This is a genomic window from Pseudomonas alliivorans (genome assembly GCF_017826695.1).
GTDB classification, from domain to species: domain Bacteria; phylum Pseudomonadota; class Gammaproteobacteria; order Pseudomonadales; family Pseudomonadaceae; genus Aquipseudomonas; species Aquipseudomonas alliivorans.
In genome coordinates this window covers 395,216-451,094 of sequence record NZ_JAFFZW010000003.1, presented here as the reverse complement: position 1 = coordinate 451,094, position 55,879 = coordinate 395,216, and the positions used below count along the sequence as shown (strand labels likewise).

Below are 55,879 nucleotides of genomic sequence, written 5' to 3'. Positions count from 1 at the left end.
ATCATCAAGCCGCAGTTGCGCAACGTGCCGGGTGTGGCCGAAATCAACACCATTGGCGGCTTCGCCAAACAGTATGAAATCGCGCCAGATCCCAAGAAACTTGCAGCCTACAAGCTGACCCTGAATGATCTGGTCGCGGCGCTGGAGCGCAACAACGCCAACGTCGGTGCGGGCTATATCGAACGAGGCGGCGAACAACTGCTGATCCGCGCACCGGGCCAGCTCGAAAACATCAATGACATTGCCAATATCGTCATCGCCAACGTTCAGGGCACGCCCATCCGCGTCAGCAGCGTGGCCGAAGTCGGCATCGGCAAGGAAATGCGCTCCGGCGCGGCCACTGAAAATGGCCGCGAAGTGGTCCTGGGCACCGTATTCATGCTGATTGGCGAAAACAGCCGCACGGTTTCCCAGGCCGTGGCCGCCAAGCTCGCCGACATCAACCGCACGCTGCCCGCAGGCATCGAAGCGGTCACCGTGTACGACCGCACCAACCTCGTCGAAAAAGCCATCGCAACGGTCAAGAAGAACCTCGTCGAAGGCGCGATTCTGGTTATTGCGATCCTGTTCCTGTTTCTGGGCAACATCCGCGCCGCGCTGATCACCGCGATGGTCATTCCGCTGGCGATGCTGTTTACCTTCACCGGCATGTTTGCCAACAAGGTCAGTGCCAACCTCATGAGCCTCGGCGCACTGGACTTCGGCATCATCGTCGATGGCGCGGTGGTGATCGTCGAGAACTCGATTCGCAGGCTGGCCCACGCCCAGCAGAAACACGGCCGGATGCTGACCCGCGCCGAACGTTTCCATGAAGTCTTCGCTGCGGCGAAAGAAGCTCGCCGTCCGCTGATCTTCGGCCAACTGATCATCATGGTCGTGTACCTGCCGATCTTCGCCCTCACCGGCGTCGAAGGAAAAATGTTCCACCCGATGGCGTTTACCGTGGTCATCGCCCTGCTCGGCGCCATGATCCTGTCGGTCACCTTCGTGCCTGCGGCCATCGCCATGTTCGTGACCGGCAAGGTCAAGGAAGAAGAAGGCTTCGTGATGCGCACGGCTCGTCTGCGTTATGCGCCGGTACTCGGCTGGGTGCTGGGGCATCGCTGGATTGCCTTCACCCTGGCGTTCGTGGTGATGGTGTTGTCCGGATTTACCGCCAGTCGTATGGGCAGTGAGTTCATCCCGAGCCTGAGCGAAGGCGACTTTGCGCTGCAGGCCCTGCGCGTGCCCGGCACCAGCCTGACGCAATCGGTGGACATGCAGCAGCGCCTCGAAAAAGCCGTGATCGAAAAAATGCCGGAAGTGGAGCGCATGTTCGCGCGCACCGGCACTGCGGAAATCGCCGCCGACCCGATGCCGCCCAACATCTCCGACAGCTACGTGATGCTCAAGCCGCAAAGCGAATGGCCGGATCCGGACAAATCGCGGGAAACCCTGATTGCCGAGCTGCAAAAGGCCGCTGCCAGCGTGCCGGGCAGCAATTACGAGCTGTCCCAGCCGATCCAGTTGCGTTTCAACGAACTGGTGTCAGGCGTGCGCAGCGATGTAGCCGTGAAAGTGTTTGGCGATGACATGGCCGTGCTCAACCAGACGGCCGCCAAAATCGCCGCTGCCATGCAAAAGGTGCCGGGCGCGTCAGAAGTGAAGGTGGAACAAACCACCGGCCTGCCGGTGCTGACCATCAATATCGACCGCGACAAGGCAGCGCGTTACGGTCTGAATGTCGCTGATGTGCAGGACGCCATTGCTACCGCACTGGGCGGACGTCAGGCCGGCACGCTTTACGAGGGTGATCGTCGCTTCGACATGGTCGTGAGGTTGTCCGAGCAACTGCGAACTGACGTGGCCGGACTCTCCAGCCTGCTCATCCCGGTGCCCGCCAGCGCAGGCAGCAGCAACCAGCAGATCAGCTTCATCTCGCTGTCGCAGGTCGCCAGCCTCGATCTGGTGTTAGGTCCGAACCAGATCAGCCGCGAGAACGGCAAGCGACTGGTGATCGTCAGCGCCAACGTGCGCGGCCGTGACCTGGGCTCGTTCGTCGAAGAAGCCGGTCAGACCCTCGACAGCAGCGTGCAGATTCCGGCGGGCTACTGGACCAACTGGGGCGGTCAGTTCGAACAGTTGCAATCGGCCGCCAAACGCCTGCAGATCGTCGTCCCCGTGGCGCTGCTGCTGGTCCTGGCGCTGTTGTTCCTGATGTTCAACAACCTCAAGGACGGTCTGCTGGTTTTCACCGGCATCCCGTTCGCCCTGACTGGCGGCGTCATGGCGCTGTGGCTGCGAGACATACCGCTGTCGATCTCGGCTGGCGTGGGGTTCATCGCCCTGTCCGGCGTGGCAGTACTCAACGGACTGGTGATGATCTCGTTCATTCGCAACCTGCGCGAAGAAGGCCGCTCCCTGCACGACGCCATCACCGAAGGCGCCCTCACCCGCCTGCGCCCGGTGCTGATGACCGCGCTGGTTGCATCGCTGGGCTTCATTCCCATGGCGCTGGCAACAGGCACCGGCGCCGAGGTGCAACGGCCGCTGGCGACCGTGGTGATCGGCGGGATTCTGTCGTCTACGGCCCTGACCCTGCTGGTGCTGCCTGCGCTGTATCAATGGGCGCATCGGCGGGAGGAGGAAGCGGTCGAAGCCAAGTGATTGCCTGAGCCATGACGCTTAACGAAAAAACGCCCCGAGGGGCGTTTTTTTATTGCTTGGCGAACAGTCAGAGAACACTCAACGGGTATTCCACAATCACCCTCACCTCATCCAGATCAGACTCGAATGCGGTCGCTCGGGTCGTGGCCTGACGCACACGTACGGACAGATCTTTCATGGTGCCGGTCTGAACGATGTACTTGGCTTCGATGTTGCGCTCCCAGCGTTTCTGGTCGGTCAGCGGGTTGCCCTGCGCGTCGCGGCGCATGTAAGTGCTGTTGGCATTGGAGTAATCGGCATCGGTGCCTTTGCCATAGCGGGTCATGAACGTCAGACCGGGCACGCCGTAGGGCGTCATGTCCAGGTTGTAGGTGACCATCCACGAGCGTTCTTTCGGTGAGTTGAAGTCGCTGTACTGGATGGAGTTGGCCAGAAAGATCGAGTCGGACAGTCTCAGGTAATCGAAGTCGTCATCGCCCTGGTTGCGTTGATGGGAAACCGCCAGGCTATGTGCGCCGTATTTCAGGCCGACACTGGCACTCCAGATGTCGTTGTCAAACTCGCCGAGCAACCGTTTGCCTTCGTCGGTCGCGTTGTAATAGTTCAGGCTGCTGGTCATGGTCAGGTCGCTGGTGATCGGCAGCGCATAGGAGGCCGAGCCGTATTTCTGATCCCAGGCATCCTTCAACCGGCTGGTGTACAGCGAGAGGTTCAGTCTGTCGGTGGCCTCATAGTCGCCGCCGAAGTAGGCGAGCCAGGGCGAGTCGACCGGGCCGGCGTAGAACGTGGAAAAGCCTTCCTTCATATCGCTGGACGCGGGCTGGCTCATCCCGTTGAGGCGACCACCCTGCACGGTCAGGCCTTTGATGCTGGTGTTACTGGCTGTCACGCCGCGAAAGCTTTCCGGCAACAGACGCGCATCGCCGTAGGCGACCACCGGCGTCACGGGAAACACATCGCCGACATGAACCACGGTGTCGAAGGCTCTGGCTTTCAGCGCGCCGCCGACTTTGGTGTATTCGTCGCGGGCGTTGCCGTCCGAGTCGACAGGCATCACCGAGAACGGAGTCTGCAGGCCGTTGCGGCCGTCACCCGTGTCCAGCTTGATGCCCACCATGGCGAACGCATCGAGGCCAACACCGATGGTGCCCTGGGTAAAGCCGGATTCGAACCGCCCCATGATGCCTTGCGCCCAGCCTTCGGAGTAGCCGCTGCCTGTCGGGCTCGACTCGCCATTACGGTGGTCACGGTTCATGTAGAAGTTTCGGTTGAGGATATTGAGCGTGCTGCCTTCGACAAACCCTTCTTTCTGCTCTTCTGCGAAGGCGGCAAAGGGGGTCATCCCGGCAAGGGTCGAACACAAGGCGAGGGAAAGTCTTTTACGTTGATTCATGTGCACTCCGTTCATTTGGCAGATCGGGTAAACGTGTCGACCTGGCATGTTGTTATCAATAAAAGGCTGCCAGTGACACACGATCTTGAAGAGGCGGAGATAACGTGAAGATGACGGGCGGATTACAAATCTGAAAGAAAACCCTGCCTGCACTAAAAATGGAATAACACGTCAGAAAGACGCAACTAATACAATATGCCAACTGGCATATTGTGCTTTTCAAAATAGCAAAAAAAAGCGCCCCGAAGGACGCTTAAAGATTCGCCTCAACCAAAGGAGCCGGAAAGCTGCCAAAGGCGAACAAGGGTGCTGCTCATTGCAGACCAAACGCGTTAGCCTTCGGTCTTGTCGGATTTGTCAGACTTGGATTTCTCATCCGAGTTGACGTACTGCTCACCCTGCTTGCCGGCCTGACGCTCCTGGAAACGCTGCTCCTGGGCCATGCGCATCTTGTCTGCAGCGGTGCTTGCGAATTCGTTGCCGTCGTCGGCAAAGGCACTTGTAAAGGACAAGGCGGCGACTGCAAAGACCATCGATTTAATCAGTTTCATCGTCATTTCCTCTTTCTCTCGTTAATGTTTGGATCCTGTTTTGCGCTGGGCGCTTTTCAGGAATGAGCCCATCTTACGAGCCGGCACCTAACAGGAAGGTGAGCGAAAAATGACAAATTTGTCATAAATAAAAAACGTTAAAAAAACCGCGTAATCTCCAAACTTACAAAAACGTAATTATTCAGTAACGTTCGCGTTAACCCTCGACCGTTACATTGAACTCACTTTCAAACAACGGAGAAAACGAACATGCGTACCACTGCTAAATCCCTGCTGCTGGCTCTGGCGATTCTTTCCCCTCTGAGCGCTTTTGCTTACACCTCGGATGAGGTCAAGGCAGAAACCCTGATCAAGGATCACCAGGCCGCCATCCAGAAATACGCAACGCTTCACAAGAAGACGATGCCTGAGATCCAGGAGTACAAGTACGGGATGAAACTGGACGTTGCCAAAGTCGTCCGCAAATCCCCGGACCTGAAGACCTGCAGCGTCATGCCGAAACTGATGACGTATCAGGATTCCAAGGGCGATCTGAAGACTGTTCAGTATCAGGTTCTCAGCGGGTGCCGAAACAGCCAATGATTTCAGACCTGCCAGGAGGCCACCCCGATACGCCGAACCCCATGTTCCACCCACCCTCAGCCCGGACAGTCGTCCGGGCTGATTTTTTTTGTTTTCCGCTTTTCATTCCGCTGCCGATTACAGCCCTTCGTCCCATTGATTGCCGAGCTTTTGCAACGCCTGCGTCTTTGCATGGTCAACGCAGACCCTCGTGCGTGTTTGAAGCAATGTGCCTGAACAGCTATCCGGGCCATCACAGTCTGCTCCGGGCATGACTCGGTCACGCTGAACGCTGCCGACCACGCTGCAATTGAAACTGGATACACGGATTCTGGAATGACGGATGCTTGAACTTGTTGCTGCTTTTATCTGCCTCACTTCGCTGCTGACCTATGTGAACTTCCGCTTCATCGGTCTGCCCCCCACCATCGGCGTGATGGTCACTGCGCTGATGTTCTCGTTGATTCTGCAGGGCCTGAGCCTGATGGGTTTTCCGGGCCTCGAAAATCGCGTTCAGGAACTGATCGGCCAGATCGATTTCGGCGATCTGCTGATGAACTGGATGCTTTCGTTCCTGCTGTTTGCAGGCGCCCTGCACGTCAACCTCGCGGACCTGCGCAGCTATCGCTGGCCCATCGGGCTGCTGGCAACGTTCGGCGTGTTGATCGCAACCACGGTGATCGGCGCCCTGGCGTACTGGATCTTTGCCCTGTTCGGCTGGCACGTCAGCCCGCTCTACTGCCTGCTGTTCGGCGCGCTGATCTCGCCGACCGACCCCATCGCGGTGCTGGGCGTACTGCGCACCGCCAATGCCTCGAAGCCGCTCAAGACCACCATCGTGGGCGAAAGCCTTTTCAACGACGGCACTGCGGTTGTGGTGTTCACGGTTTTACTGGGCATCGCGCAACTGGGTGAAACCCCGACCGTGGGCGAAACGGCCATGCTGTTCGTGCACGAAGCCGTTGGCGGCGTGCTGTTCGGCGGTCTGATCGGCTATGCCGTGTACCTGATGATCAAGAGCATCGAGCAGTATCAGATCGAGGTCATGCTGACTCTGGCACTGGTCATCGGCGGTTCGGCGATGGCGTCGGAGCTGCATGTTTCCGGCCCAATCGCGATGGTCGTAGCCGGTCTGATCATCGGTAACCTGGGACGCAACCTGGCGATGAACGACATGACCCGTCGCTACATGGACGGTTTCTGGGAATTGCTGGATGACATGCTCAACGCGATGCTGTTCGCGCTGATCGGCATGGAGCTGTTGCTACTGCCGTTCTCGTGGCAGCACCTGATTGCCGCCAGCCTGTTGGCCGTGGCCATTCTGCTGTCGAGGTTTGTCACCGTGGCACCGGCGATTCTGCTGCTGCGTCGCTGGCGCTCTGTGCCGCAGGGCACCGTGCGTATCCTGACCTGGGGCGGTTTGCGTGGCGGTGTTTCAGTCGCCCTGGCGCTGGCCCTGCCGACCGGACCCGAACGCGACCTGCTGCTGAGCATTACTTACATCGTGGTGCTGCTGTCGATCCTGTTGCAGGGCCTGACCATCGGCAAACTGGTCAAGGCCGTGACGCGGGAGCCGCAGGTCAAGGACTCGGCGCACTGAGTGAGCCGCAACCGGTTGCGAACTCTCAGGCGCTGCGCGCGGTGTTGAACAGGGTCATCGCCATGGCGCGTCGGTAATCGCTGGGTGTCTGGCCCGTCTCGACGCGAAAGTGCCGGTTGAAGTTGGAGAGGTTGGCATAGCCGACCTCAAAGCAGATGTCCGAAACCGACATGTCGGACTGCAGCAGCAGCCGACAGGCGCGCTGAACCCTCAGTTTGCGCATCAGATCGATGAAACCGTGCCCGGTGTTGCGTTTGAAGAAGCGCGAAAAACCGGGATCGGTCATCTCGAGACGCTGCGCGATCACCGAGAGACGGATGTCGTTGGTCAGCTCGGTCAACAGATAGTCGAACGCCTTGTTGATCCGCTCGGAACTGCGCGCGTCCAGCGTCGGTGCGTAGCAGCTGCTGGCGAGCAGGTGAGCGTCCTGAGACGGAGCCTTGACCAGCGTGTTGATCAGTTGCAGAAAAAGTATCAGCCGCTCCAGACCTTGCGCCCTGCCGATGTCTTCCATCAGCCGCGCCGCCTGCACCGCCGTGGCCCCCGTGAACTCGAGACCACGACGCGCCTGCTCGAACAGACACTGCAGCTCGCCCAGTTCCGGCAGCGTCTTGCGCAATGCCAGCAGCGCAGCACCATCGAACTGCAAGACCACGTCGCGCCCCTGAAGATGCTCGCCCGGTGCCAGATCACCTATCCAGTCATGGGGCAGGTCGGGACCGATCAACGCAACATGGCCTGCGTCGAACCCGCCGATGTAATCGCCCGCCACCAGTTTGCCGCTGCCACGGCGGATCAGGTGAATCTCGAATTCCGGATGATGATTCCATCGCGCCAGGGCGTAGGGATAGTCGTGCTCGTACCAGCGAAAACACTGGTCGGGCTCGGGAAGGATGACTTCAAGTTCGGCAGGACGCTGCTCGAAAAGAGCCGCTCGGCTGTCAGGCATTGCAGGCCCCTTTTATCGTTATGGGTGCTTCGTGCAGGCACCAACATACGCGTGCCCGATCCTGCCTCGCTAGCGGTGATTGTGACCGGCACTGATACTTTTTTGATTTCGGACGGCCGGACGGCGTTCGGTTAAAAAAGTATCGGCGCGTTGTGCGCAACGCGTTTGTCCGGGTCTTGCCTGACTGCTGTAATCCACTCGCCGCCGTGGCGGTCGCTTGAATCTGTGGGAAGCCGCATGGTTTCACGAACACCACGGCCAACAACAAAAACAATGACTCCCGCCATCAGCGGCGCGGAGTGGAGAGCACGACGATGAAGATGCACAAAGCGCTTTTCCTGTCTGCCGGTCTGTCCTTTGCCCTCGTCGGCCACGCGGCTGAAACCATCACCATCGCCACCGTGAACAACGGCGACATGATCCGCATGCAGCGCCTGTCGAAAATCTTCGAGCAGCAGCACCCCGACGTGAAGCTCAACTGGGTGGTGCTGGAAGAAAACGTGCTGCGCCAGCGACTGACCACCGACATCGCGACCCAGGGCGGTCAGTTCGATGTGTTGACCATCGGCACTTACGAAACCCCGCTGTGGGGCGCCAAACAGTGGCTTGAGCCCATCACCGGTTTGCCACCTGAATACGATTTGCAAGACATCTTCCCCGCCGTGCGTCAGGGCCTGTCGGTGAAGGACACGCTGTACGCCCTGCCGTTTTACGGCGAAAGCACCCTGACCTATTACCGCACCGACCTGTTCAAGCAGGCCGGACTGAGCATGCCGGAACACCCGACCTGGACGCAATTGGGCGAATTCGCCGCCAGACTGCATCAGCCGGACAAGGGCCTGTATGGCATGTGCCTTCGTGGCAAAGCCGGCTGGGGCGAAAACATCGCGCTGCTCAGCACCATGGCCAACGCGTTCGGCGCGCGCTGGTTCGACGAACAATGGAAGCCTGAACTGACCAGCCCGGAATGGACCAGAGCAGCCAACTTCTACGTCGACACCCTCAAGAAGTACGGGCCTCCCGGCGTGACCAGCAATGGCTTCAACGAAACGCTGGCCCTGTTCAACAGCGGCAAGTGCGCGCTGTGGGTAGACGCCAGCGTCGCAGGCTCGTTTACCACCGACAAGGAACAAAGCCGCGTCGTCGACAGCGTCGGCTTTGCGCCTGCGCCTACAGAAGTCACCGACAAGGGATCATCGTGGCTCTATGCGTGGTCGCTGGCAATTCCTGTCACTTCCAAACATAAAGAGGCAGCCAAGGCGTTCATCACCTGGGCGACGTCCAAGGAATACATCCAGTTGGTGACCGAAAAAGACGGCATCAGCAACGTACCGCCGGGCACTCGCACCTCGACCTATAACGAGGCGTATCTGCAGGCAGCGCCGTTCGCAAAAGTGACCTTGCAGATGATGCAGCACGCCGACCCCGCCCATCCGTCCGCCAAACCGGTGCCTTACGTGGGCATTCAATACGTGACCATCCCGGAATTCCAGGCCATCGGCACCTCGGTCGGCAAACTGTTCACCGCGGCGTTGACCGGGCAGACCACCGTCGAACAGACCCTCGCTGCGGCCCAGACGGTGACTGAACGGGAAATGAAGCGCGCCGGGTATCCCAAGTAATCCGACACACTCTCTGAAGGACGGATAACGAATCATGAAAAGACTGGAAGGTAAAAGTGCGCTCATCACCGGCTCTGCCCGCGGCATCGGGCGCACCCTGGCGCAGACCTATATCCGCGAAGGCGCAACCGCCGCCATCGCCGATATCAATCTGGAACGTGCACAAGCCACCGCAAACGAACTCGGACCGAACGCTTATGCAGTCAGGATGGACGTGACCGATCAAGCCTCCATTGATCACGCGATCGCTGCGGTGGTGGCGCAGACCGGCAAGCTGGACATTCTGATCAACAACGCCGCGCTGTTCGATCTGGCACCGATTGTCGACATCACCCGGGAAAGTTTCGAGCGTCTGTTCTCGATCAACGTCGGCGGCACGCTGTTCACCCTGCAGGCGGCAGCCCGGCAGATGATTGCCCAGGGGCACGGCGGCAAGATCATCAACATGGCCAGCCAGGCGGGACGTCGAGGGGAAGCACTGGTCGGTGTGTATTGCGCGACCAAAGCCGCAGTGATCAGTCTGACCCAGTCCGCCGGGCTGGACCTGATCAAACACCGGATTAACGTCAATGCCATCGCGCCCGGCGTGGTGGACGGCGAGCACTGGGACGGCGTCGACGCGATGTTCGCCCGCTATGAAAACCGGCCGCTGGGTGAAAAGAAAAGGCTGGTCGGCGAGCAGGTACCCTTCGGGCGTATGGGCACGGCAGACGACCTGTCGGGCATGGCCGTTTTCCTGGCCTCGGCGGACAGCGAGTACGTGGTAGCGCAGACGTACAACGTGGACGGCGGCAACTGGATGAGCTGATCCTGTGAACAAAAGCCGGTCGCCACTTCCATTGACGGGGCGATTGGCTAAGATGCCCGGACCGCACGTCATGATCCGCGGCATCACCGAGGCACAGGAGCTGCAATGTCCACCGAAGAGGAGCTCGCCATATCCGGCGGCACACCGATGATTCCCGATCAGCGTCGGGAGCTGATGCTGCGTCAGTTGCGCAAGCATCAGGTGCTCAGCGTGCATCAGTTGATGGAGATGTTCGAGTGCTCGCACATGACCATCCGCCGTGACATCGCATTGCTGGAACAGGAGGGCCGTGCCTATTCGGTCACCGGCGGCGTGCGTATTGCCAGTCAGGTGCACAGCGAGCCCAGCCATCAATCCAAGGCGGTGGTGGAGCTTCCGCACAAACAGGGCATGGCAAGGCTGGCGGCCGGTCTGCTGCATCCGGACATGACGATTTACCTGGACGCAGGCACCAGCACTCTGGAAATCGTGCCGCACATCGTTGCGTTGTCCGGCATGACCGTGGTCACCAACGATTTTGGCGTGGTGAATGCACTGGCCGATGCCGGGCACGTGGATGTGATTCACACCGGCGGCCTGCTCGATCATCCGAACCGCTCAAGCGTCGGCGGGCTGGCGGCTGCGACCCTGCGGCAACTGGCGACGGATGTGGCGTTCATGTCCACCAGTTCGTGGGACCTGCAACGCGGAACCACGACGCCCTCGGCACTGAAAGTCGAGGTCAAGCAGGCTGCCATGCAGTCCGCTTCGCAAACCGTGCTGGTCGCGACCAGCTCCAAATACGGCACCTTTGGCATGTACAAGGTTGCCGCGCTGGACCAGTTCGACACCATCATCACCGACGCCGCCCTGGCCGAAGCCGCCGCCGACGGCATCCGCAAACAGCGCATCGAACTGCTGCTCGCCCCGGTGAGCGGCAAACGCTAGGGTCACCTCCCGAAGCGGACGCAGAGCGTCCAGAGATGCATTCCCACGCTGGAGCGTGGGAACGAGCGTGTGTCTCAACCCCCCCATCCATCCTGCGCCTGTGACCCTCTGCGTCACCGTCCCACGCTGTCCGATGGAAAAACCCTATCGATGTTAACTTATGTGAAAAATAAAAATACTTCACATTATTTACTCATTGATCCACTATCCATTTCACAGATCAGAACAATATCGTCCACCTGCCGGCATCACAGGCGCGGACACTGACTTTGAGGATTACTGCATGAACACTAAGAATGTTGGCGTCATCGGCCTGGGTGCGATGGGTCTGGGCATTGCCCGTTCATTGCTGCGCAGCGGCTTCAATGTGCATGCCTGCGATGTGCGCACCAGCGTGACCGAGGCGTTCGCTCAGGAAGGTGGTGTTGCCTGTGAATCCCCGGCGGCCATGGCCGCTGCCTGTGACGTGATCGTCACGGTCGTGGTCAACGCCGAGCAGACCGAAACCGTGCTGTTCGGCGAGAACGGCGCCATTGCAGCGCTGCGTCCGGGCAGTCTGGTGATCGGCTGCGCTACCGTCGCGCCGACCTTCGCTGTCGAGTTGGGCGAGCGTCTGGCCGCACAGAATCTGCTGTACCTCGACGCCCCGATCTCCGGCGGCGCAGCCAAGGCCGCTTCCGGCCAGATGACCATGATGACCTCCGGCCCGGCCGAGTCGTATGCCAAGGCAGAAGCGATCCTCAACGGCATGGCGGGCAAGGTCTATCGCCTGGGCGACGTCCATGGCCTGGGCTCGAAAGTCAAAATCATCAACCAATTGCTGGCAGGCGTGCACATCGCCGCGAGCGCCGAAGCCATGGCCCTGGGCCTGCGTGAAGGTGTCGATGCCGATGCGCTGTACGAAGTGATCACCAACAGTGCCGGCAACTCGTGGATGTTCGAAAACCGCGTGCCACACATTCTCAATGCCGATTACACGCCGCTGTCGGCCGTCGACATTTTCGTCAAGGACCTGGGTCTGGTGCTGGATACCGCCCGCAGCAGCAAATTCCCGCTGCCGCTGTCGGCCACCGCACACCAGATGTTCATGCAGGCCTCCAGCGCCGGTTTCGGTCGCGAGGATGACTCGGCCGTAATCAAGATCTTCCCGGGCATCGAACTGCCGAAAGCCAAGACTGATAAAGCCTGAGGAGCCTTTGATGAGCCTTAACGACTCTCGCCCGCTGCTGGGCTGCATTGCCGATGACTTCACCGGCGCGACTGACCTGGCCAACATGCTGGTGCGCGGCGGTATGCGCACGGTGCAAAGCATCGGTATCCCGAGCGCCGAAATGGCAGCCGGTCTGGATGCCGACGCCATTGTCATCGCCCTCAAATCCCGCACCACGCCGTCGGCCGACGCGGTCGCCGAGTCGCTGGCCGCGCTGGAATGGCTGCGCGAACGCGGCTGTGAACAGATTTTCTTCAAGTACTGCTCGACCTTCGACTCCACCGCCGCAGGCAACATCGGCCAGGTCAGCGAAGCGTTGCTGGAACAACTGGGCAGCGACTTCACCCTGGCGTGTCCGGCATTCCCGGAAAACGGCCGCACGATTTTCCGTGGCCATCTGTTCGTGCAAGACCAATTGCTCAGCGAATCGGGCATGCAGAATCATCCACTGACGCCGATGACCGACGCCAATCTGGTGCGCGTCCTGCAAGCGCAGACCACCCACAAAGTCGGCCTGCTGCGTTATGACAGCGTCTCCAAAGGCGTGGAAAGCGTGCGCGGCAGGATTGCCGAGCTGCGTGCCGAGGGCGTGAGCATGGCGATCGCCGATGCGTTGTCCGATGCCGATCTGTATGTGCTGGGAGAAGCCTGCGCCGACCTGCCGCTGTTGACGGGCGGCTCTGGCCTGGCGCTGGGCTTGCCGGGCAATTTCCGTAAGGCAGGCAAACTGCGCGACATGGACGCAGCCAGACACGTTGACGTCGGCGGCGGCGAAGTGGTGCTGGCAGGCAGTGCGTCGGTCGCCACCAACGGTCAGGTTGCGGCCTGGCTGGAAGGCAATCGCCCTGCCCTGCGCATCAATCCGCTGGACCTGGCTGCGGGCAAACCCGTGGTCGAGCAGGCACTGGCGTTCGCCAGAGATGCCGGGCAAACCGTGCTGATCTACGCGACCAGCACACCGGATGAAGTCAAGGCCGTGCAGAACGAGTTGGGTGTCGAACGCTCCGGTGCGATGGTCGAGGAAGCGCTGGGCCAGATCGCCAGAGGCCTGCTCGAGGCGGGCGTGCGACGCTTCGTGGTCGCAGGCGGCGAAACGTCCGGGGCAGTGGTTCAGGCGCTGGGCGTGCAACTGCTGCAGATCGGCGCACAGATCGATCCAGGCGTTCCGGCCACCTTCAGCAACGGCGCCCAACCGCTGGCGCTGGCGCTCAAGTCAGGCAACTTCGGTGCCCGCGACTTCTTCGCCAAGGCCCTCAAGCAACTGGCGGGGGAAGCCTGATGATCGACGAGAACGCATTGCGTCAGGAAATCTGTGATGTCGGCAGGCTGCTTTACGGCCGTGGCTATACGGTCGGCAGCGCGGGCAACATCAGCGCGCGTCTTGATGACGGCTGGCTGATCACGCCGACCGATGCCTGCCTGGGCCGCATGGACCCGGCCGACATCGCCAAGGTCAACCTGGCGGGCGAATGGGTGTCCGGCAGCAAGCCGTCCAAGACCCTCGCTCTGCACCGCGAAGTCTACGACCGCAACCCGCACGTCGGCGGCGTCGTACATACCCATTCCACGCACTTGGTGGCGCTGACCCTGGCGGGCGTGTGGCGTGAGGACGACATTCTGCCGCCACTGACCCCGTATCAGGTGATGAAAGTCGGGCACATCCCGCTGATCGCTTACGAGCGTCCAGGCTCGCCAAAAGTGGCCGAGCAGGTCGCGCAACTGGCCAACAGCGTGCGCGGCGTGATGCTTGAGCGTTTGGGCCCGGTGGTCTGGGAAAGCTCGGTGGCCAAGGCCTGCTACGCCCTGGAAGAACTCGAAGAAACGGCCCGTCTGTGGCTGATGACAAATCCCAAACCTGCCCCGCTGGAGCCCGCGGCTCTGGAAGAACTGCGGCAGGTCTTCGGCGCCAGGTGGTAACCGAAGCGTATTGATCGGGAGGCGCATCGCGTCTCCCGGACAACCCCGGCGTGGCCGGACAACAATAACAACAGGAATCGAGAGCATGACTTACCTACATCCCGTTTTTGTTCGGATTTGCTCGCTGTCACCCTTTGTCACTCCTGAAGGGAGCGCGCAGGCATGACGCCAATCATGTTGATGGTCGTGGCCGGTGCGGGCATCGCACTGCTGTTGTTCCTGGTCCTCAAGTATAAATTCCAGCCTTTTGTCGCCCTGATGCTGGTCAGCATCATCGTGGCGCTGGTCGCGGGCGTTAAGCCTGCCGATCTGGTCGCCACGATTGAAGGCGGCATGGGCAAGACTCTGGGTCATATCGCGATCATCATTGCCCTGGGTGCGATGATCGGGCGCATCATCGAACTCTCCGGTGGCGCCGAGGCGCTGGCCAGAACCCTGATCAACCGCTTCGGCAACAAGCGCACGCCGCTGGCGCTGACGGTGGCGGGTTTCATGGTCGGCATTCCGGTGTTCTTCGAAGTCGGCGTGATCATTCTCATGCCACTGGCTTATGGCGTGGCTCGTGCCGCTCGCAAGCCGCTGATGATCTTCGCCCTGCCGATGTGCGCTGCCTTGCTGGCGGTCCACGCCTTTCTGCCGCCGCATCCGGGCGCTGTTGCCGCAGCCAGCCAGTTGGGCGCGGATCTGGGTCGCGTACTGATGCTGGGCATTCCGATTGTTGCCGTGCTGTGTGTAATCGGTTACTTCGTGGCCGGTCGCATGACCCGCAAGACCTACCCGATGACCGACGACATCCGCGCCGAAGTCTATGGCCCGCACGTCACCAACGAAGACCTGGAAGCCTGGGCGCGCAACGACTATTCGACGGTGCGTGAAACCACCGAAACCCGCACGGTGGGTGTCGAGGAAAGCGCCGGCAGTCTGGCGAGCAAACTGCCGCCGGCTCCAGCGCCGGGCTTCGGTCTGATCATCGCGCTGATTCTGCTGCCGATCGTGCTGATTCTGATGGGCACGCTGGCAACCACCCTGTTGCCCGCCGATTCCACATTGCGCGCCATCCTGACCGTCCTCGGCGCTCCACTCGTGGCGCTGTTGATCGACACATTGCTGTGTGCCTGGCTGCTGGGCTCGCGCCGTGGCTGGAGCCGCACGCAGGTCTCCGACGTGATCGGTTCGGCGTTACCGGGCGTGGCGATGGTGATCCTGATCGCGGGTGCCGGTGGCGTGTTCGGCAAGGTGCTGGTCGATACCGGCATCGGTGCGGTCGTCTCCGAGGCGCTACGCAATACCGGTCTTCCGGTACTGGCGCTGGGCTTCCTGCTGACCCTGCTGCTGCGCGCTGTGCAAGGTTCGACCACCGTTGCACTGGTCACTACCGCCGGCATTCTGAGCCCGCTGATCGCGACCCTGGACCTGAGTGCCAACCATCTGGCCCTGTTGTGCCTGGCCATGGGCGGTGGCGGTCTGGCGATGTCGCACATCAACGATGCCGGTTACTGGATGTTCACCAAACTGGCTGGCCTGAACGTCGCCGACGGCTTGCGCACCTGGACCGTACTGGTCACGCTGCTGGGCACACTGGGCTTCGTGATTACCCTGCTGCTTTGGCCATTCGTCTAACCCTTTGAAGACTGGAGTCAACATGCCCCGTTTTGCCGCCAATCTCAGCATGCTGTACCCGCAGCATGATTTCCTTGAGCGCTTTGCCGCAGCGGCCGCCGATGGTTTCGGCGCGGTCGAGTACCTGTTTCCCTACGCCTGGACCCCGCAGGAGCTCAAGCAGCGCCTGAGCGACAACGGCCTGGTGCAGGCGCTGTTCAATGCACCGCCAGGCGACTGGGACGCGTGCGAGCGAGGCATTGCTACACTGCCGGGTCGTGAAGCGGAATTTCGCAGCGGTATTGAACGTGCGCTGGAGTACGCGCAGGTGCTGGGCAATGACCGGATTCACGTCATGGCCGGTCTGCTGCCCAGCGAAGACCTGCGCGAGCGTCATCAGGCGGTGTATCTGGAGAACCTTGCGTTCGCGGCCCAACAGGCCAGAGAGGCTGGCGTCACGATCCTGATCGAGCCGATCAACACCCGCGACATGCCGGGTTTCTTCCTCAATCGTCAGGACCAGGCGCAGGACATCTGCAAACTGGTGGGTGCCGATAACCTCAAGGTTCAGTTCGACTGCTACCACTGCCAGATCGTCGAAGGTGACCTGACCAGCAAACTGCGTCGCGACTTTGCCGGTATCGGCCACATTCAGATTGCCGGTGTGCCGGATCGCAACGAGCCGGACCTGGGCGAATTGAACTACGAGCACCTGTTCAACGTTATCGATGAGCTGGGCTACAAAGGCTGGATCGGCTGCGAATACCGCCCCAAAGGCGATACCAGCGAAGGTCTGGCGTGGTTGCGGCAGTTGCAGGGCCAGTAGGCGACCCGATCATGCCCATGCTCTGCGTGGGCATGCACCCTGTGACGCTCTGCGTCAGATTCCAGAGCCGACGCAGAGCGTGTCAACGATCAACCCCCTTACTCGGGAACGTCAAACTGATCCTTGATGTAGCGAATCTCGGTCCGGCCATGCGGTGCAGGCTGTCCGTCTTCGCCCAGGTTCACGAACACCATCTTCTCGACTGTCAGGATGCTCTTGCGGGTGATCTTGTTGCGGACCTGACACATCAGCGTGATCGAGGTGCGACCAAACTCGGTGGCAGTGATGCCAAGCTCGATGATGTCGCCCTGACGCGACGCACTGACAAAGTTGATCTCGGAAATGTACTTGGTCACCACACGCTGATTGCCCAACTGGACAATGGCGTAGATGGCCGCCTCTTCATCGATCCAGCGCAACAGGCTGCCGCCGAACAGGGTGCCGTTGGGGTTCAGGTCTTCAGGCTTGACCCACTTGCGGGTATGGAAATTCATGTTCACTCCTGAGCGTCTTCGATAAGAGAACCGCATGATGGCAGAGCCAGCCGCCCGCGCCCATGCCTTGCCCCATTGTGACTGTGTATCGGTGCAATTGACGCCCCGCGACCTTCATGAATAAACAGAACAACTAAGCTGCTGTGCGATAAGCACATTCCGGCAAACGCCGATCCAGAGGCTCGCCAGCCGACAGAAAACCTTGGGAAGAATCGCGAGCGAGGCTATACTGCCATCCGTTTCAAGCGGCCATCCTCGCTGATGCCGTTCCCGCCACCTGTCCGAGGGGCGCTGCAGCAGGTTCTCCCTGTCAGGCTCGGATGGGGCGTTGTTTGACCGACTGATGCCCAGTCGGCAAGCCTTAAACGCACAACGGCGCCCATTCGCATTTTTATGGAATGGAGACTCTCAATGAGTGCTGTAATCACGCCCGCAGAATTCAACGATTTCAAGGTTGCCGACATTTCCCTGGCTGCCTGGGGCCGTCGCGAAACCATCATCGCCGAATCCGAAATGCCAGCCCTGATGGGTCTGCGCCGCAAGTACGCCGGTGAGCAGCCTTTGAAAGGCGCGAAAATCCTCGGCTGCATTCACATGACCATTCAGACTGCCGTGCTGATCGAAACCCTGGTTGCCCTGGGTGCCGAAGTGCGCTGGTCGTCCTGCAACATTTTCTCCACTCAGGATCAGGCCGCTGCTGCCATCGCCGCAGCCGGTATCCCTGTGTTCGCCTGGAAAGGCGAGACCGAAGAAGAGTACGAGTGGTGCATCGAGCAGACCATCCTGAAGGACGGTCAGCCATGGGACGCCAACATGATCCTCGACGATGGCGGCGACCTGACCGAGATCATCCACAAGAAATACCCGGCGATGCTGGACAAGATCCACGGCGTCACCGAAGAAACCACCACGGGCGTTCACCGCCTGCTGGACATGCTGGCCAAGGGCGAACTGAAGATCCCGGCCATCAACGTCAACGACTCGGTGACCAAGAGCAAGAACGACAACAAGTACGGCTGCCGTCACAGCCTGAACGACGCCATCAAGCGCGGCACCGACCACTTGCTGTCCGGCAAGCAGGCTCTGGTGATCGGCTACGGTGACGTGGGCAAGGGCTCGGCCCAGTCCCTGCGTCAGGAAGGCATGATCGTGAAAGTAACCGAAGTCGACCCGATCTGCGCGATGCAAGCGTGCATGGACGGTTTCGAACTGGTTTCCCCGTTCATCGACGGCGAAAACGACGGCACCGAAGCGAGCATCGACAAGGCACTGCTGGGCAAGATCGACCTGATCGTTACCACCACCGGTAACGTCAACGTCTGCGACGCCAACATGCTCAAGGCATTGAAGAAGCGTGCCGTGGTCTGCAACATCGGTCACTTCGATAACGAAATCGACACGGCTTTCATGCGCAAGAACTGGGCATGGGAAGAAGTGAAGCCGCAGGTTCACAAGATCCACCGCACCGGCCCTGGCGCGTTCGACGCCCAGAACGATGACTACCTGATCCTGCTGGCCGAAGGCCGTCTGGTGAACCTGGGCAACGCCACTGGCCACCCGAGCCGCATCATGGACGGCTCGTTCGCCAATCAGGTTCTGGCCCAGATCTTCCTGTTCGAGCAGAAGTACGCCAACCTGTCGCCAGCCCAGAAAGCCGAGCGCCTGACCGTTGAAGTACTGCCGAAGAAACTCGACGAAGAAGTGGCCCTGGAAATGGTCCGCGGTTTCGGCGGCGTCGTGACCAAACTGACCAAGACCCAGGCCGACTACATCGGCGTGACCGTCGAAGGTCCGTTCAAGCCACACGCTTACCGCTACTGATTGATCTTCTGTGAGCGTGCGTGGCATTTTCTGACGCCCTGCACGCTCGCAGCAGTCAATGACCGGCAGGAGCGGACTTGTCCGCGAAGGTATTTGATTTATCACCCCTCTTTCGGTGACAGGCAGATTTCTTCGCGGACACGTCCGCTCCCACTCTGCGACCTCCCGTTCGCTTCAAGATGAGATCGGCCTCCATGAGCCAAGAACGTCGCTACAGCTTCGAGTTCTTCCCGACCAAGACCGATGCTGGACATGAAAAGCTGCTGAACGTTGCCCGTCAGCTGGCAAGCTACAACCCGGATTTTTTCTCCTGCACCTACGGTGCCGGTGGTTCGACCCGCGACCGCACGCTCAATACCGTGCTGCAGCTGGAAAACGAAGTCAAAGTACCGGCCGCACCGCACCTGTCGTGCGTGGGTGACAGCAAGGCCGACCTGCGTGGCCTGCTGAGCCAGTACAAGGAAGCCGGCATCAAGCGTATTGTTGCACTGCGCGGCGACCTGCCTTCCGGCATGGGCATGGCCAGTGGTGAACTGCGTCACGCCAATGATCTGGTCAGCTTCATTCGTGAAGAGACCGGCAGCCATTTCCATATCGAAGTCGCCGCCTACCCGGAAATGCACCCGCAGGCCCGCAACTTCGAAGACGACCTCAAGCACTTCGTCAACAAGGCCAACGCCGGTGCCGACAGTGCGATCACTCAGTACTTTTTCAACGCCGACAGCTATTTCTATTTCGTCGAGCGCGTGCAGAAGCTGGGCGTGAACATCCCCGTCGTGCCGGGCATCATGCCGATCACCAACTACAGCAAGCTGGCACGCTTCTCCGACGCCTGCGGTGCGGAAATCCCGCGCTGGATCCGCAAGCAGCTGGAAGCGTACGGCGATGACGTGCAAAGCATTCAGTCGTTCGGTGAAGAAGTCATCACCGAAATGTGCGAGCGCCTGCTGCAAGGCGGCGCGCCCGGCCTGCACTTTTACACCCTGAATCAGGCGGACCCGAGCCTGGCAGTCTGGAACAACCTCAAACTGCCGCGCTGACAACCGCTGCAATACCGCGATTTCCCTGACAATTTCCGGGAGATCGCGGCGCAATACACCGTTGGGCAGCAGGAACGCGGCGGATTGCGCTCGCTCTGTTATACTCCAGCCTTCCCGCCAGGCTTACGCCCGGACGCTCGGTCTTGCAAACGCCACCTCGCTCACGCCAACAGCACGTTTTTCATCCAGTGCAGGCGTCAGGAGAAGGCTGAAGACCCCGCAGGACCGGACGGGATCGCGTTGTCTTTACACGCCATTCACGCCAGGCAAGACATCCCTTGAGCTTAAGCTCCAACAGAACAGGATTACTCATGTCCTTTGCTTCCCTCGGTCTCTCCGAGGCTTTAGTCCGCGCCATCGAGGCAGCGGGCTACACCCAGCCTACTCCGGTGCAACAGCGGGCCATTCCCGCCGTGTTGCAAGGTCGTGACCTGATGGTTGCGGCACAGACAGGTACTGGTAAAACCGGCGGTTTCGCCCTCCCTATTCTGGAGCGGCTGTTTCCCAATGGTGTTCCGGACAAATCCCAGCGTCACGGCCCGCGCCAACCCCGCGTCCTGGTCCTGACCCCTACCCGCGAACTGGCCGCACAGGTGCATGAGAGCTTCAAGATCTATGCCCGCGACCTGAAGTTCGTCAGCGCCTGCATCTTCGGCGGCGTCGGCATGAACCCGCAGGTTCAGGCCATGTCCCGCGGTGTGGACGTCCTGGTGGCCTGCCCTGGCCGCCTGCTCGACCTGGCTGGTCAAGGCAGCGTCGACCTGTCCCACGTTGAAATCCTGGTGCTCGATGAAGCAGACCGGATGCTCGACATGGGCTTCGTCCACGACGTGAAAAAGGTTCTGGCCCGCTTGCCTGCCAAGCGTCAGAACCTGCTGTTCTCGGCGACCTTTTCCAACGACATCACAGCGTTGGCGGGCAAGCTGCTGCACAACCCCGAGCGCATCGAAGTCACGCCGCCGAACACCACGGTCGAGCGTATCGAGCAACGGGTTTTCCGTCTGGCAGCCAACCACAAGCGTTCGCTGCTGGCGCACCTGATCACCGTTGGTGCCTGGGAACAGGTGCTGGTGTTCACCCGCACCAAGCACGGCGCCAACCGTCTGGCCGAGTACCTGGACAAGCATGGCCTTTCGGCCGTTGCCATCCACGGCAACAAGAGCCAGAACGCACGCACCAAGGCCCTGGCTGACTTCAAGGCGGGCGAGGTCCGCATCATGGTCGCCACCGATATCGCCGCTCGCGGTCTGGATATCGACCAGTTGCCGCACGTGGTCAACTTCGAACTGCCGAACGTTGACGAAGACTACGTTCACCGCATCGGTCGTACTGGCCGTGCCGGTCGTTCGGGCGAGGCGATCTCGCTGGTCGCCCCGGACGAAGAGAAGCTGCTCAAAAGCATCGAGCGCATGACCAGGCAGAAGATCCCGGACGGCGATCTGATGGGCTTCGACATCACTGCAGTCGAGGCTGAAAAGCCTGAAGTGCGTGAGCGTCCGGATGTTCGCAATCCACGTGGCGCACGTCCGGCCCGTGGTGATGGCGACAAGAACAACGGCGGTCGTCGCGACAAGGGAAAGGATAAAGGCAAGGAAAAACCAGCCGCAGCGGCCGCCAATGGCGAACGCCCTGCCCGCCCGCCACGCGAAAAAAAACCTCGTGAAGGCACGCCTCGCGGCGAACAGCGTTCTTCGCAGGCTGCAGCACCGCGCCCGCAATCGGACCGTGCGCCTGACGAGTTTCTGGATGACGAAGTGGATAACTTCGGCAACCGCGCCGATTACGTCAGCCCGTACCAGGGCAAAGGCCAGAATCGTGGTCGTCGTCCGGCGGCAGCGCCTGGCGCAGCACCGGCGGCCGGTGGCGCAGCGCGTCCAGCCAACCCGGGTCGTACCGGTGGTGGCGCACGTACAGGTTCCGGCACCGGGGCACCGAAGCGTAACGGCGCAGGCGCAGGCTCTGCACCCCGCTCTCGCGATGGTCAGGCTCCGCGCAACCGTCGTCCGTCAGCACCTCGTGAAGACCGCGCACCTCGCGAGCCGCAGGAACCGGCAGTTCGCAGCCAGCGCGATGGTCAGCCACAGCCGAAGATCGTGCACAAGGAGTCCAAGATTGACCGCTTCCCGTCGGCCGAGCAACTGGATCAATTGCCAGCTCGTCCTCGTGGTGAAAAACCGGCCCTGCTGACCCGCAACCGCGACAGCTGATAGCCGAGCCGCAAACAAAACGCCCCGGCTTGCCGGGGCGTTTTTGTGTGTGTGGGTTGCCCGTCTTGATGCAACCAACGGGCTGTGGGAGGCGGCTTGCCGGCGAGGCTTTTCTGAAGCGACCCCTCGTTGACTGAACTGAGGCCATCGCCGGCAAGCCGCCTCCCACGGGTATGCATTCAGTCATACGCTTTCGCTTCGCCCCCCGTTTTGCGCGACGTCCAGACCTCTGCGCGGGCATACAGCCCATGAAGCTGTGCGTCACTTGCTCAGGCTGCACAGACGCCACACACAAAAACGCCGACCCAAGGGTCGGCGTTTTTTCGTTCAGGCGAACACTTACTTCTTCTGTACGCCTTCGAAGGTGATGTCCAGATCCAGCGTCTGCGACGTCGGGCCTGGGCCTTTGATGCCGAAGTCGTTCAGGTTCAGCGTCGAAGTACCGTTGAAGCCGGCACGGTAGCCGCCCCACGGATCCTTGCCTTCGCCGTTGAAGGTCGCCTTGATCACGATTGGCTTGGTCACGCCGTGCAGGGTCAGGTCGCCGGTCACGTCAGCCGTCTTCTCGCCGGTGGACTTGACGCTGGTGGACACGAACTTGGCTTCCGGGAATTTGCCGGCGTCCAGGAAGTCCTTGCTCAGGATGTGCTTGTCACGTTCAGCGTGGTTGGTGAACAGGCTGGCGGTCTTCAACTCGACAGCGATCTTGCTGGCTTCCGGCTTGGCAGCGTCGAAGCTGAAGGTGCCGTCCCAGTCCTTGAACGTGCCGTGGATGAAGCTGTAACCCAGGTGGCTGATCTTGAAGTCAACGAAAGCGTGCTGACCTTCCTTGTCGATAACATAGTCGGCAGCCATTGCCTGGCCAGCGGACAACAGTGCGGTACCCAGAGCCAGAGCGGCGAGAGACTTCTTCAACATGCTTTTATTCCCGTTTTGGTTGAACAATCAATGACGACCCAACATGCGTTTGAGGGTCACATCGCGATCGATGAAGTGGTGTTTCAGTGCAGCCAGGCCATGGAGCCCCGCGAAGATCACGAGGGTCCAGGCCAGATACAGGTGAATCCAGCCAGCGGTTTCCGCCTGTTCCGGAAGGCCGGAAACCAGAGCAGGTATTTCGAACAGACCGAATACCGGAATCCCGACGCCATCGGCGGTGGAGATCAGGTAGCCGGCAAACATCACGGCAAAGAGTGCGACGTACAGAAACAGATGACCAAAGGTCGCGCCGATGCGCGTCAGGCGGCTGTAGCTGGACAACGGCGGAGGCGGCGGGCTGAGCAAACGCCAGACCACGCGGACCAGCATGACTGCAAACAGCGTGATACCAATGCTCTTGTGCAGATCAGGCCCGGCCTTGCGCCAGGTATCGTAGTAATCCAGGCCAACCATCCAGAGCCCCAGCGCGAACAAACCAACCACTACAGCGGCTACACCCCAGTGCAGCACCATGCTGACCAGACCGTAGCGAGAGGATGAGTTACGTAGCTGCATTGCCAATACCTTGTCAGAAGTGTTACCAGACTAGCTTTTTATCTATCGAATGAAAGCGCAAAATTTCGCTTTGATGCATCGAAGAATATGATCGATCGTTTGCTGAAGTTTTTCGCCGACCGACTTTCCACATCCTTCGTTACCTGAAACAGGCACATCACCCCGTCCAGATTGCTCAATGCTGGCCTTGCTGCATCAGCATCCCGATAATTTCAGCGCTGTAACACTTTGCCGGGACCATCGGCCGTTCGATGCCGATGAACGGCATCATGGAACCCGCGAAACGGTTTCACCGCCTGCTCTGAAGATAAAACGAATTCGTCGATCATAAAAAAAGGGGCGCGGTTTGCACCGTGCCCCCTTCTGCTCAGCGATTGCCGTCAGTTCTTGACGTCGGCAGGCGCTGTATCGGTTGTGGCCTTGGCCGCAGGCTTTTTGGCCTCGTCGGTCTTGGCCGGAGCCTTTTTCACCGGCTCTTTTTTCACAGGTTCTTTCTTGGCCGGTTCTTTTTTCGCAGGCTCCTTGTGCTGCGTCTTTTTCGCAGGCTCCGCCTTCGCGGCAGGCTTCTTGACCGGCTCAGCCTTGGCGGGCGGTGTCACTACAGGTGCGACAACCGGCGCGACAGGAACCGGTGCAGGTGCAGGAGCGGGCTCTGGTGCCTTCTCGACAGGCGCAGGGGCTGCTACCGGCGTGTCCGACCCACCGAACAGGCGGGAGAAGAAGCCAGGTTTCTCCGCTTGCGGCTTGGCAGGCTCGACCGGTTTATCGGAAGTGCAACCAAACAGGCTGGTGAAGAAGTTACAGTCCGACGTCTGCGACGCCGGTGCTGGCGCTTTCGGCGGCGCAACCTTGACCGGCTCGAACGACTTGCCCGCCGCCAGATCCTGCACCTGACCGGCCGCACGCTGACCACTGCGCAGCGCGCCTTCCAGCGTGCCAGGGTAAAGGGTATCGGTGTGCTCACCCGCGAACGCTACACGCTGGATCGGCCTTTCCCACAGACGCCAGTATTTGCTGATCTGGCCTGGGCCAAAGGCCAGGTAAGAACCGCCCGTCGATGGGTCGACGCTGTAACGACGGATTTCGTAGCCGGTGTAGGCACCGCGGGCCTCGGGGTAGAACGCATGCAGACGAATCAGCACTTGATCGACCAGTTGCTTGTCGCCAAAGGCCTGCATGATCCGGGCGTTGTCGCCGGACAGGTTGATCACCACGTTGGCGCCGCCCTTGAGCGCGGGCTCGATCCACAGCATGCCCAGGCCCGTATTGCTGAATACTTCACCCGACATACGCGCCTTGCTGTCCCAGACCGGGGTCTTGAACTTGAGCATGATCTGGTCGCGCCAGCCGTAGTTGGTGCTCTTGATCGCGCCCATGTGCTGGGCATCCAGCGACGGCGTCATCTGGATCTTGCCCAGCGAACGCAATGGCACGGCCATGACGAGGTAGTCGGCGGTGTAGCTCGCCGCGCCAGCCTTCACCGTGACGTGGTCCTTGTCCTGAACGACGGACGAGACGGGCGAATTGGTCTTGATGGTTTTCAGTTGTTTGACAAACGCCTGAGCCAGCACCGTGCTGCCACCCGGCAGGCGCGAGGCGCGCAGGTCACGCTCATCCACCGAGCGGTAGACACTGGACTGCTGAGCGAAATACAGCAGTGACAGGCGCGAAGGCTCGTCGTAACGGGTACGAATCTGCTGATTGATCAACTGACGCGCCGTCGCAGGCAGGTTCAGGCGATCCAGCCAGTTGGCGACGTTGATCTGGTCCAGTGCGAAAAGGGTGCTGTTGGACGCCGGGTTTTCCGGGTCAGTAATGGAGCGCGCCAGGTTGTCCAGCGTGTCGTTGTAACGCTTGATGGCTTCTGCGGTGGCTGGCTGCTTGACCGCCAGATCCGCCTGGGTGAAGTGAACACCGTCGATCAGGTAGCTGGGCGTACGCACGAACTCGGGAGCAGGCACGGTGGCCAGCTTGAAGGTGTCCAGATAACGGTTCAGCACCGGCTGCGCCTTGGTGTTGCCGATCCATTCGCTGGTGGCCAGACCCGAACGTCCGCCCAGACTCGGCTTGGCTTCCAGCAGCGTGACCTGCCAGCCCTTGGCCTGCAGTTCGTAGGCCGCCGTCAGGCCTGCCATGCCGCCGCCGACGACAATCGCGGTTCGTTGTTTGTCATCGGCGAGCGTCGAAACGCTGACCAGCCCTGTCACTATCAGCGCACACGCGCGCAGCCACCCAGAAAGCATTCCGTGAACTCCGAAAAAACAAGGGGAAGGTTGGGCAAGTCAGCCCGGAACATCGAATAGCAAGGCAGGATACGCGAGCCATCAGATAGCCGCCAGCAATGTCCGTCGCCCCTTAAAACTGCATCAAAGGTTGTGACACAGCCGGGCATTGCATAGGCTTGCGCGATTGTTCGTCCTCGCCTCAAGCGAGTCGCTACCCGGAGATTGCAAATGGGCCTGAATGACCAGTGGATGCAGCGTGACCTCAAGGTCCTGTGGCACCCCTGCACCCAGATGAAAGACCACGAAAGCCTGCCGCTGATCCCCATCAAGCGGGGTGAAGGCGTGTGGCTCGAAGACTTCGAAGGCAAGCGCTACCTGGACGCCGTCAGCTCCTGGTGGGTCAACGTGTTCGGGCACGCCAACCCGCGCATCAATCAGCGCATCAAGGATCAGGTCGATCAGCTGGAGCACGTGATCCTGGCCGGCTTCAGCCACCAGCCGGTGATCGAGCTGTCGGAGCGTCTGGTCAAGATCACGCCGGAAGGCCTGACACGCTGCTTCTATGCCGACAATGGTTCGTCCTGCATCGAAGTCGCATTGAAAATGAGCTTTCATTACTGGCTCAATCGCGGTCAGCCCGATAAAAAACGTTTCGTGACCCTGACCAACAGTTACCACGGCGAAACCATGGCAGCGATGTCGGTCGGCGACGTGCCGCTGTTCACCGAAACTTACAAGGCGCTGCTACTGGACACCATCAAAGTGCCGAGCCCCGACTGCTACCACCGCCCGGACGGCATGAGCTGGGAAGAGCATTCGCGCACTATGTTTACGGCCATGGAGCAGACCCTGGCGGAGAATCATGCCAGCGTGGCTGCCGTGATCGTCGAGCCGCTGATTCAGGGCGCAGGCGGCATGCGCATGTATCACCCGATCTACCTCAAGCTGCTCCGCGAAGCCTGCGACCGTTATGGCGTGCACCTGATCCACGACGAAATCGCAGTGGGCTTCGGCCGCACCGGCACAATGTTCGCCTGCGAACAGGCAGGGATTCGTCCGGATTTCCTCTGTCTGTCCAAGGCGCTGACCGGAGGCTATCTGCCGCTGGCGGCCTGCCTGACGACCGATGATGTCTACGATGCGTTCTACGACGACTACCCGACCCTGCGGGCCTTTCTGCATTCGCACAGTTACACCGGCAATCCGTTGGCCTGTGCTGCAGCGCTCGCCACACTGGATATCTTCGAGCAGGACAACGTCATCGAGAACAACAAGGCGCTGGCTCAACGCATGGCAACCGCCACGGCGCACCTTGTGGATCATCCCCATGTGGCCGAAGTGCGTCAGACCGGTATGGCGATCGCCATCGAGATGGTTCAGGACAAGGCCAGCAAGACTGCCTATCCATGGCAGGAGCGCCGTGGCATGAAAGTGTTTCAGCATGCCCTGGAACGCGGCGCGCTGTTGAGGCCGCTGGGCAGCGTGGTGTATTTCCTGCCGCCTTACGTGATCACGCCGGAGCAGATCGACTTTCTGGCCGAGGTCGCCACAGAAGGCATCGACATCGCCACGCGCAGCAGCATCAACGTGGCGGTGCGCAAGAATTTCCATCCGGATTTCAGGGATCCGGGCTGATCCGGCGAGAACCGGCCGACACCGTCCCAAGACAAACACACCCGTATGCCCACAGAGAAACACCATGAGACTGTCCCGCTTTTTCACCGACACGCCCCTGAGCCTTGGCGAGCACGAATTGCCCGAAGCCCAGGCGCATTACATCAGTCGCGTGCTGCGCATGACCGAAGGCGACGCACTGCAGCTGTTCGACGGCTCCGGCAGCGAGTTTCGCGGCACCTTGCTGGAAGTCGGCAAGAAGCGCGTGCGCGTGCAACTGGATGAATGCTTTGCCGGACAGGTCGAATCCGGTCTGCGTATCCATCTGGGTCAGGGTCTGTCGCGGGGCGAACGAATGGACTGGGCGATTCAGAAAGCGACCGAACTGGGCGTCGGCGAAATCACCCCGATCGTCAGCGAACGCTGCGAAGTGCGCCTCAGGGACGAGCGTGCGGAAAAACGCCAGATGCATTGGCAGCAGATCGCGATCAGCGCCTGCGAACAATGCGGCCGTTCAGTGGTGCCGGTGATCCATCCACCGATGCCGCTGGCCGACTGGCTGAAACAGACTGAAGCTGACCTGAAACTGGTCCTGCACCCGGTTGCCGAACCCCTGACCAGCCACGAAAAGCCGGCAAGCCTGGCGTTCCTCATCGGCCCGGAAGGCGGGTTGAACGACGCTGAAGTCGATCAGGCCAAAAACGTCGGCTTCCACGCCGCCCGCCTCGGCCCACGCGTCCTGCGCACTGAAACCGCCCCGGTTGTAGCGCTTAGCGTGGCGCAGCAATTGTGGGGAGATTTCTAGCCAACCCGGCAGTGCCAGGCGTTGGGACTGTACAGGTCCGCAGTACTTAAACGTGAGCTTCGTCCCACTCTGGCACAAGGCGTACTTCAACCCTTTGTCCCAGCGCACGAGCAGCACTGGCCAGCGTAGCCAGCGTCATCCCGGCGTCGTTCTGGTCCAGAGCCCTGTCGACGGCAGAACGACTCGTGTGCATGCGTTCAGCCAAAGCCTTCTTGCTCACTTTTTGACGCTTCATGGTCTCGGCAAGCTGCCACGAGATCACACGCTTGAGAGCAGCAGCAGACACCTCTTCAGCGAGACCTTGCTCAGCAAGAAAGTCGTCGAAATCGGAACCTATATGCTTGTTCATGACTTGTTACTCTCTAATAGCGCTTTGCGTCGCCTGGTCGTCGCCAGATCAGACGCAGGGGTCTTGTCACTCTTCTTGATGAAGCCATGAAGCAAGACCATTGTGTTTCCCGAAAGCGTGAACAGCACTCGGGCTATCGTATTTTTTAAATCGGTTCTGACCTCCCAGAGATCAGACTCCATCTTTCTGACCACTGGCATTCCAATGGGCCAGCCAAACTGCACCGTCTTGATGTCGGTACCAATGGCCTTACGGTCATCTCGGGGTAATTCGGCAAGCCATTCTCGTACGGGTTCATTACCTGCCTCCGTGCAGAAAAAGCTGACGCTTAGAGTAGGGGGCTTTTTGCTCATGCACCGAGTGTACCAAAATAGGTGCACTTATCAATGAGCAATTGTCCGATGGCAAGCGAGGGCTTATTCCGTCATCATTTTTACGCGTGCCCCCCGATTCAAAGCACATAAAAACAGATCGCCACAAAGTGCATCAGGCTGCCGCCGATCACGAACAGATGCCAGATACCGTGCCAGTGGCGGATGTGGTCGTAGGCGAAGAAGAGGATGCCGACGGTGTAGAGGATGCCGCCGCCGGCCAGCCATATGAAACCGGCCACGCCGAGCGCTGCCAGCAGCGGCTTGATGGCGACCAGGACGATCCAGCCCATCACGGCGTAGATCACTATCGAGAGAATGCGCGCTTCGGAGCGAGGTTTGATTTCCTGCAGGATGCCAATCAGCGCCAGCGCCCAGACGATGCCGAACAGGGTCCAGCCCCATGGGCCGCGCAGGGTCACGAGGCAGAACGGTGTGTAACTGCCCGCGATCATCAGGTAGATCGAAAAGTGATCGACCTTCTGCATGATCGATTTCGGACGCCCTTTGACGCTGTGGTAAACCGTGGAGACGCTGTAGAGCGTGACCAGACAGACCCCATAAATGGCCATGCTGACCACCTTCCAGACATCACCATGCAGACTCGCCATGACCAGCAGCCAGATCGCTCCGACGGCTGCCAGCACCGCGCCGACCAGATGAGACCAGGCGTTGAATTTTTCTCCGTAATACATCCGCGTAATACCCTGTTTTACCGAAGACATTGATTGCAGAGGCTCCCGGTTATTGAAACAAAGTGCAACACGTCTGTCTGCGGCACAGATTTCAGGCAGCGAATCCTGAGTGAGTTGTGCACAATCCACCCCACACCAACAATAAGCGCCACGCCATGCAGATCGATGACGAACTCACCCTGAAGAAGCTGGAAATCTTCCTGGCCTTCATGCGCACCGGAAACCTGGCCCGCGCAGCGGCGGAATTGCAGACCAGCAACGTCAGCGTGCATCGCGCCATTCATTCACTGGAAAGCGCCCTGCGCTGTCCGCTGTTCAAGCACGAAGGTCGCAATCTGACGCCGCTGGAAAGTGCCTATGTGCTTGAGGAGCGTGCACAGAAACTGGTGCACGACGTCATCACCACCGTGGAACTGACGCGTCAGGCCGCAGGCTTCTCGGCGGCGCGCTTTCGGCTTGGGGCCTTGTATTCGCTGACGGTCAAGACGGTGCCGCAGTTGATCATGGGGCTGAAGATTCGCCGCAGCGAGCTGAATATCGACCTGATTCTGGGCTCCAACATCGATTTGCTATACAAGCTCAAGAACATGGAGGTGGACGCGATGCTGGTGTCGCTGGATGAAAGTACCAACGATCCGGACTGCGAGCATCTTGCGTTGTTCTCGGACGACATCTTTCTGGCCGTGCCCACCGACTCGCCGTTTGCCGAACACAGCGAAGTGGACCTGAGCGACCTGCGTGAAGCGACGTTCATCACCCTGACCCAGGGCTTCGCCACACACCGCGACGGCATCCGCGTGTTCCAACAAGCTGGCTTCGAGCCCAAGGTGGCGATGCAGGTCAACGATATCTTCACGCTGTTGAGCATGGTCAGTTCAGGTGTGGGTTATGCACTGCTGCCGGGACGTATCGCGGCGGTGTATGAGAACCGCGTGCGGCTGATCCCGCTGCAACGGCGGTACCGGATGCAGCAACACATCGGCATGGTGTTTCTCAAGTCCAAGGAGCGCGATCCCAACCTGCTGGCGCTTGTCGCGGAATGCAGGATGTATGCGAACCGGCTGCTGGAGCCGCATTCGACCTGACTGCAACGCACCTCAAGCGCAACCTGCGCCTGAGGTGCGCCCAGACTATCCCAACAGACCGCGCATGATGACGAACAGCAGCGACGGACCCAGCAGGCAGCCCAACGCGGTATAGAACGCAGCCGTCAGGCAGCCATAAGGCACCAGCTTCGGATCGGTTGCCGCCAGCCCGCCCGCCACGCCGCTCGATGTTCCCATCAGCCCGCCGAAGATGACCGCGCTGCGCGGGTTGTTCAAACCAATGAACGGTGCCACGAAGGGCGTCGCGATCATCACCAGAATCGCTTTGATCAACCCCGCCGCAATGGACAGCGCCATGACTTCGGAACTGGCGCCGATGGCTGCGCCGGTGACCGGGCCGACGATATAGGTCACGGCCCCTGCGCCGATGGTTGTCAGGCTGACCGCATCGGTGTATCCGAACGCACTCGCAACGCCGACACCGGCAATGAATGACGTACCGATGCCGACGAACAACGACAGTACGCCCACATAGCCCGCCCGCTTCAGTTCGTTGACGTTGACGCCAAAGGCCGTGGCGACAATCGCGAAATCCCGCAGCATCGCACCGCCCAGCAAGCCGATCCCGGAGAGCAGCGGCAGATCGACAACGCCCTTCTGCCCGCCGGTCATTGCGCCGCCGATGTACGAGAGCACCAGCCCCAGCAGGATGGCGATGGCCGAACCGTGCAGACGGCCTTTGGTAAAGGTGTCCGAAAGCCAGTAAGAGAACCACATCGTGATGCCTATCACCGCAAAGCCGCTGATCAGCCCGTAACTGGTGATGACTTTAATCATGGATTCGTACATGACCCTTACCCCGCCGTCTTGGTGGGGGCGGCAGGCACTTCAGTCTGGCCTTTGCCCATGCGTGTCAGCACTGGAACCATCGCAAAGGCAACCACTACAGCCAGCGTGCCAGCAAGGATCGCCATCGGACCGCCCTTGAGCGCGCCATAGACATTCTGCTGCGCAGCCATCGCGACCACGATCGGAATGTAGATTGCGCTCCAGAACTCGACGCCCTGTTCGGTCTTGCCCCTGAACAGGCCGCGTTTGCTCAGATAGCTACCGAGCCCGATCAGCAGCAACATGGCGATACCGACACCGCCGACGTTGGCAGGCACACCGATCAATTTGCCGAGAACTTCGCCGATAAAGATACCCACCAGGGTACAAAACGCCAAAAACGCCACACCGTAGATAATCATTGTTGTTATTCCTCTGTTTGCATTGCTGAAGTTGTTGTTTTTGTCCTTCGTAGCAGCTGCACGGCGTCTCTCTCAGGTGCGGGCGTCCTCCTCTCGCGATAGCGCAACCAGGCTGTCCAGACGCGCAGCCTGAAAGGCCACCGCCGTTCCCTGCTCGAACACCCGGCGCGCCAGTCCGGTCAGCACGCCACCGGGCGGCAATTCGATCTGCAGGCGCACGCCCCGCTCGTAGGCGGTTTCCACAGTGCTGCGCCAATCCACGACCCGGCACATGTTGAAGGCCAGATCGTCACGCAGCTTTTCAGCGTCCATGATCGGCCGCGCAGTGCTGCCGCTGAGGTAGCGCACGTTCGGTTTACTGATTTCAACCTTGGCGAACGCCTCGGCCAGCGTCTGCGCAGGCGCCTCGAGCAGCGAGCAATGCGACGGCACGCTGACCGCCAGCCGCTTGATGGCGGCCGCGCCTACAGCCCTGGCAAGCTGATCGACCTGACGCATCGCCTCGGCGCTGCCAGCGATCACGAGCTGATTGTCAGCATTGATATTGGCCAGAAACACCGGCGTCCCGGCCTCATGGACCTGACCGATCATCGCCTCGACCTGCGCCTGATCCAGGCCGATGACCGCCGTCATGCCGTAGCCTTCGGGATAGGCGCTTTGCATCAGCTCGCCACGCAGCGCCACCAGACGAACCGCATCGTCGAACGCCAGCGCACCGGCGATCACAGCGGCCGGGTAGGCACCGATGGACAACCCCGCCACGTAATCAGGTGTGCAGTCACGCGCCTGCAACAGCCGGGCGCAGGCCACGCCCGCGATCAGCAGACACAACTGAACGGCGCGGGTCGATTGCAGCGCCTGAGCGGTATCCAGCGCCATGGCGTCTTCACCCAGCGCTGTCGAAGCCTGCTGCAGGCAATCGTGAACCACAGGATCGTCCGGCAACTGATGCAGCATGTTCGCCTGCTGCGCACCCTGACCGGGAAAAACCCAGAAGCTGCTCATGCGCAGACCTCGGCCAGTTGCCAGGGATCGGCAACCAGACGCGCGCCGCTTGCGCGCTTGAGCAGCACTCGACCCGACGGCCGCGCCCATTCGCGCAGTGCAACCGCGCCCTGTTCGAGCTGCAACTGAACGTCGATCCGGCACACGGCCGTTTCCAGCGCCTCGACCAGTTCGGCCGCCCAGCAGCGCTCTACAGGCTGCGGCGTGCGCAGGATCAAATCCAGATCGCTGTCCTGATGCAGCGCCGTAAAACCGCTCGCCAGTTCGAATCCGGCACTCCCACCCACGCCCCAACTCAGTTCCAGCGAATCCATGACTGGACGAATCAGACGCAAGGCGCGCAACGCAGGCCAATCGTGCGGGCAGCCATCGACCCCATCCACCAACTGCTCCGGGCTGACGCGACGGGAAATGTCCGCGCACGCCATGATCGCTGCATAACGCTGCTCACGAGTCCGACCACGCAGCCCGACTGCAACCTGCCCCGCCGCCACAACCTGACGACGCACCACCACCGGCCGACCGGCCAGCACTGCTTCAACAGCCCAGTCAGGCGCGTCTTCAGGCAAGGCGGACAGCGGCATGCCCCACAACAAGTCGTGGGGCAGCACGGTCGATGAAAAATGCGTCACCACTGCGCTCGCAGCAATTGGCGCACACGGGCCGATGCCGCACGGTTGCTCGCGCCCAAGCGACTGCTCAGATCAGTGCCACTGGCCTTCACGTCCTCGATCGCACTGCCCAGCACGCTGCGCACCTGGGCCAGATCGTCGGCGCCCGGTTGCTCGATCTGGCTGACCGACAGGGTTTCCCACAGCAGCCCGAGGCTGGCGTAGTTGTCGATGTCATACGCCATCGGTGGAATGGTCGAAGCGAGCTTTTCCAGCTCTTCGACACTGCGCAAGGTGACGCGGGCCGCCGACGCCTTGCCCATCGCATGCACCATGACGCCAGGATCACGCAGGGCGATCAGTCGATTGGCCTGATAACCGTGAGCCAGAAACGCCCCGGACATTGCCTTGCCGACCAGCAGCCCGATCACCGGATGCCCGGCCAGCCGTGCCCGCGCATAACTGTCCACAGCCCCCGCCAGCGCCTGATGAATGCCCAGTGCTTCTTCGCGACGACCATAAGCCTGACTCGGCACATCGACGATGGCGATCAACGCGCGTTTGTCAGGTCGCTCACGGTCCAGCTCGACAGCCTCGTCCACCGCCTTGGCCAGGCCCCAGCCTTCCAGCAGACCGACCTCGCCCTGGCGCGCGCGGGGAAAGCGGTTGTCCGGATCGGCCACCACGGCCAGAAAACGCACCGGCTGTTCGCCCAGCATGCCGTCGGCGACCTTGAGCGACGCAGGCAGACCGCCGACCGGCGTGGCACCTGCGCTCAATGCGTTGAACCAGTTCAAACCCCGTTGTTGAGTGCTCATGACCGGGCTCCTTGAAAGAGGGTGCGGACGGTCTGCGGATCAATCTGCGACGCCGTGTCCAGAGTCCCCAGACGCTCCAAGAACAGTGCGTGCCGACCACTGCGATGCTGCACAGGCACGCCCTGCCTGAGCCAATCGCTGACCTGTTGCCTGATGGCGGCCACGTCATCGGCGGCAAAACCGTCCACCAGACCACTGGCAAAACGCTGCTCGCCACCGGTCAGACTCCAGATGAACGGCCGGTCGCGGGAGTCGTATTCCTCAATGCCGGCTTCCTGTTCGATCACCTGCGGACCGTTCAGGCCGAGACGGGCTTCCTGAGTCACCAACAGATAGCTGCACAGCCCGGCCGCAATGGACATGCCGCCAAAGCAACCGACGCTGCCTGCCACCACACCGATCACCGGCTGGTACTGACGCAGATCGACCATCGCAGCATGGATCTCGGCAATCGCGGCCAGCCCCAGATTGGCTTCCTGCAAGCGCACGCCGCCGGTTTCCAGCAGCACGATCGCGGCGGTCGGTATGCCGTTGCGGTTGTCCTCGGCGGCCAGTTCGAGTGCGCCAGCCATTTTCGCGCCGCCCACTTCGCCCATGCTGCCGCCCTGAAACGAGCCTTCGATGGCCGCGATCACCACCGGCAGACCATCGACCGTGCCTTTAGCTACCACCACACCATCATCGGCTTGGGGCACCACGCCCTGACGGGCCAGCCAGGGCGACATGACGCGGTCGAACGGGTCGATCAATTCGCGAAAAGTGCCCGCATCCAGCAAGGCACGGGCGCGCTGGCGGGCGCCGAGTTCGATGAAACTGTGCTGACTCAACAAACGTGCGGTATCAGTCATGGCCGACCTCCTCGAAACCCTGCTCCATGCGCAGCCGCACCACGCCGGGCGTGGCGCCGAAATCATGAATATCGATGCTCAGCGCAGGCGGCGTCTGGCCGTCGAACATGCGCTCGAACAGGTGTTTCCAGCGCAACGATGCGCCATTGACCGAGGTCACCACTTCAATCGTCAGCTTGCCCGGCTGCCCGGGTTCCAGCAGCACTTCCAGGTCGCCGGAGCCGACGCAACCCACCAGCGCACGGCCCTTGGGCGGCTGTCCGGCGGGGAATTCAAAAGACAGGGTTTCCATATCAGGCACTCCTCGGTGCAGGGCTCGATACAAGGCCGAGCGCAGGCTCAAGACCATCGATAAACAGGCAGGCCGCCAGCAGGTCGGCTGCGCCACCGGGCGAAGCGTTGAGGGCCAGCAGTTGCTGGTCCAGCTCGTGCAGTTCACGGCGCCCGGCCAGACTGGCGCTGCCGCCCGCCTCCAGCACGCGCTGCGCGCCCTGTTGCATGGCCTGCAAACCCTCAGGGCCGGCGCGGTACAGCACGCAGGTGTCGGCCAGAGTGGTCATGATTGCCAGCAACGCATCCAGACGCGCGTTCTGCTCGCCACTGCCCGCAGCGCGGCTGCGCTGCAATTGCGGCAGCGCACGATTCATCACGGCAGGAAAGCCCTGCTGTGCCTGTTCGCGAGCGCCCATTGCGCCATAGCGTCGAGCAACGATGCTGCCGTGGCTGTTGCTGGCGACCACCTGACGATCCTCGATCAGCGCCAGACGGGCCGCGCGCTGGCAAATCGCGGCTGGCGTGCAGTCGTTGACGTCCAGCGCTGCTGCGGTCACGAGAAGACCCAACGCCCAGATCGCGCCGCGATGAGTGTTGACGCCGCCCGTGGTGCGCAGCATCGCGGCTTCACCTTCGCGGCCCAGCCGACCGAGTTCTTCGCGCAGCGGTTGTCCGAGGTTCTGGAGGTGCGCAGCGGCCTCGGCCATCAGTTTGAAGGTCGGCCAGAGCGACAGGGCCGACGCGTGCATCAGGCCCAGGTGCAGATCGGTATGCGCGCCGTTGCCACGGCGGTCCACCAGCGCAGGCTTTGGCGACAGGTTGGCTTCGTCCATCAGCGCATCGACGGCCAGATCAGCCAGATGCTCGGCCAGTGAGACAGGTTGTGGTGTCCGTTGAAGTGCACTCATCACCAGCTCCTGAATTTGGCAGGCGGGTTGTAGAGGCCGCCGGACCACTCGACCAGATCGGCGATGCTTTTCGCGGCCAGCAGTTCGCGACTGGCGTCGGTGCGGCGGATGCCGAGGTCTTCGGGCAGGGCGATCAGCCCTTCGCGGCGCATGCGGGCGGTGTCTTTCGGGTTGTGGCGCAGGCCAATGGCCGTCACGCCTGCCACAGCAGCAATCATCGCCTGACGTTCTTCGAGACTGCGCGCCTTGTACAGATAAGCGATGCCCTCTTCAGTCAGCAGGTGAGTCACGTCATCGCCGTAGATCATGATCGGAGCCAGCGGCATGCCGCTCTTGCGGGCCACTTCGACGGCGTCGAGGGTTTCGACAAAGGTCGGTTTGCCGCCTTCCTGAAAGGTTTCGACCATCTGTACCACCAGCTTCTTGCCGCGTTCCAGATAGGCGGCCGGGCCGTCATCGGTCTGCTGGCGCATATCCAGCCAGGCCGGGGTTGCGTGGCGACGGCCGCGCGGGTCATGGCCCATGTTCGGCGCGCCACCGAAACCTGCCAGACGGCCTCGGGTCACGGTCGAGGAATGGCCGTCGCCATCGACCTGCAAGGTCGCGCCGATGAACAGATCCACCGCGTACTGACCCGCCAGCTGGCACAACTGCCGGTTGGAGCGCAGCGAACCGTCGCGCCCGGTGAAAAATACGTCCGGGCGCGCAGCGATGTAGTTTTCCATGCCCAGTTCGGTGCCGAAGCAATGCACGCTTTCGACCCAGCCGCTTTCGATGGCCGGTATGAGGGTCGGATGCGGGTTGAGCGTCCAGTTGCGGCAGATCTTGCCTTTCAGGCCCAGCGATTCGCCGTAGGTCGGCAGGATCAGCTCGATGGCCGCGGTATTGAAGCCAATGCCGTGGTTCAGCGACTGGACGTTGTGCTTCTCGTAGATGCCGCGAATGGCCATCATCGCCATCAGCACATGCACCGGCTTGATGTGACGCGGATCGCGGGTGAACAGCGGCTCGATGTAGAACGGCTTGTCGGCCACGACCACGAAGTCGACCCACGAAGCGGGAATGTCCACGCGCGGCAGGTCAGTCACGTCATCGACCATTTGATTGACCTGCACGATGACAATGCCGTCGCTGAAGGCGGCCGGTTCAATCAGCGCGGGAGTGTCTTCGGTACTCGGCCCGGTGTAGATGTTGCCGGCCCTGTCAGCCATGAAGCCTGCGGCCAGCACCACGTTGGGGATCAGATCGACCACCAGTCGTGAATACAGCTCGATGTAGGTGTGAATCGCGCCGATTTCCAGCAGGCCGTCTTCAAGCAACTGGCTGATGCGCAGGCTTTGCGTACCGGCGAACGAGAAGTCCAGCTTGCGGGCGATGCCCTGTTCGAACAGGTCAAGGTGCTCGGAACGCCCGACGCTTGGCATGATCATGTGCAGGTCGTGCACCTTGGCGGGATCGACCCTGGCCAGCGCACGGGACAGAAAGTCGGCCTGTTTCTGATTGTTGCCCTCAAGCACCACGCGGTCACCGGACACCAGCAAGGCTTCCAGCGCTGCGACGATCTTGTCGGTCGGCAGCACCACGCCGTCGGCCAGGGCTCGCACCTGTTCGAGCCGCCGCTGCTTCTCGGTGCGGCGACGCGTCCAGCGCGCGTCGGGGGAAGTTGTTGTTGTCATGATCGCTCCACGATTTCGCTGTCGTGGTTCACCTTAGGAGCGGGACAGGTCAGGCATCAATCAAGCAGACCATCGGATCATTACGCCTGGAGTAACGATTGCCGATCAAAAAGCCGGGCTCTGCAACATTTCCCAACCTCAGGATGACTTTCCTGTAGGAACAGTCCTTAACCGCTGACTCGGCCCCCCTGTGCAACGGCTTTGCGCCTAGCATTCGGCTTCCCACAATCCAAAGGAAGCAGCTCTATGCCATTCATAGTCAGGGAAGGTGATACGACCACCAGCGGCGGCTTTGTGTCGAACACCTCGTCACGCGTAATCCTGGACGAGCAGCGTGTGGCGCTCATGGGCGACCCGGTATGGTGTCCGCTTTGCCGCAGCGCAGGCTTCATCGCCCAGGGCAATCCGACCTATGTCGATGAGTTTGTGGCGGTTGCCACGCATGGCCACGAAGTGCGATGCGGTTGCCCGCCAGGCAGCAACCGTCTGATCGCTTCTCAGAACAAATTCCAGGCCGACATGGACGCTGCCATCGATATTCCCGAGGACATGATCACCGAAGCGCGCCGGCGAGCCGACGCCCTGACCCGGGAAATCAAGGATGTGCGTTGGTTTCCAGCAACTGATGAAGGTCGACGAACTGCCTTGTCAGCTTGTGGCGCGGGTCGAGATGGATCAGAGGCAGACACGCCTCGTGAGACTCGCGCATCTTCACTGACGCATTGAGGTAGATCGGCAATACCGGGAGGCCTTCGGCAACCAGTTCATCCAGCATCTGCTGCGGCAGGCTCGCACGAGGCTGGAACTGGTTGACGATGATGCCTTCCACTTGCAGGTTCTCGTTGTGGTCTTCCTTCAACTCCTCGATTTCCCGCAGCAGGCCGTACAGCGCCTGCCGGGAAAAACTGTCGCAATCAAAAGGAATGAGGACACGATCTGCCGCGATCAGAGCCGAAACCGCGTAGAAGTTGAGCGCGGGCGGTGTATCCAGATAAATGCGTTCGTAATCTTCGTCCAATTCATCCAGCAATTTGCGAAGCTTGTTGATCTTGTGCTTGGCCTCGAGTTTCGGCTGCAGGTCGGCAAGTTCCGCTGTGGCCGTTACCACATGCAGGTTATCGAACGGCGTCTCGTAGATATCGACATGATTCTTCTTGCCGAACGGCGCGGAAGACAACGTCTGCTTGAAGAACTCGGCAATCCCCATCGGGATATCGTGGCCCGTCAGACCGGTGAGGTACTGGGTGGAATTGGCCTGGGCATCGAGGTCGATCAACAGGGTTCGATAGCCTTCGTTAGCGCTGACTGCAGCCAGATTGCAGGCAATGCTCGACTTGCCGACACCGCCTTTCTGATTGAATACCACGCGACGCATGCTTTGGATTCCTCGATAGATTAAGAAACGACGTGACTGACCGATAAAGGCTGTAAGCGTGGTCGAGTCTAGGCAATGCATACGACAAGGGCGACCTTATCGGCGACCTTATCAAAAATACGACACATTTATGTCAGTTCAATGACTGTACTGGTGAGCGTCAAGGCGTACGCCTGAGTTACCTGAATGAGAATGGATGCTGTGTAAACCCTTTACTTGTAACAAATTTGCTAGTCACGATCCCCACAAGGATAATGCGCGCACTCATTCAACTTACCGCCCAGACTGATGCCGTCCTGGTATCGAAGTAGCGAGAAACAAGCCCGCAGGGGCGGGAAGAGAAGTTTTGATCACCTTCAACATTGCACGATGGCGCGCCTGGGCACCTGGCCTGGCGAGCGCAGACGAGTGGGAGCAATGGAGCCGCACCCCTACACAGTTGCAGGACAGCAACGAGGCACCGGATGTGTCTTTTCTGCCTGCGATGCAGCGCCGACGGCTGGGCCGCATGGCGCGCATGGCGTTCGCGGTCGGCTGGCCACTCAGCGAGGGTTACGAACGCATGCCGCTGGTGTTCGTGTCCCGCCACGGCGAAACGCCCCGCACGTTCGAAATCCTTCGCGATCTGGCCGCTGACGAGCCCATGTCGCCGACCCAGTTCAGCCTGTCGGTGCATAACGCCGTGATTGGCCTGTGGTCGATCCTGCGTGGCGAGACCAGCGAAATGACCGCACTGGCGGCCGCAGGCGATGGACTTGAATACGGCGCATTCGAAGCCGCAGCCCTGCTGGCCGAGGGCGCACCGGCAGTGCTGCTGGTGGTGACCGAAGAACAGCCTCCGCACGCCTACGCCAAATGGATCGACGACGTGCCCTTTCCCTATGCCGTCGGCCTGCTGCTGACGCCGGGCAACGAATGGCAACTGTCCCTGAACACCGATACGCAAGGCGCGCAACGCACACAGTGGCCTCATGCCCTGAATCTGTTGCAAGCCCTGCACACCCACCAGTCTTCATGCCTGCATCCGTGGAACAACCGATTATGGAAGTGGCAACGCAACCAGTGAAGAAAGGCCGGGATGCCTATTACTGGCGTCTGCTGGCAACCGGGTTCAGCTTTGCCCTGTTCGGGGTAAGCGGGCTGTGTCTGCGCGTGTTCGTCTTTCCAGTCCTGAGTTGCTTTCCGGGGAGCGTCGCAGACCATCAGCGACGTGCCCGCCGGACCATCAGCCGGCTGTTCTGGCGTTTCATCAGAATCATGGCGCGGCTGGGCGTGCTGACCTACGAGGTCAAAGGCGCCGAAAAGCTGGGACGCCCAGGCCAGATGATCATCGCCAACCACCCGTCCCTGATCGACGTGGTGTTCCTGATCGGGCTGGTGCGTGACGCCAACTGCGTGGTCAAGCGCAGCCTGTGGGAGAACCCTTTCACGCGCGGGCCGGTGCGTTCCACAGGCTATATCAGCAATGACGGCAGCATGGACATGCTCGATGCCGCTGTGGAACGCCTGCAGGGCAGCCAGACCCTGATCATTTTTCCCGAGGGCACTCGCACCCAGCCCGGCCAGCCGCCTGCCTTTCACCGCGGTGCCGCCGCCATTGCCCTGCGCGGCGCCAGCATGATCACGCCGGTGACCATCAAGGTCAGTCCGACCACGTTGACCAAGGCCGAGCCCTGGTACCGGATTCCACAACGCCGCGTGCATTTCACCCTGCATGTGGGTGCCGACATCGATCCGACAACCTTCAGCGCGCTGGGTCCGCCGCCTTTGGCGTCCCGCAAGCTCAACGATTACCTGCATGACTACTTCATCAAGGAGCTCGCCACAGATGAGCGATCTACACCTGGACATTAAAGTGCTGATCATCGACGCCCTGGGCCTCGAAGACATCACCCCGCAAGACATCGGCAATGACCAGACGCTCTTCGGCGAGGGCCTCGGACTGGATTCGGTCGACGCACTGGAACTCGGCCTGGCCATCCAGAAGCGCTACGGCATCAGGATCGATGCCGACGCCAAGGACACCCGCAACCATTTCGCCAACGTCGACAGCCTTGTGGCGTTCGTCAGCGCCAGACAGCCGGTCTGAGGATTGAACATGCAAACCCGTGAAGACATCTTCCAAACCCTGCGCGCGGCCATGGTCGAACTGTTCGAACTGGAACCTGAAAGGGTCGTTCCCGAGGCGAACCTCTATCAGGACCTGGAAATCGACAGCATCGACGCTGTCGACCTGATCGACCACATCAAGCGCAAGACCGGCAAGAAAATCGCGGCGGAAGAGTTCAAGTCCGTCAGAACCGTCAACGATGTGGTCGAGGCCGTCTACCGACTGGTCAACGCCGCCGAATGAAACGGCTGGTTGGTCTGATCCTGGTGCTGGCCGGTGTTCTGTACCCGTTCGCCGTCTATTGGGGAACCGAGCACTTCGCGCCCTGGCAATTTGCCCTGCTGCTGGGAAGCCTGTGGCTTGCGCGCATCGTGACCGGTGAGCGCAAACCCGGCAGCCTGGCGATGGCCCTTGTGGCGCTGGGGTTCTGCGTGGTGCTCGGGTTACTCGACAGCCATGTGATGCTGCGCTGGTACCCGGTGCTGGTCAGCCTGTTCATGCTTGGCCTGTTCGGCTCGAGCCTGATCTACGGCCCGCCGATCGTTGAGCGCATGGCGCGCATCAACCGGCCTGAGCTCTCTGAATCCGGCATTCGCTACACCCGGCGAGTCACTCAGGTCTGGTGCGTGTTCTTTTTGGGCAACGGCCTTGCTGCGGCCGCACTGACGCTGTGGGCACCGCTGTCATGGTGGACGCTCTACACCGGCCTTGTTTCCTATGGACTGATGGGCCTGCTGTTCGCAGGCGAACTGATCGTCCGCCTGCGCGTCATGGGCGGCCCATGAAATGGATAGCATGAACTGGCTAACTCTCGAAAACCTGCTGCTCGACACCAAGACGGATCGACGGCTGACCACCGCTCCCGAGCTGACGCTCGCCCAATGGCGGGCGCGGGCATTGAGCGTTGCGTGCGGACTTCAAGCCCGTGGCGTCCGGCAAGTGGCCGTGCACCTCGAAGATGCCGCCGAACTGGGCATCGCGCTGTTCGGCGCCTGGCGTGCCGGGGTGAGCGTGCTGCTGCCTGCCGACCTGCAAGGACAGACCCGCGAGCGCTGGGCCGGTCAGGTGGATCTGTGGATCACCGACCAGCCCGGCGATGTACCGCTGAATGAGCTGCACGCAGCCCCCCTGGCACCGGCTGCGCTCGATCTGGACCAGTGCCGCCTGAGCCTGTGCACGTCAGGTTCCAGCGGCGAGCCGAAGCTGATCGAAAAGCGTCTTCGCCAATTGGCCAATGAAGTCACGGCCCTCGAACAGCTCTGGGGTGCGGAGCTGGGTCAGGCCTGCATGGTCGGCAGCGTGGCGACCCAGCACATCTACGGCCTGCTGTTCCGGTTGTTGTGGCCGCTGTGCGCGGGGCGTTCATTCGTGCGTCGTCAGTTGCCCTTTTCCGAAGACGTGCAGCGCGCCAGCCTCGAAAACGCGTCGTTCGCCTGGGTCGCAAGCCCGGCCCTGCTCAAGCGCATGGGCGACAACCTCGACTGGCCCAGCCTGAGCACAGTACGCCGGGTGTTCTCTTCCGGTGGCGTACTGCCAGGCGACGCAGCGCAAGGCCTTCATGTGCGGCTGGGGCAATGGCCGACGGAAATCTTCGGCAGTTCGGAAACCGGCGGTATCGCATGGCGTCAGGGCGAACAGCGCTGGCAACCCTTCGAGGGCGTCGAACTGACCCGGGGCGACGACGGTGCCTTGTGCGTCAGTTCGCCCTACCTGCCCACAGGCCATATCGAACACACCGCCGACGCCGTACACATCGACACCGAGGGCCGTTTCGAGCTGCTGGGTCGGCTGGACCGTATCGTCAAACTCGAGGAAAAACGTATCTCGTTGCCCCTGATCGAGCAGGCGCTCATCGCCCATGAATGGGTACGCGAGGCACGTCTGGGCGTGGTGCAGGAGAACCGTGCCTCACTCGGGGCACTGGTCGTGCTGAATGACAGTGGCCTGCTTGCACTGCGGACACAGGGCCGTCGTGCCCTGACCGAAGCGCTGCGCCAGCACCTGCGCCCGCATTGCGAAGCCCTGGCACTGCCTCGTCGCTGGCGGCTGCTGCGGCAGATGCCGCTCAATGCCCAGGGCAAACTGGCTCAGGCCGACGTCGAAGCACTGCTGATGGCCGAGCGCCCGAAACTCCCGGAGCTGCTGGATCAGAAGACCGTCGCTGACGAGTTGCAACTGAATCTGGTGGTTCCGCCCGATCTCGCGTACTTCAGCGGACACTTTCCCAGAGCACCTGTCCTGCCGGGCGTGGTGCAGGTGGAGTGGGCGATGAAGCTGAGCCAGCGTCTGCTGGATCTGCCGCCGCGCTTCGCCGGGATGGAAGTGCTTAAGTTTCAGCAACTGGTGCGTCCCGGCGACTCGCTTACCCTGACCCTGCGCTTCGACGAGCAACGCTCGAAGCTGCATTTCACCTTTCGCACCAGCGAAGGCGCGCCCTGCTCCAGTGGCCGGATCGTGCTGGAGGCTGCGCATGCATAAGCCCTGCGCGATCATTCCGGTGTTTGATCACGAGTTGGCGGTGCCCAACGTGGTCCGCGCCGTCCGTGAAGCAGGGCTGCCTTGCGTGCTGGTCGACGATGCCAGCAGCCCGGCCTGCGCGACGGTGTTACAGCAGCTTGCACAGGCCGAGCAGGTGTATCTGGTGCGCCTGCCGGCCAATCAGGGCAAAGGCGGCGCCGTCATGGCTGGCTTTCGTGAAGCCGCACGACTGGGTTTCAGCCATGCCTTGCAGGTCGACGCCGACGGTCAGCATGACCTGACAGACATCCCGATGTTTCTGCAGCAGTCGCGTGACTATCCCGACGCGCTGATCTGCGGTTATCCACAGTACGACGAGAGTGTTCCGAAAGGACGCCTGTACGCGCGTTACCTGACCCACGTGTGGGTGTGGATCAATACCCTGTCGCTGCAGATACGCGACTCGATGTGCGGCTTCAGGCTCTATCCGCTGGCGCCCGTGTTGACGCTGATCGACAGCACGCAGATCGGCAGGCGCATGGACTTCGACTCGGAAATCCTGGTGCGCCTGTCATGGCGCAGGCAGGCCATGCGCTGGCTGCCGACCCGCGTTCATTACCCTCAGGACGGCCTTTCGCACTTCCGCCTGTTCCACGACAACGCGCTGATCTCGAAAATGCACGCCAAACTGTTCTTCGGCATGCTGATCCGCCTGCCGGTCATCCTCTGGCAACGGTGGCGGGCATGAGCTTGAAACCTGCATCGAAACAGCATTGGGCCAACCATGAAGAGCGCGGCAGTTTTCTGCTGATGAAGCTCACCGCGTGGGGCGTCAAACTGCTCGGCCGTCGCCTGTTGACGCCGGTGCTGTATGGCATCGTGCTGTATTTTTTCCTGTTCGGCCGCCGCGCCCGGCACAGCATCCACGAGTATCAGCAGCGCCTGTCACAGTGGAGCAACCGGCCCGAACTGCGCCCGACCCAGCGCCGGGTGTTCGGCCAGTTCATGGCCTTCGCCGATGCGCTGCTCGACAAGCTCGACGTGTGGAACGGCAGGCTGGGCATTGACCAGATCGAGATCATAGACCCGGCGCACCTGCGGCAGAACCTGCGCGGATCGCGTGGACAACTGCTGGTCGGCGCGCATCTGGGCAACCTTGAGGTGTGTCGCGCCCTTGCCGAGCTGGGCGAAAAAGTCACCATGAACGTATTGGTGCACACCAAGCATGCGGAACGCTTCAATCGCCTGCTGGGCGAAGCCGGCGCGACCAACCTGCGACTGATACAGGTCAGCGAGCTGGACCCGGCCATCATGCTGCAACTGAACCAGCGCATCGAGGAAGGTGAATGGCTGGCCATCGCCGGTGATCGTGTGCCGCTGCATGGTGGACGCAACGTGCGGGTCGATTTTCTCGGCCAGCCCGCCGCCTTTCCGCAAGGCCCGTGGCTGCTGGGCGGGCTGCTCAAGTGCCCGGTCAACCTGTTCTTCTGTCTCAAGGGCCCGAGCGGCTACCGCGTGATTCTCGAACCCTTTGCCGATGCCATCGAATGGCGGCGCAGCGACCGTGCGCAGGTCATCGAACACTGGGCCAGGCGTTACGCCGAACGTCTCGGCCACTATTGCCTTGAAGCGCCACAGCAGTGGTTCAATTTCTACCCATTCTGGAAGTCCGATGACGAACCACGCTCCTGACACCATCACCTTCGGCGAACGGGCGCTGCGTATTGAAGACGTGCTGGCGTTGGCCAACCGCCAGGCGCCCACTGCATTGCAGAACGATGACGCGTTCCGCGAACGTATTGCCAAAGGTGCACGGTTTCTGGATTCGCTGCTGGACAAGGAAGGCGTGATCTACGGCGTCACTACCGGCTATGGCGATTCGTGCGTGGTCGCCGTTCCGCTGGAACACGTCGAAGCGTTACCGCGTCATCTCTACACCTTCCATGGCTGCGGTCTGGGCAAGCTGCTGGACGCGCAGGCGACCCGCGCCGTGCTCGCGGCACGGCTGCAGTCGCTGTGTCAGGGCGTTTCGGGGGTGCGTGTCGAACTGCTGGAACGTTTGCAGGCGTTCATTGATCAGGACGTACTGCCGCTGATCCCCGAAGAAGGCTCGGTCGGTGCCAGCGGTGATCTGACGCCGCTGTCCTACGTAGCCGCGACGCTCTCGGGCGAGCGTGAAGTGATGTTCGGTGGCGAGCGTCGAGCAGCCGTCGACGTGCACCGCGAACTGGGCTGGACGCCGCTGGTGCTGCGGCCCAAGGAAGCGCTGGCCTTGATGAACGGCACAGCGGTGATGACCGGACTGGCCTGCCTCGCATTCGCGCGGGCGGACTATCTGCTGCAACTGGCGACCCGCATCACGGCAATGAACGTGGTGGCGCTGCAAGGCAACCCGGAACACTTCGACGAGCGCCTGTTCGCCGCCAAGCCGCATCCGGGTCAGACCCAGGTGGCCGCGTGGCTGCGTCAGGATCTGGCCATCGACGCCCCGACCGCGCCGCTGCATCGCCTGCAGGATCGTTACTCATTGCGTTGCGCGCCACACGTGCTCGGCGTGCTGGCCGACAGCCTGAACTGGCTGCGTTCGTTCATCGAGATCGAACTCAACAGCGCCAACGACAACCCTATCATCGACGCCGAAGCCGAACGCGTGCTGCACGGCGGGCACTTCTATGGCGGGCACATCGCTTTCGCCATGGACAGCCTGAAAACGCTGGTCGCCAACGTCGCCGATCTGCTGGACCGGCAACTGGCGCTGCTCGTGGACGAGCGTTACAACCACGGCTTGCCGAGCAATCTGTCGGGCGCCAGCGCCGGGCGCGCCATGCTCAACCACGGTTTCAAGGCCGTACAGATCGGCGCCAGTGCCTGGACGGCCGAGGCGTTGAAAAACACGATGCCGGCCAGCGTGTTTTCGCGCTCCACCGAGTGCCACAACCAGGACAAGGTCAGCATGGGCACCATCGCTGCCCGCGACGCGATCCGGGTGCTGGAGCTGACCGAGCAGGTCGCCGCCGCCACCCTGATCGCCGCCAATCAGGGCGTCTGGCTGCGCAGCAAGTCCGCCGATGCACGCCCGCTGCCACCTGCGTTGGCCGCCATGCATGAACAACTGAGCCAGGACTTCGCCCCCGTCATCGAAGACCGGGCGCTGGAGGCAGAGCTGCGCCTGTGCCTGAAACACATCGCCAACCGACACTGGAGGCTGCATGCGCAGTAAGGGATTTCTGCAGGTCGATACCGAAATCGTGGTGCCGTTTTTTGACGTCGACATGATGAACATCGTCTGGCACGGCCATTACGTCAAATACCTGGAAGTGGCGCGCTGCGCGCTGCTCGACCACATCGGCCATAACTACATGCAGATGCTCGAATCCGGGTATGGTTGGCCGGTGATCGATGTCCAGCTGCGTTACGTGCGCAGCGCCGTGTTCGGCCAGAAGCTGAACGTGCGCGCCGATCTGGTGGAATGGGAGAACCGGCTGAAGATCAACTACCTGATCACCGACGCGGTCACCGGCGAACGCCTGACCCGCGCCAGCACTGTCCAGGTCGCCGTCGACAGCCAGACTCACGAGATGCAGCTGGCCTCGCCCAAGGTCTTCATCGATGCCGTAGAGAGAGCCTTGCCATGAGCGGTCCGCTTCGAGCGTTATGTGTATTCGGCCTGCTGTGTCTGTCGTCGCTGGCGCACGCCTTCGACCTGCAACAGCTGAGTGATCAACTGGCCAGGCCTGTGGTGGTGCAAGGGCGTTTCATTCAGGAAAAGCACCTGCGCGCCCTGCCGCAGCCGCTGATCAGCAAGGGCCGCTTCGTACTGGCCAGGGACGCCGGGCTGCTCTGGCTGCTGGAAACCCCGCTGAAACAGGATTACCGCATCAACGCCAACGGCATTGCGCGCCGGGAAGCCGAAGGCAGCACCAGCGTCTGGAAGCCGGTGCCCAACAAGAACGCCGGAGCCGAGCAGAACCGCCTGTTCCTTGCCGTGCTGCAAGGTGACAGCAGCGGCCTGCAACGGGATTTCGAACTGCAACTCAAAGGCGATGCCAACGCCTGGCACCTGACGCTGACACCCCGTTCGCTGTTGCTGCAGCAGGTGTTCAAGCAGATCAATATCGACGGCGGTGAACTGGTGCAACGCATCGAACTGCTGGAAACCCAAGGCGACAGCACGGTTTTGAAAATGATCGACAGCACCCGCGCAGCCGCGCTGACCGATGCGCAACGCAATGACTTTGCGAACTGAGCGCCTGCTTCCACGCCTGTTCCTGCTGATTCTGGCGGGCGTGCTGGCGCTGGCTGCCTGGCAATGGCACGACCGCTCGCCGCTGTCGGCCAACCTCATGGAACTGGTGCCGGGCACTGATAACGACGCGCTGGTCACCACCGCCGAAAAGCGCATTCAGGAGCCGCTCAACCGCGAAATGCTGGTGCTGGTCGGGCATTCGGACCGTCAGCAAGCCATCACACTGGCCCGCACGCTGGCCGAGCAATGGCAGGCCAGCGGCCTGTTCGAAAAAGTGCAGTGGACGTTACAGGCCGACCTGCCTGCCTTGCGCACGCAACTGCTGCAAGGCCGAATCGCGATGCTGCCGGCCGTGGACCGCGCGCAACTGCTCGACGACCCGCAGGCCTTTATCGAGCAGCGAGTGCAAACCCTGTTCGATCCCTTTGCCGGTTTTAGCCTCGTGCCCAGTCAGGATGACTGGCTGGGCCTGACCGGGCGCATCCAGAACGGCTTGCCCCGCCAGGGATCGGTCGAACCGGATCTGGCCAGCGGCGCATTGATCGCCTCGGCCGACGGTAAAAGCTGGGTATTGCTGCGCACGCGCACCGGTAACGACGCCTTCGACATGCACCTGCCCGGCCACGTCGCGGAGCTGCTCGCAACCGCTCGCCAGCAAGCGGGCCAGGCCGGAGGTCAACTGCTGGCGGCCAGCGGCTTGCTGTACGCAGCCGATGGCCAGAAGCAGGCCAGCCGGGAAATGACCTGGGTCGGCGGCGGCGCAACCATTGGCATCCTGTTGCTGCTGTTGCTGGCGTTCAGAAGGTGGAGCGTGCTGCTGGCGTTTGTACCTGTCATCGTCGGCATGCTGTTTGGAGCGGTCGCCTGCGTCGCGGTGTTTGGCAGCATGCACGTCATGACGCTGGTGCTGGGCTCCAGCCTGATCGGCGTGGCCGTCGATTACCCGCTGCACTACCTGTCCAAAAGCTGGAGCATGAAGCCCTGGCGCAGCTGGCCTGCCTTGCGTCTGACGTTGCCGGGGCTGAGCCTGAGCCTGATCACCAGCTGCATCGGTTATCTGGCGCTGGCCTGGACGCCGTTCCCGGCGCTGACCCAGATTGCCGTGTTCTCGGCCGCAGGGCTCGTCGGCGCGTACCTGACAGCGGTATGCCTGTTGCCCGCGCTGCTTGGCAGAATCGAGATTCATCCCGCGCAATGGCCGCTCAAGCTGGCCCAGCAGATGCTCGATTGCCGCGCCGCCTTGCTGCAACGCATCAGCACCCCGAGTCTGCTGGTGTTGCTGCTGGCCTTCTGCGGCGGCGGCCTGTGGCACCTGACCACCAAGAACGACATTCGTCAGTGGGTCGCGGCCCCGCAGTCGCTGACCGACGAAGCCCAGGCCATCGCACGGATCACCGGCTATCAGCCCACCAGCCAGTTCTTTCTGGTGCGCGGCAAGGATCAGCAGGAATTGCTGGACCGCCAGACCGCGCTCACCCAGCGCCTCGATCAACTGGTGAGCATGGACAAGTTGCAAGGCTACATGGCGGTCAACCAGTTGCTGGACTCGCCTGCCGAACAACAGGCAACCCGCGCAGCCCTGGCGAAGCTGCCTCAATACTGGCAGCCGCTGCTGCAGCTCGGCGTTCCGGAAAGTGCCCTGAAGGCCGAAATCGCTCAATTACAGGCACTGCCGACGCAAGACATCGACCTGGCACTGCAAGGTCCGCTCGCCGAACCCTGGCGTACGCTGTGGCTGGGGCCGAATGACGAAGGCGTGGCGAGCATGGTGAGCCTGCGCGGCCTGAACAGTACGGCGTTGCTGCGTATGCAGGCGGGCGGACTGGACGGCGTGCAACTGGTGGACCGTCTGGGCGAACTCAATCAGGTATTCGCCAGCACCCAGGTCAGCGCCGCCGAACTGAAGATGGCCTCCTGCGTGCTGATCGTGCTGTTGCTGATCGTACCGTTCGGCTTCAATGGCGCACTGCGCATTGTCGCGCTGCCGCTGCTCGCTGCGTTGTGCAGCCTCGCCAGCCTGGGCTGGCTCGGCCAGCCGCTGACCCTGTTCAGCCTGTTCGGCCTGCTGCTGGTCACCGCAATCAGTGTCGATTACGCCATTCTCATGCGCGAGCAGGTCGGCGGGCCAGCAGTGAGCCTGTTGGGCACGCTGCTGGCCGCCGTCACCACTTGGCTGTCGTTCGGACTGCTGGCGATTTCCGGCACCCCGGCGATCAGCAATTTCGGTCTGTCGGTGAGCCTTGGGCTGGCGTTCAGCTTCCTGCTCGCGCCGTGGGCCAGTCCGCGTCAGAAGGCTCACCCGCCTGCCGGATCGTCGGAGTCACAGCCATGATGGTCCTGGCGTTCTGGGCCATGGCGTTGAGTCTGTTCGCGCTGGCTACATGGGCTGGCCAGCGGCTGGGGCTGATTCCCATCGTCAGCCAATTACTGCTGGCCACCTTCGGCCTGCCACTGTTGATGTTGCTGTGGATAGAGCCGCACTGGCAGCTCAGCGGCGCACAGCTGGTGTCGCCGGTCTGGCTCAAGAGCCTGTACGGCTTGGCGTTTGCGGTGGTACTGGGGCAGATTCTCAGTGAAGTGATCGACGTAAAACTTGACCGGCAAAGCCTGAAAATCGCCGTCCCGAGCTTTTTCGTTCCTTTCCTGGCAGGCATCGCCTGCGCGATCTGGCTGTTGCCCGAGCAGGCCTGGATCAGCTCGCTGGCCGTGGGGCTGGTGTTTGCCATCACTGCGATCCCGGTTTTGTACCTGTACCTGCACCATATCGATTACCCGCCCGCCGCGACCCGCCGGCTGGTGCAGACCGCGATTCTTATCGACCTGACCTGCTGGAGCCTGTTCGCCCTTGCCCAGGGCAGCCTGCACCTCGGCAGTCTGCTGCTGCCCCTGCTGGGCGCCTGCGTGCCGCTGCTGTTTCGCCTTCTGCGTCTGCGCCAGCCGCTGCTCTATAGCCTGACGTTTTTTTCCCTGCTGATGGTGGCCGAGCATTACCGGCTCAATGCGTTGATATTCGGCATAGGCTATCTGCTGTGCATGTCACGGCTGGGTCAGGCTTGGGTGCCGCCGCTGGACGCGACAACACTGCGCTTCATTCAGAACTGCCTGGCCATCCCACTGCTGCTGACCTTCGGTATTGTGCAGATCGATGTACACAGCGCGTTGAACGAGACGGGCTGGTTGCAGTTGGGCGCGCTGATCGTACTGCCCATCGCCAGCAAGCTGCTCGGCAACTGGATCGGTTTGCACTGGGCAACACCATCGTTCGCCGGGGCCAGTCGCTGGCGCGAAAGCGTGCTGCTGAATATTCGTGGCCTGAGCGAAATCGTGTTTCTCAACCTGCTGCTGCAACAACAACTGATCAGCCAGGCATTGTACTTCGCCTTGATGCTGATGGGCCTGATGGCGACACTCATGCCGGCATTGACCGGCATGGGTCGCCAGCCCTCACGCACTGCTCCTTCAATCGAACCACCGAAAAGGAATACCTGTGCCCACCATTGAAAAGGAAATTCGCCAGGTCGTCGTCATCGGTGCTGGTCCGGCCGGTTCGATTGCTGCGGCGCTGCTCAAACGCCAGGGTCACGATGTGCTGATCGTCGAGCGCCAGGTGTTTCCACGCTTCTCCATCGGCGAAAGCCTGCTTTGCCATTGTCTGGATTTCGTTGAAGAAGCCGGCATGCTCGAAGCGGTGCAGGCCGCCGGGTTCCAGCAGAAGAATGGCGCAGCGTTCGCGCGTGGCGAGCAGTACAGCGATTTCGACTTCGGCGACACGTTCACCAACGGCAAGCCGACCACCTTTCAGGTGCAGCGCGCCGAGTTCGACAAGCTGCTGGCCGATCAGGCTGAGTTGCAGGGCGTCGAAATCCGCTATGAACAGGAAATCATCAGCGCCGATTTCGACGGCCCGCGGCCGGTCTTGCGCGTAAGACACGAAGACGGCAGCGAATACAGCGTGCAGGCCGATTTCGTGCTGGACGCCAGCGGCTACGGCCGCGTGCTGCCGCGCTTGCTGGACCTGGAAGCGCCGTCCGGATTTCCGGTGCGCAAGGCGGTGTTCACCCATATCGAAGACCACATCGAAAGCCCGCCTTTCGACCGTCAGAAAATCCTCGTCAGCATCCACCCCGAGCACAGCGATGTGTGGTTCTGGACCATCCCGTTCAGCCAGGGGCGCTGTTCGCTGGGCGTTGTGGCATCAGCCGAGCGGTTCGAAGGCAAGCCTGAGGACCTGGACGCTTGCCTGCGGGCGTTCGTTGCAGAAACTCCACAGCTGGCCAACGTTTTGAAAAACGCAGTCTGGGACACCCCGGTACGCACCATCGGTGGCTACTCGGCCAACGTCAAGGCTCTGCACGGCAAGGGTTTTGCGCTGCTGGGCAACGCGGCGGAGTTTCTCGACCCGGTGTTTTCTTCGGGCGTCACCATCGCCATGCGCTCGGCCAGCATGGCCGCAGGCGTGTTGAATCGTCAGTTGCGCGGCGAAACGGTGGATTGGGAAACCGAATTCGCTGTTCCGCTGAAAAAGGGTGTCGATACGTTCCGCGCTTACGTTGAAGGCTGGTACGACGACACCTTCCAGAATGTCATTTTCTATGAAGGCGGAACGCCTGACATACGCCGCATGATCAGTTCCATTCTGGCCGGCTACGCCTGGGACGAGCGCAACCCGTTCGTCAGCGAACCCAAGCGGCGTCTGCGGGTGCTCTCGGAAATCTGTACGAGCGATGATTCATGACCGGACCGTTCCTGAGCGACAGCTACGTCGAAGAAACCCGCTTTGGTCTGTGGTTTCTGCGCAGCGATATCTGGCAATACCGGGTGCTGCGTGTCGCCATTGATGACCTGCGCAGCCTGCTCACAGGTCCGCTGCCTGCCGCACCGGTGTTGCTGGACGCAGGCTGTGGACAGGGCAAATCGTTCCGCCACCTGAGCAAGGTGTTCAGCCCGGCCAGGCTGCTCGGTGTCGATGCCGACCCGGACAGCCTGACACGCAGTCGCGAAGAAGCCGCCGCACTGGGGATCGACGTCGAACTGATCGGCAGCGACTGCGCCGCCCTGCAACTGCCCGACGCCAGCGTCGACCTGCTGTTCTGCCACCAGACCTTTCACCATCTGGTCGAGCAGGAACAGGCGCTGGCCGAGTTCTACCGCGTGCTCAAGCCGGGCGGCTATCTGCTGTTCGCCGAATCCACCGAGGCCTATATCGACACCTGGGTGATCCGCTGGCTGTTCCGTCACCCCATGCACGTTCAGAAAAGCGCCGCGCAGTACCTGGAGATGATCCGCCAGCAGGGTTTTGAATTCGAGGCCCGCAATGTCTCCTACCCTTACCTGTGGTGGAGCCGCGCCACGGACTTCGGCCTTCTGGAAGCCTTGAAGCTGCGCAAGCCCAAGCCCTTCGGGCAGCGTGAGGAAACACTGGTCAACGTAGTGGCCCGCAAGCCGTTGCAGGGTGAGGAAGCATGATCCGAGCATTGATTTTTTCACTGTTGCTGCTCGCAGGTTGCGCCAGCCAGACGCCGCTGCCGACCACGGCACCCACGCTGGCGTTGCCAATGCAGTTGCACATCGAGCGCAGGCAGGCGGATCAGCGTCAGGACTGGATGTTGATCATCCAGCGTGAGAACAAGGGCCTGCGCTGGTCGATGATGGACCCGCTGGGCATTCCTCAGGCGCGTCAGTTGCTGATCGAGGGCAAGTGGCAGGCAGACGGCTTGTTGCCGCCGAATCCTGAAGCCCGCGAACTCTTCGCCGCGCTGATGTTTGCCATGACCTCGGATCAGGAACTGAACAGCCGTTACCCGACTGCCTATCGCCAGGGCATGCAGCGTCGTCTGGAAAATCGCTGGCTGGTCGAATACCAGTCGGCCAACGCCTTCACCGTCCGTCTCAAGGACGGCCTGAGCTACAAAGTGACCCCGCTGAACAGCGAGACCACGCCATGACTGCCCATCTCAATGCACTGGGGCTGATCTGCGCTCTGGGCAACGGCCCGGAAGAAGTGTCTCGCCGACTGTTCGCCGCCGACTGCTCAGGCATGGTCCTTGAAGACGGCTGGGTCGCAGATCGTGCGCTGCCGGTGGGCGCGGTCAAGGACGTACTGCCTGCGATCCCTGCGCCATTGCAATCGCAAAGCAGCCGCAACAATCAGTTGCTGCTGGCGGCGGCGTTGCAGATCGAGGACGATATTCGTCAGGCCATCGACCGTTACGGCGCGTCGCGTATTGGCGTGATCATCGGCACCAGCACCTCGGGCATCGATGAAGCCAGCAGCAGCATGGTCCAGTGGCTGCGTGAACAGACTTTTCCCGAACACTACGATTATGCGCAGCAGGAACTGGGTGCGCCGGCCAATTTTCTGGCGAGCTGGCTGCAACTGACCGGCCCGGCTTACGTGATTTCCACGGCCTGCACGTCCAGCGCAAGGGCCTTGCTCAGTGCTCGACGGGCGTTGGACATGGGGCTCTGCGACGCGGTGCTGTGCGGTGGTGTGGACAGCTTGTGCAAGCTGACCCTGAACGGGTTTTCCTCGCTGGAAGCCATGTCGCCGACGCTCTGCAATCCGTTTTCCAGCAATCGCAACGGGATCAACATCGGCGAAGCGGCGGTGTTATTTCTCATGACCCGTGAAGCGGGCGGCAAACACTCGATTGCCCTGCTCGGCGCGGGCGCCAGTTGCGATGCGCACCATATCTCGGCCCCGGAACCGACAGGGCGCGGCGCACGCGATGCCATGCAGCAAGCATTGAGCAACGCACGGCTCGCGCCGGAACAGATCGGTTACCTGAACCTGCACGGCACCGCCACCTTTCACAACGACGCCATGGAAAGCCTGGCGGTACAGGCCGTGTTTCCGAACGGCGTGCCGTGCTCGTCGACCAAGCCGCTGAGTGGCCATACCCTCGGTGCAGCGGGTGCACTGGAAGTCGCGTTCTGCTGGCTGAGCCTGTCGCCCGACAACCTCGAACACGCTTTGCCGCCTCATGTATGGGACGGCGCGGCCGATCCATCCGAGCCCGCGCTGCAACTGACTGCACCGGGCGCACGTCTGGCCGCTGGCGACAGCCGCTACATGATGAGTAATTCCTTTGCCTTCGGTGGCAATAACATCAGCCTGATTATCGGAGATGCACCATGATCGATTGGCCGCTCGCCGAACTCATTCCTCACGCTGGCGACATGATCCTCATCGATCAGGTGCTGGCCTTTGACGAAGACCAGATCCACACCCGCCTGACCGTGCGCCCCGACGGGCTGTTCAACGAAGCGGACGGCCGCCTGCCCGCCTGGGTCGGCGTGGAGCTGATGGCCCAGAGCGTGGCAGCGTTTGCCGGCTGTCAGGCGCGCAGCAAGGGCGAGGCGGTCAAGCTGGGCTTTCTGCTCGGCAGCCGCAAGTTCGACTGCAACGTCGCGCACTTTCCGGTCGGCAGCGAGCTGAACATCCACGCTGTACGCTCGCTGCAGGACGACAGCGGCATGGGTGTCTTCGAATGCACCCTGACAGGCCCGGACATCAACGCCTTTGCGCGCCT

General features: G+C 61.3%; 55 protein-coding genes, 1 pseudogene and 1 riboswitch (2 of these 57 cut by a window edge). Of the genes and pseudogenes, 36 read left to right on the top strand and 20 right to left on the bottom strand.

Annotated elements, in window-relative coordinates:
• Positions 1-2,646 carry the 3' portion of a CusA/CzcA family heavy metal efflux RND transporter gene (locus tag JTJ32_RS11235; RefSeq protein ID WP_099228705.1) on the top strand. Its footprint begins 507 nt before the window's first position, so the window shows 2,646 of its 3,153 coding nt (coding positions 508-3,153); the start codon falls outside the window, past its left edge; the stop codon is at positions 2,644-2,646.
• 67 nt (positions 2,647-2,713) lie between these two features.
• On the opposite strand, the gene JTJ32_RS11230 is transcribed toward JTJ32_RS11235, so the two are convergent.
• Entirely contained in the window at positions 2,714-4,039 is a 1,326-nt protein-coding gene (locus tag JTJ32_RS11230) for an OprD family porin (RefSeq protein WP_210042053.1), read from the bottom strand.
• A gap of 332 nt (positions 4,040-4,371) precedes the next feature.
• Positions 4,372-4,596 carry a hypothetical protein gene (locus tag JTJ32_RS11225; RefSeq protein ID WP_180274344.1) on the bottom strand — a complete coding sequence of 75 codons (225 nt, stop codon included), beginning with the start codon at positions 4,594-4,596 and terminating at the stop codon, positions 4,372-4,374.
• A gap of 243 nt (positions 4,597-4,839) precedes the next feature.
• Here JTJ32_RS11225 and JTJ32_RS11220 point away from each other — a divergent pair, with 243 nt between their 5' ends.
• Both JTJ32_RS11220 and JTJ32_RS11215 read left to right on the top strand, forming a co-directional pair.
• Positions 4,840-5,172 (top strand): DUF2790 domain-containing protein, encoded by a 333-nt coding sequence (locus tag JTJ32_RS11220; protein WP_099228708.1) that lies wholly within the window; start codon positions 4,840-4,842, stop codon positions 5,170-5,172.
• 322 nt (positions 5,173-5,494) lie between these two features.
• On the top strand, positions 5,495-6,751 hold the full coding sequence (locus JTJ32_RS11215; RefSeq protein WP_099228709.1) for a cation:proton antiporter: 1,257 nt from the start codon (positions 5,495-5,497) through the stop codon (positions 6,749-6,751).
• A gap of 25 nt (positions 6,752-6,776) precedes the next feature.
• On the opposite strand, the gene JTJ32_RS11210 is transcribed toward JTJ32_RS11215, so the two are convergent.
• A complete protein-coding gene (locus JTJ32_RS11210) occupies positions 6,777-7,700 on the bottom strand; it encodes a helix-turn-helix domain-containing protein (RefSeq protein ID WP_210042051.1) in 924 nt (307 codons plus the stop codon).
• Between the two features lie 314 nt (positions 7,701-8,014).
• On the opposite strand from JTJ32_RS11210, the gene JTJ32_RS11205 reads away from it, so the two are divergent.
• The 8 genes from JTJ32_RS11205 (at position 8,015) to otnI (ending at position 16,609) form a co-directional block, all read left to right on the top strand.
• A complete protein-coding gene (locus JTJ32_RS11205; RefSeq protein ID WP_210042050.1) occupies positions 8,015-9,322 on the top strand; it encodes an ABC transporter substrate-binding protein in 1,308 nt (435 codons plus the stop codon).
• Between the two features lie 34 nt (positions 9,323-9,356).
• Entirely contained in the window at positions 9,357-10,130 is a 774-nt protein-coding gene (locus JTJ32_RS11200; RefSeq protein WP_210042048.1) for an L-iditol 2-dehydrogenase, read from the top strand.
• Between the two features lie 105 nt (positions 10,131-10,235).
• Positions 10,236-11,057, top strand: a complete 822-nt coding sequence (locus JTJ32_RS11195; RefSeq protein ID WP_099228713.1) for a DeoR/GlpR family DNA-binding transcription regulator — start codon at positions 10,236-10,238, stop codon at positions 11,055-11,057.
• Positions 11,058-11,340: 283 nt separating this feature from the next.
• Entirely contained in the window at positions 11,341-12,246 is a 906-nt protein-coding gene (gene ltnD / locus JTJ32_RS11190) for an L-threonate dehydrogenase (RefSeq protein ID WP_024685313.1), read from the top strand.
• 10 nt (positions 12,247-12,256) lie between these two features.
• Positions 12,257-13,546: a 3-oxo-tetronate kinase gene (gene otnK / locus JTJ32_RS11185; protein ID WP_210042046.1), complete on the top strand. Its 1,290-nt coding sequence runs from the start codon at positions 12,257-12,259 to the stop codon at positions 13,544-13,546.
• Complete coding sequence (gene otnC, locus JTJ32_RS11180; protein ID WP_099228715.1) at positions 13,546-14,184, top strand: 3-oxo-tetronate 4-phosphate decarboxylase; 639 nt, start codon at positions 13,546-13,548, stop codon at positions 14,182-14,184. Before otnK ends, otnC begins: the two co-directional genes overlap by 1 nt.
• A 162-nt stretch (positions 14,185-14,346) precedes the next feature.
• The gene (locus JTJ32_RS11175; RefSeq protein WP_210042044.1) at positions 14,347-15,804 is read left to right on the top strand and encodes a GntT/GntP/DsdX family permease; all 1,458 of its coding nucleotides are present in this window, start codon (positions 14,347-14,349) and stop codon (positions 15,802-15,804) included.
• 22 nt (positions 15,805-15,826) lie between these two features.
• Complete coding sequence (gene otnI / locus JTJ32_RS11170; protein WP_210042042.1) at positions 15,827-16,609, top strand: 2-oxo-tetronate isomerase; 783 nt, start codon at positions 15,827-15,829, stop codon at positions 16,607-16,609.
• A 98-nt stretch (positions 16,610-16,707) separates the two neighbouring features.
• On the opposite strand, the gene JTJ32_RS11165 is transcribed toward otnI, so the two are convergent.
• Entirely contained in the window at positions 16,708-17,103 is a 396-nt protein-coding gene (locus JTJ32_RS11165; RefSeq protein WP_043305564.1) for an acyl-CoA thioesterase, read from the bottom strand.
• Positions 17,104-17,380: 277 nt separating this feature from the next.
• Positions 17,381-17,491: riboswitch (S-adenosyl-L-homocysteine riboswitch) on the top strand.
• A gap of 23 nt (positions 17,492-17,514) precedes the next feature.
• Here JTJ32_RS11165 and ahcY point away from each other — a divergent pair.
• The 3 genes from ahcY to JTJ32_RS11150 all read left to right on the top strand — a co-directional run bounded on the left by ahcY (position 17,515) and on the right by JTJ32_RS11150 (position 22,171).
• Positions 17,515-18,924 carry an adenosylhomocysteinase gene (gene ahcY, locus JTJ32_RS11160; RefSeq protein WP_004880290.1) on the top strand — a complete coding sequence of 470 codons (1,410 nt, stop codon included), beginning with the start codon at positions 17,515-17,517 and terminating at the stop codon, positions 18,922-18,924.
• 179 nt (positions 18,925-19,103) lie between these two features.
• Positions 19,104-19,964: a methylenetetrahydrofolate reductase [NAD(P)H] gene (gene metF / locus JTJ32_RS11155; protein WP_257212070.1), complete on the top strand. Its 861-nt coding sequence runs from the start codon at positions 19,104-19,106 to the stop codon at positions 19,962-19,964.
• A 311-nt stretch (positions 19,965-20,275) separates the two neighbouring features.
• Positions 20,276-22,171, top strand: a complete 1,896-nt coding sequence (locus JTJ32_RS11150) for an RNA helicase RhlE2 (protein ID WP_210042040.1) — start codon at positions 20,276-20,278, stop codon at positions 22,169-22,171.
• Between the two features lie 339 nt (positions 22,172-22,510).
• On the opposite strand, the gene JTJ32_RS11145 is transcribed toward JTJ32_RS11150, so the two are convergent.
• From JTJ32_RS11145 to JTJ32_RS11135, 3 genes are all read right to left on the bottom strand, one after another.
• Positions 22,511-23,089: a YceI family protein gene (locus tag JTJ32_RS11145; protein WP_004880308.1), complete on the bottom strand. Its 579-nt coding sequence runs from the start codon at positions 23,087-23,089 to the stop codon at positions 22,511-22,513.
• 27 nt (positions 23,090-23,116) lie between these two features.
• The gene (locus JTJ32_RS11140; RefSeq protein WP_099228721.1) at positions 23,117-23,665 is read right to left on the bottom strand and encodes a cytochrome b; all 549 of its coding nucleotides are present in this window, start codon (positions 23,663-23,665) and stop codon (positions 23,117-23,119) included.
• 380 nt (positions 23,666-24,045) lie between these two features.
• A complete protein-coding gene (locus tag JTJ32_RS11135; protein WP_210042039.1) occupies positions 24,046-25,908 on the bottom strand; it encodes an FAD-dependent oxidoreductase in 1,863 nt (620 codons plus the stop codon).
• A 210-nt stretch (positions 25,909-26,118) separates the two neighbouring features.
• Between JTJ32_RS11135 and JTJ32_RS11130 the strand changes: the two genes are divergently transcribed.
• Complete coding sequence (locus JTJ32_RS11130) at positions 26,119-27,525, top strand: adenosylmethionine--8-amino-7-oxononanoate transaminase (protein WP_210042038.1); 1,407 nt, start codon at positions 26,119-26,121, stop codon at positions 27,523-27,525.
• A gap of 64 nt (positions 27,526-27,589) precedes the next feature.
• Positions 27,590-28,309, top strand: a complete 720-nt coding sequence (locus JTJ32_RS11125; protein ID WP_210042037.1) for a 16S rRNA (uracil(1498)-N(3))-methyltransferase — start codon at positions 27,590-27,592, stop codon at positions 28,307-28,309.
• 46 nt (positions 28,310-28,355) lie between these two features.
• On the opposite strand, the gene JTJ32_RS11120 is transcribed toward JTJ32_RS11125, so the two are convergent.
• The 3 genes from JTJ32_RS11120 to trhA all read right to left on the bottom strand — a co-directional run bounded on the left by JTJ32_RS11120 (position 28,356) and on the right by trhA (position 29,724).
• Positions 28,356-28,658, bottom strand: coding sequence for a helix-turn-helix domain-containing protein (locus tag JTJ32_RS11120; protein ID WP_099228725.1), 303 nt, complete (start codon positions 28,656-28,658; stop codon positions 28,356-28,358).
• On the bottom strand, positions 28,655-29,011 hold the full coding sequence (locus JTJ32_RS11115) for a type II toxin-antitoxin system RelE/ParE family toxin (RefSeq protein WP_099228726.1): 357 nt from the start codon (positions 29,009-29,011) through the stop codon (positions 28,655-28,657). Before JTJ32_RS11115 ends, JTJ32_RS11120 begins: the two co-directional genes overlap by 4 nt.
• A gap of 98 nt (positions 29,012-29,109) precedes the next feature.
• Positions 29,110-29,724: a PAQR family membrane homeostasis protein TrhA gene (gene trhA, locus JTJ32_RS11110; RefSeq protein WP_099228727.1), complete on the bottom strand. Its 615-nt coding sequence runs from the start codon at positions 29,722-29,724 to the stop codon at positions 29,110-29,112.
• A gap of 155 nt (positions 29,725-29,879) precedes the next feature.
• Between trhA and JTJ32_RS11105 the strand changes: the two genes are divergently transcribed.
• Positions 29,880-30,809 carry a LysR family transcriptional regulator gene (locus tag JTJ32_RS11105; RefSeq protein WP_210042211.1) on the top strand — a complete coding sequence of 310 codons (930 nt, stop codon included), beginning with the start codon at positions 29,880-29,882 and terminating at the stop codon, positions 30,807-30,809.
• 45 nt (positions 30,810-30,854) lie between these two features.
• On the opposite strand, the gene madM is transcribed toward JTJ32_RS11105, so the two are convergent.
• The 9 genes from madM to mdcA form a co-directional block, all read right to left on the bottom strand.
• Complete coding sequence (madM, locus tag JTJ32_RS11100) at positions 30,855-31,619, bottom strand: malonate transporter subunit MadM (RefSeq protein ID WP_099228728.1); 765 nt, start codon at positions 31,617-31,619, stop codon at positions 30,855-30,857.
• A 5-nt stretch (positions 31,620-31,624) separates the two neighbouring features.
• Positions 31,625-32,020 carry a malonate transporter subunit MadL gene (gene madL / locus JTJ32_RS11095; protein ID WP_210042036.1) on the bottom strand — a complete coding sequence of 132 codons (396 nt, stop codon included), beginning with the start codon at positions 32,018-32,020 and terminating at the stop codon, positions 31,625-31,627.
• A 72-nt stretch (positions 32,021-32,092) separates the two neighbouring features.
• Positions 32,093-33,025, bottom strand: coding sequence for a malonate decarboxylase subunit epsilon (mdcH, locus tag JTJ32_RS11090; RefSeq protein ID WP_210042035.1), 933 nt, complete (start codon positions 33,023-33,025; stop codon positions 32,093-32,095).
• On the bottom strand, positions 33,022-33,657 hold the full coding sequence (locus JTJ32_RS11085) for a malonate decarboxylase holo-ACP synthase (RefSeq protein WP_328823962.1): 636 nt from the start codon (positions 33,655-33,657) through the stop codon (positions 33,022-33,024). Before JTJ32_RS11085 ends, mdcH begins: the two co-directional genes overlap by 4 nt.
• A complete protein-coding gene (gene mdcE / locus JTJ32_RS11080) occupies positions 33,654-34,454 on the bottom strand; it encodes a biotin-independent malonate decarboxylase subunit gamma (protein ID WP_210042034.1) in 801 nt (266 codons plus the stop codon). Before mdcE ends, JTJ32_RS11085 begins: the two co-directional genes overlap by 4 nt.
• A complete protein-coding gene (locus tag JTJ32_RS11075) occupies positions 34,451-35,302 on the bottom strand; it encodes a biotin-independent malonate decarboxylase subunit beta (RefSeq protein WP_184322285.1) in 852 nt (283 codons plus the stop codon). The genes mdcE and JTJ32_RS11075 overlap by 4 nt, the downstream gene beginning before the upstream one ends.
• A complete protein-coding gene (locus JTJ32_RS11070; RefSeq protein WP_029244352.1) occupies positions 35,295-35,594 on the bottom strand; it encodes a malonate decarboxylase subunit delta in 300 nt (99 codons plus the stop codon). Before JTJ32_RS11070 ends, JTJ32_RS11075 begins: the two co-directional genes overlap by 8 nt.
• A 1-nt stretch (position 35,595) precedes the next feature.
• The gene (locus tag JTJ32_RS11065) at positions 35,596-36,483 is read right to left on the bottom strand and encodes a triphosphoribosyl-dephospho-CoA synthase (protein WP_210042032.1); all 888 of its coding nucleotides are present in this window, start codon (positions 36,481-36,483) and stop codon (positions 35,596-35,598) included.
• Positions 36,483-38,159: a malonate decarboxylase subunit alpha gene (gene mdcA, locus JTJ32_RS11060; protein ID WP_210042030.1), complete on the bottom strand. Its 1,677-nt coding sequence runs from the start codon at positions 38,157-38,159 to the stop codon at positions 36,483-36,485. The genes JTJ32_RS11065 and mdcA overlap by 1 nt, the downstream gene beginning before the upstream one ends.
• A gap of 246 nt (positions 38,160-38,405) precedes the next feature.
• On the opposite strand from mdcA, the pseudogene JTJ32_RS26590 reads away from it, so the two are divergent.
• Positions 38,406-38,700 (top strand): annotated as a pseudogene (locus JTJ32_RS26590) (PAAR domain-containing protein); the annotation flags it as partial.
• Positions 38,701-38,754: 54 nt separating this feature from the next.
• Here the strand turns inward: JTJ32_RS26590 and JTJ32_RS11050 are convergent.
• Positions 38,755-39,534, bottom strand: a complete 780-nt coding sequence (locus JTJ32_RS11050) for a ParA family protein (protein ID WP_210042028.1) — start codon at positions 39,532-39,534, stop codon at positions 38,755-38,757.
• A gap of 346 nt (positions 39,535-39,880) precedes the next feature.
• Between JTJ32_RS11050 and JTJ32_RS11045 the strand changes: the two genes are divergently transcribed.
• The 18 genes in view from JTJ32_RS11045 to JTJ32_RS10960 are tightly spaced (at most 10 nt apart) and all read left to right on the top strand, a layout consistent with a single transcriptional unit that may run on beyond the window.
• On the top strand, positions 39,881-40,600 hold the full coding sequence (locus JTJ32_RS11045; RefSeq protein ID WP_099228735.1) for a beta-ketoacyl synthase chain length factor: 720 nt from the start codon (positions 39,881-39,883) through the stop codon (positions 40,598-40,600).
• A complete protein-coding gene (locus JTJ32_RS11040; protein WP_210042026.1) occupies positions 40,576-41,388 on the top strand; it encodes a lysophospholipid acyltransferase family protein in 813 nt (270 codons plus the stop codon). The genes JTJ32_RS11045 and JTJ32_RS11040 overlap by 25 nt, the downstream gene beginning before the upstream one ends.
• Positions 41,363-41,623, top strand: coding sequence for a phosphopantetheine-binding protein (locus JTJ32_RS11035; RefSeq protein ID WP_099228737.1), 261 nt, complete (start codon positions 41,363-41,365; stop codon positions 41,621-41,623). The genes JTJ32_RS11040 and JTJ32_RS11035 overlap by 26 nt, the downstream gene beginning before the upstream one ends.
• Positions 41,624-41,632: 9 nt before the next feature.
• A complete protein-coding gene (locus JTJ32_RS11030) occupies positions 41,633-41,887 on the top strand; it encodes an acyl carrier protein (protein ID WP_099228738.1) in 255 nt (84 codons plus the stop codon).
• Entirely contained in the window at positions 41,884-42,429 is a 546-nt protein-coding gene (locus JTJ32_RS11025) for a COG4648 family protein (RefSeq protein WP_004880353.1), read from the top strand. The genes JTJ32_RS11030 and JTJ32_RS11025 overlap by 4 nt, the downstream gene beginning before the upstream one ends.
• Positions 42,430-42,439: 10 nt before the next feature.
• Complete coding sequence (locus JTJ32_RS11020; protein ID WP_210042025.1) at positions 42,440-44,122, top strand: acyl-CoA synthetase family protein; 1,683 nt, start codon at positions 42,440-42,442, stop codon at positions 44,120-44,122.
• Positions 44,115-44,849, top strand: a complete 735-nt coding sequence (locus JTJ32_RS11015; RefSeq protein ID WP_210042024.1) for a glycosyltransferase family 2 protein — start codon at positions 44,115-44,117, stop codon at positions 44,847-44,849. The genes JTJ32_RS11020 and JTJ32_RS11015 overlap by 8 nt, the downstream gene beginning before the upstream one ends.
• Positions 44,846-45,793, top strand: coding sequence for a lysophospholipid acyltransferase family protein (locus JTJ32_RS11010; protein ID WP_099228741.1), 948 nt, complete (start codon positions 44,846-44,848; stop codon positions 45,791-45,793). Before JTJ32_RS11015 ends, JTJ32_RS11010 begins: the two co-directional genes overlap by 4 nt.
• Positions 45,774-47,321, top strand: coding sequence for an HAL/PAL/TAL family ammonia-lyase (locus JTJ32_RS11005; protein ID WP_210042023.1), 1,548 nt, complete (start codon positions 45,774-45,776; stop codon positions 47,319-47,321). Before JTJ32_RS11010 ends, JTJ32_RS11005 begins: the two co-directional genes overlap by 20 nt.
• The gene (locus JTJ32_RS11000; RefSeq protein WP_210042022.1) at positions 47,311-47,736 is read left to right on the top strand and encodes an acyl-CoA thioesterase; all 426 of its coding nucleotides are present in this window, start codon (positions 47,311-47,313) and stop codon (positions 47,734-47,736) included. Before JTJ32_RS11005 ends, JTJ32_RS11000 begins: the two co-directional genes overlap by 11 nt.
• A complete protein-coding gene (locus JTJ32_RS10995) occupies positions 47,733-48,347 on the top strand; it encodes an outer membrane lipoprotein carrier protein LolA (protein ID WP_210042021.1) in 615 nt (204 codons plus the stop codon). Before JTJ32_RS11000 ends, JTJ32_RS10995 begins: the two co-directional genes overlap by 4 nt.
• The gene (locus JTJ32_RS10990) at positions 48,331-50,679 is read left to right on the top strand and encodes an MMPL family transporter (protein WP_210042020.1); all 2,349 of its coding nucleotides are present in this window, start codon (positions 48,331-48,333) and stop codon (positions 50,677-50,679) included. Before JTJ32_RS10995 ends, JTJ32_RS10990 begins: the two co-directional genes overlap by 17 nt.
• Complete coding sequence (locus JTJ32_RS10985) at positions 50,676-51,848, top strand: sodium:proton antiporter (protein WP_210042018.1); 1,173 nt, start codon at positions 50,676-50,678, stop codon at positions 51,846-51,848. Before JTJ32_RS10990 ends, JTJ32_RS10985 begins: the two co-directional genes overlap by 4 nt.
• Positions 51,835-53,082, top strand: coding sequence for an NAD(P)/FAD-dependent oxidoreductase (locus tag JTJ32_RS10980; protein ID WP_099228746.1), 1,248 nt, complete (start codon positions 51,835-51,837; stop codon positions 53,080-53,082). The genes JTJ32_RS10985 and JTJ32_RS10980 overlap by 14 nt, the downstream gene beginning before the upstream one ends.
• Positions 53,079-53,813, top strand: a complete 735-nt coding sequence (locus JTJ32_RS10975; RefSeq protein ID WP_099228747.1) for a class I SAM-dependent methyltransferase — start codon at positions 53,079-53,081, stop codon at positions 53,811-53,813. Before JTJ32_RS10980 ends, JTJ32_RS10975 begins: the two co-directional genes overlap by 4 nt.
• Positions 53,810-54,292 (top strand): YajG family lipoprotein, encoded by a 483-nt coding sequence (locus JTJ32_RS10970; protein WP_184322298.1) that lies wholly within the window; start codon positions 53,810-53,812, stop codon positions 54,290-54,292. The genes JTJ32_RS10975 and JTJ32_RS10970 overlap by 4 nt, the downstream gene beginning before the upstream one ends.
• Positions 54,289-55,485 (top strand): beta-ketoacyl-[acyl-carrier-protein] synthase family protein, encoded by a 1,197-nt coding sequence (locus tag JTJ32_RS10965; protein WP_210042016.1) that lies wholly within the window; start codon positions 54,289-54,291, stop codon positions 55,483-55,485. The genes JTJ32_RS10970 and JTJ32_RS10965 overlap by 4 nt, the downstream gene beginning before the upstream one ends.
• Positions 55,482-55,879 carry the 5' portion of a hotdog family protein gene (locus JTJ32_RS10960; RefSeq protein ID WP_099228750.1) on the top strand. It continues 58 nt past the right edge of the window, so 398 of the gene's 456 nt are visible here — the first part of the coding sequence; the start codon lies at positions 55,482-55,484; its stop codon lies beyond the right edge, outside the window. The genes JTJ32_RS10965 and JTJ32_RS10960 overlap by 4 nt, the downstream gene beginning before the upstream one ends.

Bases quoted from the DNA above. Each gene is read 5' to 3' on its own strand.
- JTJ32_RS11230 (WP_210042053.1), bottom strand. From the start codon at position 4,039: ATGAATCAACGTAAAAGACTTTCCCTCGCCTTGTGTTCGACCCTTGCC.
- JTJ32_RS11225 (WP_180274344.1), bottom strand. From the start codon at position 4,596: ATGACGATGAAACTGATTAAATCGATGGTCTTTGCAGTCGCCGCCTTG.
- JTJ32_RS11220 (WP_099228708.1), top strand. From the start codon at position 4,840: ATGCGTACCACTGCTAAATCCCTGCTGCTGGCTCTGGCGATTCTTTCC.
- JTJ32_RS11215 (WP_099228709.1), top strand. From the start codon at position 5,495: ATGCTTGAACTTGTTGCTGCTTTTATCTGCCTCACTTCGCTGCTGACC.
- JTJ32_RS11210 (WP_210042051.1), bottom strand. From the start codon at position 7,700: ATGCCTGACAGCCGAGCGGCTCTTTTCGAGCAGCGTCCTGCCGAACTT.
- JTJ32_RS11205 (WP_210042050.1), top strand. From the start codon at position 8,015: ATGAAGATGCACAAAGCGCTTTTCCTGTCTGCCGGTCTGTCCTTTGCC.
- JTJ32_RS11200 (WP_210042048.1), top strand. From the start codon at position 9,357: ATGAAAAGACTGGAAGGTAAAAGTGCGCTCATCACCGGCTCTGCCCGC.
- JTJ32_RS11195 (WP_099228713.1), top strand. From the start codon at position 10,236: ATGTCCACCGAAGAGGAGCTCGCCATATCCGGCGGCACACCGATGATT.
- ltnD (WP_024685313.1), top strand. From the start codon at position 11,341: ATGAACACTAAGAATGTTGGCGTCATCGGCCTGGGTGCGATGGGTCTG.
- otnK (WP_210042046.1), top strand. From the start codon at position 12,257: ATGAGCCTTAACGACTCTCGCCCGCTGCTGGGCTGCATTGCCGATGAC.
- otnC (WP_099228715.1), top strand. From the start codon at position 13,546: ATGATCGACGAGAACGCATTGCGTCAGGAAATCTGTGATGTCGGCAGG.
- JTJ32_RS11175 (WP_210042044.1), top strand. From the start codon at position 14,347: ATGACGCCAATCATGTTGATGGTCGTGGCCGGTGCGGGCATCGCACTG.
- otnI (WP_210042042.1), top strand. From the start codon at position 15,827: ATGCCCCGTTTTGCCGCCAATCTCAGCATGCTGTACCCGCAGCATGAT.
- JTJ32_RS11165 (WP_043305564.1), bottom strand. From the start codon at position 17,103: ATGAATTTCCATACCCGCAAGTGGGTCAAGCCTGAAGACCTGAACCCC.
- ahcY (WP_004880290.1), top strand. From the start codon at position 17,515: ATGAGTGCTGTAATCACGCCCGCAGAATTCAACGATTTCAAGGTTGCC.
- metF (WP_257212070.1), top strand. From the start codon at position 19,104: ATGAGATCGGCCTCCATGAGCCAAGAACGTCGCTACAGCTTCGAGTTC.
- JTJ32_RS11150 (WP_210042040.1), top strand. From the start codon at position 20,276: ATGTCCTTTGCTTCCCTCGGTCTCTCCGAGGCTTTAGTCCGCGCCATC.
- JTJ32_RS11145 (WP_004880308.1), bottom strand. From the start codon at position 23,089: ATGTTGAAGAAGTCTCTCGCCGCTCTGGCTCTGGGTACCGCACTGTTG.
- JTJ32_RS11140 (WP_099228721.1), bottom strand. From the start codon at position 23,665: ATGCAGCTACGTAACTCATCCTCTCGCTACGGTCTGGTCAGCATGGTG.
- JTJ32_RS11135 (WP_210042039.1), bottom strand. From the start codon at position 25,908: ATGCTTTCTGGGTGGCTGCGCGCGTGTGCGCTGATAGTGACAGGGCTG.
- JTJ32_RS11130 (WP_210042038.1), top strand. From the start codon at position 26,119: ATGGGCCTGAATGACCAGTGGATGCAGCGTGACCTCAAGGTCCTGTGG.
- JTJ32_RS11125 (WP_210042037.1), top strand. From the start codon at position 27,590: ATGAGACTGTCCCGCTTTTTCACCGACACGCCCCTGAGCCTTGGCGAG.
- JTJ32_RS11120 (WP_099228725.1), bottom strand. From the start codon at position 28,658: ATGAACAAGCATATAGGTTCCGATTTCGACGACTTTCTTGCTGAGCAA.
- JTJ32_RS11115 (WP_099228726.1), bottom strand. From the start codon at position 29,011: ATGAGCAAAAAGCCCCCTACTCTAAGCGTCAGCTTTTTCTGCACGGAG.
- trhA (WP_099228727.1), bottom strand. From the start codon at position 29,724: ATGTATTACGGAGAAAAATTCAACGCCTGGTCTCATCTGGTCGGCGCG.
- JTJ32_RS11105 (WP_210042211.1), top strand. From the start codon at position 29,880: ATGCAGATCGATGACGAACTCACCCTGAAGAAGCTGGAAATCTTCCTG.
- madM (WP_099228728.1), bottom strand. From the start codon at position 31,619: ATGTACGAATCCATGATTAAAGTCATCACCAGTTACGGGCTGATCAGC.
- madL (WP_210042036.1), bottom strand. From the start codon at position 32,020: ATGATTATCTACGGTGTGGCGTTTTTGGCGTTTTGTACCCTGGTGGGT.
- mdcH (WP_210042035.1), bottom strand. From the start codon at position 33,025: ATGAGCAGCTTCTGGGTTTTTCCCGGTCAGGGTGCGCAGCAGGCGAAC.
- mdcE (WP_210042034.1), bottom strand. From the start codon at position 34,454: ATGAGCACTCAACAACGGGGTTTGAACTGGTTCAACGCATTGAGCGCA.
- JTJ32_RS11075 (WP_184322285.1), bottom strand. From the start codon at position 35,302: ATGACTGATACCGCACGTTTGTTGAGTCAGCACAGTTTCATCGAACTC.
- JTJ32_RS11070 (WP_029244352.1), bottom strand. From the start codon at position 35,594: ATGGAAACCCTGTCTTTTGAATTCCCCGCCGGACAGCCGCCCAAGGGC.
- JTJ32_RS11065 (WP_210042032.1), bottom strand. From the start codon at position 36,483: ATGAGTGCACTTCAACGGACACCACAACCTGTCTCACTGGCCGAGCAT.
- mdcA (WP_210042030.1), bottom strand. From the start codon at position 38,159: ATGACAACAACAACTTCCCCCGACGCGCGCTGGACGCGTCGCCGCACC.
- JTJ32_RS11050 (WP_210042028.1), bottom strand. From the start codon at position 39,534: ATGCGTCGCGTGGTATTCAATCAGAAAGGCGGTGTCGGCAAGTCGAGC.
- JTJ32_RS11040 (WP_210042026.1), top strand. From the start codon at position 40,576: ATGGAAGTGGCAACGCAACCAGTGAAGAAAGGCCGGGATGCCTATTAC.
- JTJ32_RS11035 (WP_099228737.1), top strand. From the start codon at position 41,363: ATGAGCGATCTACACCTGGACATTAAAGTGCTGATCATCGACGCCCTG.
- JTJ32_RS11030 (WP_099228738.1), top strand. From the start codon at position 41,633: ATGCAAACCCGTGAAGACATCTTCCAAACCCTGCGCGCGGCCATGGTC.
- JTJ32_RS11025 (WP_004880353.1), top strand. From the start codon at position 41,884: ATGAAACGGCTGGTTGGTCTGATCCTGGTGCTGGCCGGTGTTCTGTAC.
- JTJ32_RS11020 (WP_210042025.1), top strand. From the start codon at position 42,440: ATGAACTGGCTAACTCTCGAAAACCTGCTGCTCGACACCAAGACGGAT.
- JTJ32_RS11015 (WP_210042024.1), top strand. From the start codon at position 44,115: ATGCATAAGCCCTGCGCGATCATTCCGGTGTTTGATCACGAGTTGGCG.
- JTJ32_RS11010 (WP_099228741.1), top strand. From the start codon at position 44,846: ATGAGCTTGAAACCTGCATCGAAACAGCATTGGGCCAACCATGAAGAG.
- JTJ32_RS11005 (WP_210042023.1), top strand. From the start codon at position 45,774: ATGACGAACCACGCTCCTGACACCATCACCTTCGGCGAACGGGCGCTG.
- JTJ32_RS11000 (WP_210042022.1), top strand. From the start codon at position 47,311: ATGCGCAGTAAGGGATTTCTGCAGGTCGATACCGAAATCGTGGTGCCG.
- JTJ32_RS10995 (WP_210042021.1), top strand. From the start codon at position 47,733: ATGAGCGGTCCGCTTCGAGCGTTATGTGTATTCGGCCTGCTGTGTCTG.
- JTJ32_RS10990 (WP_210042020.1), top strand. From the start codon at position 48,331: ATGACTTTGCGAACTGAGCGCCTGCTTCCACGCCTGTTCCTGCTGATT.
- JTJ32_RS10985 (WP_210042018.1), top strand. From the start codon at position 50,676: ATGATGGTCCTGGCGTTCTGGGCCATGGCGTTGAGTCTGTTCGCGCTG.
- JTJ32_RS10975 (WP_099228747.1), top strand. From the start codon at position 53,079: ATGACCGGACCGTTCCTGAGCGACAGCTACGTCGAAGAAACCCGCTTT.
- JTJ32_RS10970 (WP_184322298.1), top strand. From the start codon at position 53,810: ATGATCCGAGCATTGATTTTTTCACTGTTGCTGCTCGCAGGTTGCGCC.
- JTJ32_RS10965 (WP_210042016.1), top strand. From the start codon at position 54,289: ATGACTGCCCATCTCAATGCACTGGGGCTGATCTGCGCTCTGGGCAAC.